The organism is Aeromonas veronii bv. veronii (assembly GCF_000820225.1).
In the GTDB taxonomy this organism is placed as follows: Bacteria; Pseudomonadota; Gammaproteobacteria; order Enterobacterales; family Aeromonadaceae; genus Aeromonas; species Aeromonas veronii.
On the sequence record NZ_CDDK01000006.1, the window covers coordinates 71,952 to 129,622 of the forward strand.

General features: G+C 52.2%; 52 protein-coding genes, 3 tRNA genes and 1 riboswitch. Of the genes, 30 read left to right on the forward strand and 25 right to left on the reverse strand.

The window, feature by feature from the left end:
- The first annotated feature begins 181 nt into the window (after positions 1-181).
- From BN1139_RS02775 to BN1139_RS21285, 18 genes are all read left to right on the forward strand, one after another.
- A complete protein-coding gene (locus tag BN1139_RS02775) occupies positions 182-1,813 on the forward strand; it encodes a methyl-accepting chemotaxis protein (RefSeq protein ID WP_041980122.1) in 1,632 nt (543 codons plus the stop codon).
- Between the two features lie 144 nt (positions 1,814-1,957).
- Positions 1,958-2,323 (forward strand): response regulator, encoded by a 366-nt coding sequence (locus BN1139_RS02780; protein WP_041980124.1) that lies wholly within the window; start codon positions 1,958-1,960, stop codon positions 2,321-2,323.
- Positions 2,324-2,334: 11 nt separating this feature from the next.
- On the forward strand, positions 2,335-2,652 hold the full coding sequence (locus tag BN1139_RS02785; RefSeq protein ID WP_052449564.1) for an STAS domain-containing protein: 318 nt from the start codon (positions 2,335-2,337) through the stop codon (positions 2,650-2,652).
- On the forward strand, positions 2,639-4,804 hold the full coding sequence (locus tag BN1139_RS02790) for a chemotaxis protein CheA (protein WP_041980126.1): 2,166 nt from the start codon (positions 2,639-2,641) through the stop codon (positions 4,802-4,804). Before BN1139_RS02785 ends, BN1139_RS02790 begins: the two co-directional genes overlap by 14 nt.
- A gap of 2 nt (positions 4,805-4,806) precedes the next feature.
- Positions 4,807-6,480 carry a methyl-accepting chemotaxis protein gene (locus BN1139_RS02795; protein WP_041980128.1) on the forward strand — a complete coding sequence of 558 codons (1,674 nt, stop codon included), beginning with the start codon at positions 4,807-4,809 and terminating at the stop codon, positions 6,478-6,480.
- Positions 6,458-6,994 (forward strand): chemotaxis protein CheW, encoded by a 537-nt coding sequence (locus tag BN1139_RS02800; protein ID WP_041980130.1) that lies wholly within the window; start codon positions 6,458-6,460, stop codon positions 6,992-6,994. Before BN1139_RS02795 ends, BN1139_RS02800 begins: the two co-directional genes overlap by 23 nt.
- Positions 6,991-7,854: a CheR family methyltransferase gene (locus BN1139_RS02805; protein ID WP_041980132.1), complete on the forward strand. Its 864-nt coding sequence runs from the start codon at positions 6,991-6,993 to the stop codon at positions 7,852-7,854. Before BN1139_RS02800 ends, BN1139_RS02805 begins: the two co-directional genes overlap by 4 nt.
- On the forward strand, positions 7,851-8,927 hold the full coding sequence (locus BN1139_RS02810; RefSeq protein WP_041980134.1) for a protein-glutamate methylesterase/protein-glutamine glutaminase: 1,077 nt from the start codon (positions 7,851-7,853) through the stop codon (positions 8,925-8,927). The genes BN1139_RS02805 and BN1139_RS02810 overlap by 4 nt, the downstream gene beginning before the upstream one ends.
- 11 nt (positions 8,928-8,938) lie before the next feature.
- Positions 8,939-10,156, forward strand: a complete 1,218-nt coding sequence (locus BN1139_RS02815; RefSeq protein ID WP_041980136.1) for an EAL domain-containing response regulator — start codon at positions 8,939-8,941, stop codon at positions 10,154-10,156.
- Between the two features lie 203 nt (positions 10,157-10,359).
- Positions 10,360-10,713: a DUF3135 domain-containing protein gene (locus BN1139_RS20760; RefSeq protein ID WP_074045182.1), complete on the forward strand. Its 354-nt coding sequence runs from the start codon at positions 10,360-10,362 to the stop codon at positions 10,711-10,713.
- Between the two features lie 866 nt (positions 10,714-11,579).
- A complete protein-coding gene (locus BN1139_RS02820) occupies positions 11,580-12,707 on the forward strand; it encodes an ABC transporter substrate-binding protein (RefSeq protein WP_041980138.1) in 1,128 nt (375 codons plus the stop codon).
- Between the two features lie 232 nt (positions 12,708-12,939).
- Positions 12,940-13,761, forward strand: coding sequence for a substrate-binding periplasmic protein (locus BN1139_RS20765; protein WP_143231924.1), 822 nt, complete (start codon positions 12,940-12,942; stop codon positions 13,759-13,761).
- Between the two features lie 310 nt (positions 13,762-14,071).
- A complete protein-coding gene (locus BN1139_RS21925) occupies positions 14,072-14,197 on the forward strand; it encodes an IS3 family transposase (protein ID WP_370510291.1) in 126 nt (41 codons plus the stop codon).
- A 146-nt stretch (positions 14,198-14,343) separates the two neighbouring features.
- Entirely contained in the window at positions 14,344-15,300 is a 957-nt protein-coding gene (locus tag BN1139_RS02830; RefSeq protein WP_005361891.1) for a sensor domain-containing diguanylate cyclase, read from the forward strand.
- 208 nt (positions 15,301-15,508) lie between these two features.
- A complete protein-coding gene (locus BN1139_RS02835; protein WP_005361888.1) occupies positions 15,509-16,267 on the forward strand; it encodes a flagellar motor protein in 759 nt (252 codons plus the stop codon).
- Entirely contained in the window at positions 16,245-17,120 is an 876-nt protein-coding gene (locus BN1139_RS02840; protein WP_143231925.1) for a flagellar motor protein MotB, read from the forward strand. Before BN1139_RS02835 ends, BN1139_RS02840 begins: the two co-directional genes overlap by 23 nt.
- A gap of 267 nt (positions 17,121-17,387) precedes the next feature.
- Positions 17,388-20,252: a UvrD-helicase domain-containing protein gene (locus BN1139_RS02845; RefSeq protein WP_041980144.1), complete on the forward strand. Its 2,865-nt coding sequence runs from the start codon at positions 17,388-17,390 to the stop codon at positions 20,250-20,252.
- 30 nt (positions 20,253-20,282) lie between these two features.
- The gene (locus BN1139_RS21285; RefSeq protein ID WP_143231926.1) at positions 20,283-20,993 is read left to right on the forward strand and encodes a hypothetical protein; all 711 of its coding nucleotides are present in this window, start codon (positions 20,283-20,285) and stop codon (positions 20,991-20,993) included.
- Positions 20,994-21,289: 296 nt separating this feature from the next.
- Here the strand turns inward: BN1139_RS21285 and gmtX are convergent, their stop codons facing one another.
- Genes gmtX through BN1139_RS02860 form a run of 3 tightly spaced genes read right to left on the reverse strand, consistent with a single transcriptional unit; the run spans position 21,290 to position 26,327 of the window.
- On the reverse strand, positions 21,290-21,964 hold the full coding sequence (gmtX, locus tag BN1139_RS02850) for a gamma-mobile-trio protein GmtX (RefSeq protein WP_041980145.1): 675 nt from the start codon (positions 21,962-21,964) through the stop codon (positions 21,290-21,292).
- Entirely contained in the window at positions 21,961-24,933 is a 2,973-nt protein-coding gene (locus BN1139_RS20770; RefSeq protein WP_074045183.1) for a VPA1269 family protein, read from the reverse strand. Before BN1139_RS20770 ends, gmtX begins: the two co-directional genes overlap by 4 nt.
- Positions 24,930-26,327 (reverse strand): tyrosine-type recombinase/integrase, encoded by a 1,398-nt coding sequence (locus tag BN1139_RS02860; protein ID WP_162183923.1) that lies wholly within the window; start codon positions 26,325-26,327, stop codon positions 24,930-24,932. Before BN1139_RS02860 ends, BN1139_RS20770 begins: the two co-directional genes overlap by 4 nt.
- 219 nt (positions 26,328-26,546) lie before the next feature.
- Here BN1139_RS02860 and BN1139_RS21290 point away from each other — a divergent pair.
- The 7 genes from BN1139_RS21290 to BN1139_RS02890 all read left to right on the forward strand — a co-directional run bounded on the left by BN1139_RS21290 (position 26,547) and on the right by BN1139_RS02890 (position 32,823).
- A tRNA-Arg gene (locus BN1139_RS21290) sits at positions 26,547-26,645 on the forward strand.
- Between the two features lie 52 nt (positions 26,646-26,697).
- A tRNA-His gene (locus BN1139_RS02865) sits at positions 26,698-26,773 on the forward strand.
- Positions 26,774-27,092: 319 nt separating this feature from the next.
- Entirely contained in the window at positions 27,093-27,803 is a 711-nt protein-coding gene (gene rstA / locus BN1139_RS02870; protein ID WP_005351197.1) for a two-component system response regulator RstA, read from the forward strand.
- Between the two features lie 21 nt (positions 27,804-27,824).
- Complete coding sequence (rstB, locus tag BN1139_RS02875; RefSeq protein WP_005351190.1) at positions 27,825-29,150, forward strand: two-component system sensor histidine kinase RstB; 1,326 nt, start codon at positions 27,825-27,827, stop codon at positions 29,148-29,150.
- Positions 29,151-29,204: 54 nt separating this feature from the next.
- Positions 29,205-29,387 (forward strand): hypothetical protein, encoded by a 183-nt coding sequence (locus BN1139_RS02880; RefSeq protein WP_005337116.1) that lies wholly within the window; start codon positions 29,205-29,207, stop codon positions 29,385-29,387.
- 152 nt (positions 29,388-29,539) lie between these two features.
- Positions 29,540-32,089 (forward strand): bifunctional lysylphosphatidylglycerol flippase/synthetase MprF, encoded by a 2,550-nt coding sequence (mprF, locus tag BN1139_RS02885; protein WP_005351188.1) that lies wholly within the window; start codon positions 29,540-29,542, stop codon positions 32,087-32,089.
- 11 nt (positions 32,090-32,100) lie between these two features.
- Positions 32,101-32,823, forward strand: a complete 723-nt coding sequence (locus tag BN1139_RS02890; protein WP_005351187.1) for an AcvB/VirJ family lysyl-phosphatidylglycerol hydrolase — start codon at positions 32,101-32,103, stop codon at positions 32,821-32,823.
- A gap of 292 nt (positions 32,824-33,115) precedes the next feature.
- On the opposite strand, the gene BN1139_RS02895 is transcribed toward BN1139_RS02890, so the two are convergent.
- Both BN1139_RS02895 and BN1139_RS02900 read right to left on the reverse strand, forming a co-directional pair.
- Positions 33,116-33,203 (reverse strand) — tRNA-Ser (locus BN1139_RS02895).
- 134 nt (positions 33,204-33,337) lie between these two features.
- A complete protein-coding gene (locus BN1139_RS02900) occupies positions 33,338-33,793 on the reverse strand; it encodes a type III secretion system chaperone family protein (RefSeq protein WP_005337119.1) in 456 nt (151 codons plus the stop codon).
- Positions 33,794-33,951: 158 nt separating this feature from the next.
- Here BN1139_RS02900 and BN1139_RS02905 point away from each other — a divergent pair, with 158 nt between their 5' ends.
- The gene (locus BN1139_RS02905) at positions 33,952-35,289 is read left to right on the forward strand and encodes a flavohemoglobin expression-modulating QEGLA motif protein (protein WP_005351183.1); all 1,338 of its coding nucleotides are present in this window, start codon (positions 33,952-33,954) and stop codon (positions 35,287-35,289) included.
- Between the two features lie 80 nt (positions 35,290-35,369).
- Here BN1139_RS02905 and BN1139_RS02910 read toward each other — a convergent pair whose 3' ends face one another.
- Together BN1139_RS02910 and BN1139_RS02915 are read right to left on the reverse strand one after the other, a co-directional pair.
- Positions 35,370-35,951 carry a thymidine kinase gene (locus BN1139_RS02910; protein WP_005351181.1) on the reverse strand — a complete coding sequence of 194 codons (582 nt, stop codon included), beginning with the start codon at positions 35,949-35,951 and terminating at the stop codon, positions 35,370-35,372.
- Positions 35,952-36,042: 91 nt separating this feature from the next.
- Positions 36,043-37,623 carry a Na+/H+ antiporter NhaC family protein gene (locus BN1139_RS02915; protein WP_005351177.1) on the reverse strand — a complete coding sequence of 527 codons (1,581 nt, stop codon included), beginning with the start codon at positions 37,621-37,623 and terminating at the stop codon, positions 36,043-36,045.
- Positions 37,624-37,711: 88 nt separating this feature from the next.
- Positions 37,712-37,883: riboswitch (Lysine riboswitch) on the reverse strand.
- Between the two features lie 302 nt (positions 37,884-38,185).
- Between BN1139_RS02915 and BN1139_RS02920 the strand changes: the two genes are divergently transcribed.
- Positions 38,186-38,590: an H-NS family histone-like protein gene (locus BN1139_RS02920; protein ID WP_005351174.1), complete on the forward strand. Its 405-nt coding sequence runs from the start codon at positions 38,186-38,188 to the stop codon at positions 38,588-38,590.
- 69 nt (positions 38,591-38,659) lie between these two features.
- Here BN1139_RS02920 and BN1139_RS02925 read toward each other — a convergent pair whose 3' ends face one another.
- From BN1139_RS02925 to BN1139_RS02945, 5 genes are all read right to left on the reverse strand, one after another.
- Complete coding sequence (locus BN1139_RS02925) at positions 38,660-39,235, reverse strand: cob(I)yrinic acid a,c-diamide adenosyltransferase (protein WP_005351171.1); 576 nt, start codon at positions 39,233-39,235, stop codon at positions 38,660-38,662.
- Positions 39,232-39,462 (reverse strand): DUF3820 family protein, encoded by a 231-nt coding sequence (locus BN1139_RS02930; RefSeq protein WP_005337126.1) that lies wholly within the window; start codon positions 39,460-39,462, stop codon positions 39,232-39,234. Before BN1139_RS02930 ends, BN1139_RS02925 begins: the two co-directional genes overlap by 4 nt.
- A 1-nt stretch (position 39,463) precedes the next feature.
- Positions 39,464-40,135 (reverse strand): 7-carboxy-7-deazaguanine synthase QueE, encoded by a 672-nt coding sequence (gene queE, locus BN1139_RS02935; RefSeq protein WP_005351169.1) that lies wholly within the window; start codon positions 40,133-40,135, stop codon positions 39,464-39,466.
- Between the two features lie 61 nt (positions 40,136-40,196).
- Positions 40,197-40,904 carry a 7-cyano-7-deazaguanine synthase QueC gene (gene queC / locus BN1139_RS02940; protein ID WP_005337128.1) on the reverse strand — a complete coding sequence of 236 codons (708 nt, stop codon included), beginning with the start codon at positions 40,902-40,904 and terminating at the stop codon, positions 40,197-40,199.
- Between the two features lie 20 nt (positions 40,905-40,924).
- The gene (locus BN1139_RS02945; RefSeq protein WP_005351167.1) at positions 40,925-41,548 is read right to left on the reverse strand and encodes a tRNA-uridine aminocarboxypropyltransferase; all 624 of its coding nucleotides are present in this window, start codon (positions 41,546-41,548) and stop codon (positions 40,925-40,927) included.
- On the opposite strand from BN1139_RS02945, the gene rrtA reads away from it, so the two are divergent.
- Entirely contained in the window at positions 41,547-42,140 is a 594-nt protein-coding gene (gene rrtA, locus BN1139_RS02950) for a rhombosortase (protein WP_074045184.1), read from the forward strand. The two genes, BN1139_RS02945 and rrtA, sit on opposite strands and share 2 nt — an antisense overlap.
- Here the strand turns inward: rrtA and pyrF are convergent.
- The 6 genes from pyrF to cmk all read right to left on the reverse strand — a co-directional run bounded on the left by pyrF (position 42,115) and on the right by cmk (position 47,288).
- A complete protein-coding gene (gene pyrF / locus BN1139_RS02955; protein WP_005351164.1) occupies positions 42,115-42,816 on the reverse strand; it encodes an orotidine-5'-phosphate decarboxylase in 702 nt (233 codons plus the stop codon). The genes rrtA and pyrF overlap by 26 nt on opposite strands.
- A gap of 18 nt (positions 42,817-42,834) precedes the next feature.
- Positions 42,835-44,001: a lipopolysaccharide assembly protein LapB gene (gene lapB, locus BN1139_RS02960; RefSeq protein ID WP_005351163.1), complete on the reverse strand. Its 1,167-nt coding sequence runs from the start codon at positions 43,999-44,001 to the stop codon at positions 42,835-42,837.
- A gap of 9 nt (positions 44,002-44,010) precedes the next feature.
- Entirely contained in the window at positions 44,011-44,295 is a 285-nt protein-coding gene (locus tag BN1139_RS02965; protein ID WP_005337143.1) for a LapA family protein, read from the reverse strand.
- Between the two features lie 158 nt (positions 44,296-44,453).
- Positions 44,454-44,738, reverse strand: a complete 285-nt coding sequence (gene ihfB / locus BN1139_RS02970) for an integration host factor subunit beta (protein ID WP_005299934.1) — start codon at positions 44,736-44,738, stop codon at positions 44,454-44,456.
- Between the two features lie 92 nt (positions 44,739-44,830).
- Positions 44,831-46,501: a 30S ribosomal protein S1 gene (rpsA, locus tag BN1139_RS02975; RefSeq protein WP_005351161.1), complete on the reverse strand. Its 1,671-nt coding sequence runs from the start codon at positions 46,499-46,501 to the stop codon at positions 44,831-44,833.
- A 94-nt stretch (positions 46,502-46,595) separates the two neighbouring features.
- Positions 46,596-47,288, reverse strand: coding sequence for a (d)CMP kinase (gene cmk / locus BN1139_RS02980; protein WP_005351160.1), 693 nt, complete (start codon positions 47,286-47,288; stop codon positions 46,596-46,598).
- Positions 47,289-47,536: 248 nt separating this feature from the next.
- Here cmk and ribA point away from each other — a divergent pair, with 248 nt between their 5' ends.
- Positions 47,537-48,130 (forward strand): GTP cyclohydrolase II, encoded by a 594-nt coding sequence (ribA, locus tag BN1139_RS02985; protein ID WP_005351157.1) that lies wholly within the window; start codon positions 47,537-47,539, stop codon positions 48,128-48,130.
- Between the two features lie 81 nt (positions 48,131-48,211).
- On the opposite strand, the gene BN1139_RS02990 is transcribed toward ribA, so the two are convergent.
- Entirely contained in the window at positions 48,212-49,168 is a 957-nt protein-coding gene (locus tag BN1139_RS02990; protein ID WP_005351156.1) for a LysR substrate-binding domain-containing protein, read from the reverse strand.
- 63 nt (positions 49,169-49,231) lie between these two features.
- A complete protein-coding gene (locus tag BN1139_RS02995; RefSeq protein WP_005351154.1) occupies positions 49,232-50,107 on the reverse strand; it encodes a LysR family transcriptional regulator in 876 nt (291 codons plus the stop codon).
- 95 nt (positions 50,108-50,202) lie between these two features.
- On the opposite strand from BN1139_RS02995, the gene BN1139_RS03000 reads away from it, so the two are divergent.
- Positions 50,203-51,426 (forward strand): MFS transporter, encoded by a 1,224-nt coding sequence (locus BN1139_RS03000; RefSeq protein WP_005351152.1) that lies wholly within the window; start codon positions 50,203-50,205, stop codon positions 51,424-51,426.
- A 144-nt stretch (positions 51,427-51,570) separates the two neighbouring features.
- On the opposite strand, the gene BN1139_RS03005 is transcribed toward BN1139_RS03000, so the two are convergent.
- The 5 genes from BN1139_RS03005 to BN1139_RS03025 all read right to left on the reverse strand — a co-directional run bounded on the left by BN1139_RS03005 (position 51,571) and on the right by BN1139_RS03025 (position 57,533).
- Positions 51,571-52,125, reverse strand: a complete 555-nt coding sequence (locus BN1139_RS03005) for a VOC family protein (protein ID WP_041202689.1) — start codon at positions 52,123-52,125, stop codon at positions 51,571-51,573.
- Positions 52,119-52,883: a hypothetical protein gene (locus tag BN1139_RS03010; protein ID WP_005337161.1), complete on the reverse strand. Its 765-nt coding sequence runs from the start codon at positions 52,881-52,883 to the stop codon at positions 52,119-52,121. Before BN1139_RS03010 ends, BN1139_RS03005 begins: the two co-directional genes overlap by 7 nt.
- A gap of 191 nt (positions 52,884-53,074) precedes the next feature.
- On the reverse strand, positions 53,075-53,800 hold the full coding sequence (nfsA, locus tag BN1139_RS03015; protein ID WP_005351148.1) for an oxygen-insensitive NADPH nitroreductase: 726 nt from the start codon (positions 53,798-53,800) through the stop codon (positions 53,075-53,077).
- Positions 53,801-53,871: 71 nt separating this feature from the next.
- Positions 53,872-55,437 carry an AbgT family transporter gene (locus BN1139_RS03020; protein WP_005351146.1) on the reverse strand — a complete coding sequence of 522 codons (1,566 nt, stop codon included), beginning with the start codon at positions 55,435-55,437 and terminating at the stop codon, positions 53,872-53,874.
- 143 nt (positions 55,438-55,580) lie between these two features.
- Positions 55,581-57,533 carry a putative bifunctional diguanylate cyclase/phosphodiesterase gene (locus BN1139_RS03025; protein ID WP_013723827.1) on the reverse strand — a complete coding sequence of 651 codons (1,953 nt, stop codon included), beginning with the start codon at positions 57,531-57,533 and terminating at the stop codon, positions 55,581-55,583.
- Positions 57,534-57,671 lie beyond the last annotated feature (138 nt).

The following is a 57,671-nucleotide window of genomic DNA, read 5'->3' on the forward strand; positions in this document are numbered from 1 at the left end:
CCACCTCGTGACACAAAGCCTTATGTTGGGCGTCCTTACAATTTCAAGCGGCTGCTCGTCAGCCGCTTTTTTTGTTGTAAATTAATCATTTTTGATTTTCATCTGACGCTCTTGCTATCAGCAATTCTATTGCCTACACATTTATCCTGTAAGGAAGTCATTCACCATTGAGGTAAACACCATGGATTGGTTAAGAACGATATCAATAAAGCTTCGCTTGAGCCTCTTGCTTGCCGCGTTGCTTGCAACCATGTTTGGTATGGGATTGAGCCAAAAGCAATCTGCCGACACTATCAATGACATGTTAAACAACATGTATCTCAATCAACTTGTTCCTATTACCGATGTGGCAAATGCAAACATGCAAGCCATCTATCACCACCGTGAAGTTTTCAACTACGTTATCGAACCCAAGCAGTCAGAAATGGACCGCATTGCTGGTGTCATGGATAAATATGAAACCCAAATGATGGCATTACTCAATAAGTATCGCGCTACCGAGCTGACGCCTGACGAGACGCGTTTGCTGGCTGACTTTGACCGCGACTGGCCACCTTATAAGGTTGTAGCCAAAAAAGCGATGGATGCCTCATACCGAAACGATAATGAGGCCGCCATGCAGCTGATGAAATCAGAGGTCTCTGCTGCATTTCAGCGGGTAGATGACGAGCTCTCCGCGATTGTAAATAAGAACGTTGAGTTGGGTAAGACAGCCTATGACGACAGCGATGTCGTGGTTGCTCAATTAGGGCAGGAGTTTGTAATAACAATGGGATTGGTGCTGGTGATCGCCGCCATTGCCGGGGTGCTTATTATACGTAGCATCCTCGCACCATTAGCTCAAACAGTTACTGAGCTTTCCCAGATTGCCAAGGGTAACCTCGTAGATACTGCTCCGCCCTCTGGTAATGATGAGCTTACCAACCTACAACACTCGATGGCATCTACTCGTAAGTCACTTAAAGAAACCATTAACACCGTTCTGCATATCTCCGAAGAACTGGGCTCCTCTGCGGCCCAGCTATCCAGTGCTGCGCAGCAAGTTATGACCAGCTCCGAGATGCAAGCCCAGGCGACAGCAAGCTCTGCTGCCTCCATTGAAGAGATGTCTACCTCGATAGCACAACTTTCTCACTCCGCTAATAGTGCAAATGAGCAAGCCATGAATTCAGGTAATTTGGCGCAGCAAGGTGAGCATCAAGTGGAGGGTGTATCGCGGGAAGTTCGTGCAGTGACCGATGCCATCAATCAATCAACCGCACAAATTCGTCAGCTGGCTGATGATGTCACCAAGGTGGGGCAAATCACCGTCATGATTAAAGGGGTGGCAGATCAAACCAACTTGCTGGCACTTAACGCTGCCATTGAGGCGGCCCGGGCAGGTGATATGGGGCGTGGATTTGCCGTGGTTGCCGATGAAGTGCGTCAATTGGCGGAGAGAACAACCAAAGCTACCCAAGAAATCGACAGTATGATTAGCGGTGTGCAATCCACCGCCATGGAGACAGTCAATACCATGGATAGATATGTACAGAGCATCGAAAACGTTCGTCTCAATACAGCGCAAGCAAGCGACTTGATGGCCAAGGTTGATCAAAGCTCTCAGGCGGTGGTCGGGCTGATGGGAGAAATCAACGTCATGCTGCATGAACAATCATCTGCCAGCCAACTGATTGCTCAGTCTGTTGAAGAGGTGAACAACATGTCACAGGAAAACGTCTCTGCCTCAGAGTGTGTTAATGGTGAAGCTGTGCACCTTACCCAAGTTGTAGGGGAGCTTAAAAAGAGCGTCTCTATCTTTAAATTGAGCTAATTGCGGCGATGTAAGTGCTCGTGCATGACTATCACTGCCGACCAGCGTGTTAGTCAGCATCAACAACCAGGGAAAATGTGACGGTGATACTCATAGAATATCACCGTCACATTGTGGGTAAGTAGACGCCTTACAGGATGGAATATGAAGTCTATTTTGGTGGTAGATGATGCGGGCAGCATCCGATTTGCCCTCAATACATTACTGACGGATGCTGGTTTTCATGTGGTTGAGGCGGAAGATGGCCAAGATGGATTGGCCCAGCTATCGCAGCATCGCATTCACCTGATTATTTCTGACCTCAATATGCCCGTCATGGATGGCCTAGCCTTTCTTCGTGAGGTCAAAGCCCACCCTGGATTCCGCTATATCCCTTTCGTCATGCTAACGACCGAAAATACACCAGAGCTACGGCTGCAAGGTGCAGAGGCTGGTGCGAAGGTGTGGCTGACCAAACCGTTCGAACCGCAATCACTACTCGACAATTTGGCCAAGGTTATTCAGCCATAAGGGAGGTTGTGATGGGTATCACTATCGACAGCAGCGGAGTTAAGACATGCGCCGTGATTGAGGGGGAGCTCAGTATCATGACTGTCGCACAGGAGCAAGACAGCCTCTTGGGTTTGCTCAACTACCCCTCAGTTGTCGTATCACTTGATGCCATCACTCTGCTGGATGGATGTGGCGCACAACTGCTGAGCTTGCTGCAACAAGAAGCCACTTCACTGGGTAAGTCTATGACGTATGTCCTTGACCCGGACAGCCTAGCAGCAGAGACATTTCGAGCGATGGGGCTCTGGGCCCACCTGACCATCGAGGGCTGCCATGGACATCAATAAAGCGAGGATGCTTTTCTTTGAAGAGGCCTACGAGCAGTGTGACAACCTTGAACAAGCGTTGCTAGATAGGATCCGCCACCCCTTGGGAGCAGACACCTATAATCAGATGTTTCGAACTGCGCACACTATTAAAGGCTCTGCCAGCATGCTCGGTCTTGAATTGCTGGTTCGTTTTACCCATAGCATGGAGAATATCCTGGCACGCTTGCGCAGTGGTGATCTAGACCTTGATGAACCACTCACACAACTCTTGCTTCACTGCAACGACCAACTGCGTGATTTATTGCAAAGCGCCGAGCACAATCCAGAACTGAAACAGGTCGAGACTCAGCAAATATTGGCGTTGATGTCTCAAATGCAAGGCTTTCAGAGCTTGCCGTCAATGACCATGGCGGACAGGTCGGTTATGCCAGAAAAAGAACCTGCTGTTCCCATCGTATCTGAGCATTGGCATCTGTCGGTTCGCTTTTATTCCGGTTTGTTTCGCGATGGTTTTGACGTACTGGCATTGCTTAAATATCTGGGGAAGCAGGGCACAATCCATTACATCATGCCTGTGTGGCATCCCTTGCCTCCTTTGCAATTACTTGATGGCACTGATTGCTTCCTAGGTTACGAGATAGTCATTGAAAGTGCTTGTGGCGTGGAGAAACTTCGTAGCGCCTTCGACTTCGTTGCATCGCAAAGCGTCATCACCCTACTGCCTGTACACGGTGATCTTGCCCTCTACCGGGCAGCCGCCCCGGCGCTGTGTGCATGGCAAGATGAAGACGTCAGTGCACAGTATGCAAGGTGGGAGCGGGCGGGCTCACTCACATCGGCAGACATTCAGGTATTGCTTCAGCCTGCACCTCTGACAGCTCCATCTACAACGACTCAACTCGTAACCGACACACCAGAACCGGTAAGCTCTTCGCGCAAAAACCTCATTCGTAGTGACAGTCATTACATTCGCATTGATGCAGCCAAATTGGACCAGTTGATCAATCGAGTTGGAGAGCTGGTCATTGCCGCTTCAGCGACCACGTTACAAGCCCATCAAGCGGGTAATGTTGAGATGATTGAATCCGTGGCGGTGGTTAATGGGCTGGTCGAGGGCATTCGGGATGACGCATTGACACTGCGGATGGTGCCAATCCATGAAATCTTCAATCGCTTCCCACGCGTAGTGCATGAACTGTCCCTGCAAACAGGGAAGTCGGTCACCCTCAATATTCAAAATGCGGACACCGATATCGATAAGTCCATGGTGGAAAAGCTCACTGACCCATTACTGCATCTGGTACGCAATGCTATAGACCATGGTATTGAACCGCCCGCGGTGCGCCGGGAAAAAGGAAAACCCGAGCAGGGGAATATCACACTCAATGCCTATCATGATGCTGGCGCAGTGGTGGTTGAGGTAAATGATGATGGCGATGGCATATCTCGCGAGAAAGTATTGGCCAAGGCGCTGCAAGCCGGGTTGGTGAGCGATACCAAAGCAATGAGTGATAACGATGTTTATCAGTTGCTCTTTGCGCCAGGCTTTTCAACCAACAGCGAAGTGAACGAGTTGTCAGGTCGTGGTGTGGGCCTCGATGTCGTTCGCCGAAACCTGGATGCCTTACGTGGTGATGTCACGGTTGAAAGCAAACAGGGGGTCGGTACTACGTTTCGTCTTCGTTTACCTTTGACTCTTGCCATCATTGACGGGTTTCGGGTGCAAGTGGCTGACACCGCGTTCGTCATTCCATTGGAAATGATGACTGAGTGCCTGGAACTTCCTGATAGCGAAGAAGATCTGACCGTACAGCAACTGCATTTACGAGGAGAGTGGCTGCCTTACGTGCATCTGCGAGCCCTGTTTGGCCTCCCTCCCGCGCAAAGTAATGAGTTTGTAGTGGTGGTTCATCACGGCGATCGCAGAGCTGGTCTGGTAGTTGACCACTTAATTGGTGAATTACAAACCGTGATTAAGCCGCTTGGGGAGTTGTTTCGCCCCTTGCGGGGCATCAGCGGCTCCACCATTTTGGGCAATGGCCATCCGGCTTTGATTTTGGATATACCCCAACTGTTGGCGCAAGTCACGCAGTGGGAGCAACAGCGGATACTGCACACCCTCAATGAGGGGCATTTCTCCGCACCCTGTCGTCACGCTGAAGGAATATAACCATGGACTGGTTTCATCGCCTACAAGTCAGAACCAAACTGGCTGTGTCATTCGCTACCTTATTGTTGTTGCTGATAACACTAGCGGTCACCAGCTATGTGTCGATAAAAACGATGGCGGAGTTGGTAGAGAGCATGCACGCCAATCAACTGGTGCCAGTTCGAGATCTGGCTAACGCCAACATGCAAGCGATTTACCATAATCGTGCCCTCTATCGTTATATCGGTGAAATGGACCTTCAGGTTCGCCAGCAAACTGTCGACAACATGGCCACCTATGAAAACAAGATGAACGAGTTGCTAGATCGCTATCGTAATACCTATCTCACGCCCCCAGAAAAGGAAGCGCTCGCTCGTTTTGATAAATCATGGCCGGATTACAAACGCTACGCCGATGAGATTGTGAGTATTGCCCGCTCTGATAACGGGGATGATGTGAACAACAAACGCGCCATGGCTTTGATGAGCGAAAAAGGCAGGCCTGCATTCAATATCTCTGATGATATTTTAACTGAACTCGTCAATCTTAATGACAAACTGGCGGCCGGAGCACTACAAGACAGTCGCGATGTATACAGCAGTAATATCCGCAGCATGTTGATGATTGCCATCTCTGCATTTGTTATTTGCGGCATCCTGGCAATGGTTGTAACCCGCAGTATTTTACGCCAGCTAGGTGCCGATCCTTCTTATACCGTACAGGTGGTTGAACGCGTTGCAGATGGTGATTTGGCGACAGTCATCACCTTGCGCAATGGTGATCAGGGGAGTTTGCTTAGTACGGTTAATGACATGTCGCAGCGCTTGTCTGAAACGTTAAGCGAGGTGAGTGCGATTGCCGATGCGATTGGCTCTGCGTCTGAACAGGTGGCTGCTACAGCGAATTCCTTATCACAAACCTCGTCGGAGCTGGCTTCGAGCGTTGAGCAGACCAGCGCATCTGTCGAAGAGATGGCGGCCACAGTAAGTCAGAATGCTGACAATGCCAAAGTCACCGAAGGGATCGCAGTCAAATCAGCTGAGAATGCCACCGCCAGTGGGCGTGCCGTTGGTGATATGGTGCACGCCATGAAAGAGATTGCCTCGCGCATCACTGTTATCAATGATATCGCCAACAAGACAGATTTACTGGCCATCAATGCGGCCATTGAGGCCGCAAGAGCGGGAGAGCATGGCAAAGGGTTCGCAACGGTGGCCGCGGAAGTCCGCAAGCTGGCTGAGCGTTCGCAAACCGCAGCCAAGGAGATAGGTGAGCTTGCCAGCCGCTCGGTGGGGGTCGCTGAGCAGGCAGGTACGTTACTGCGGGAGATGTTACCGGGCATAGACCAGACCGCCACCCTGGTTCAGGAAATTGCAGCTGCATCGCGTGAGCAACGCGCCAGTATTGGCCAAATCAACGTTGCGGTCATGCAAATCAGCGAAGGGATGCAATCCTCTGCGGCCTCAGCTGAAGAGCTGAGCTCAACATCAGAAGAACTCAGTTCAACGGCGTTGCAGCTACAAGAGCTGATGCGTCAATTTATGCTCCGCGACTCAGCCAAAGCCAATGCGACCCGTCAATTGAGCAGAACAGTGTTGCACCATCCAACGGCACCCACTAAGAAAGTACCACTTGGTGCTCTCCATGCACATGATGCATTACAGGAGGGGGAAGATGGCAAATTCACCAACTACTGAGCTTGTGCAAAGCGAGGTATTTCACTGTGTCACTTTCATGCTGGGTGGTGAGCGCTATGGTATTGATATCACTTACATGCGAGAGATCATTGAGTATGAAGGGATAACGACAGTGCCGATGATGCCCTCGTTTGTGCGTGGGATCATCAATCTGCGTGGGGCGGTTGTCCCGGTAATTGATTTACAAGTGCGCTTTGGCCAAGGCATGACGACTCTGCAATCCACCACAGGCATTGCTATTTTGGCATTACCCACATCGCTCGATTTCTACCAGGATGTGGGCATCTTGCTTGACTCGGTGTGTGATGTGTTGGAATTGCGGCGCGATGCTATTGAGCCACCTCCCCATTTTGGCGTGGCACTGCGAGGCGACTTTATTGCAGGCATTGTGACCGTTAATGATGAGTTTGTGGTACTGCTCGATGTGACGCGGGTCTTGTCACTGTCCGAGCTCAGCGCCCTAGTGGAGAGTAAGGTGAGCAGTCACCACCTTGAGATCAAGGGCACAGAATGAATGACGGAAAACAGACCTACAGCGAACAAGTGCCCCAACTGAGCATGCAGGAGTTTGCGCTATTCAAATCGTTTCTGCTCACACAAGCGGGGATTGATTTAGCTGACAGCAAGCGAGCGTTGGTTCAGTCCCGTCTGGCCAAGCGCTTGCGTCAGCTGAATATGGGTAGCTTTCACGCCTATTGGCAACGGTTATCTCGCCCTGGCGAAGAACAGGAACGGCAATGTGCAATAAACTTGCTATCTACCAATGAGACCTACTTCTTTAGGGAAGAGGCGCATTTTGAGTGGCTACACAGCTACATTCAAGTGCAAGACACGCCCCCCAAGGTGTGGTCCGCAGCATGCTCCAGCGGTGAGGAGCCATACACGATTGCTATGATATTTGCTGAGCAATTTGGCTTGGGCTCTCCTTGGCGGGTATGGGGCACGGATATCAATACCAATGTCATTGCTCATGCTCGCAAAGGGATTTATTCGCTGGAGCGAGTGCAGCGCGTCCCCCCCCACCTCTGGTTGCGCTACCTCCAGCGCGGGCATGAGGAGTTTCACGGGTGTGTGCGTGTTCATCCTGCGTTGACAAAGCATGTGGCGCTTTCACAGTTGAATTTATTAGATGTCGCTCAGTTTGGGGAGAGGGCACTGGATGTTATTTTTTTACGCAACGTACTCATTTATTTCAATGCGGCGACCAAGCACCAAGTATTAAGTCAAGTATGTCAGCGCCTCAAGCCCGGTGGATATTTACTGGTAGGGCACTCAGAAATGATCCGCGATGCAGAACTCCCCTTAGTACAGGAAGCACCTTCACGCTATCGGCGGATTGAACGTGATCAGATAAAGCCCAAGGAGGTTATATGACGATCAAGGTGATGGTGATTGATGATTCTGCATTGGTGCGCGAGATGCTGACTCAGGGCCTTGCCAAGGCCCCTGACATAGAGGTTATTGCTACCGCACTTGACCCACTGTACGCCATCTCGCAGATGAAGTTGCGCTGGCCCGATGTCATCATTCTCGATATTGAGATGCCCCGTATGGATGGTTTGACATTCTTGCGAAAAATAATGAGTGAGCGCCCAACACCTGTGATTATCTGCTCATCTTTAGCGACCAATGGGGCAGCCGTCACCCTTGAGGCGCTTTCGTTGGGGGCGGTATCCATCATCACCAAGCCGACGCTTAATGTGAAAGATTTCCTCAGTGCCTCGACACAAGACCTCATTCAAGAAATCCGGGCTGCCGCACAGGCTAAGCTTGCCAATATCCTTCCCTCTTCTACCAATACTGCAACCAATCTTGGCGAGCGCGCTTTGCACAGTGCGGATGTGATGATATCGGCCCCCACCTCTCGTTCAACCTATCAGACAACCGATAGGGTGATTGCGCTGGGCACCTCAACTGGAGGCACCCAAGCATTAGAGTTTTTGTTGACCCGTTTACCAGCGACCTTGCCAGGGATTGCCATCGTTCAACATATGCCTGAAATGTTTACTGCCGCCTTTGCTCAAAGGCTAAACGGCGTTTCTCGGCTAGACGTCAAAGAAGCGAAGACTGGGGACAGGCTTGTTCGGGGTTCTGCATTGATTGCTCCGGGTGGCAAGCATCTGCTGGTACAACGCAGTGGTGCACAATACTACGCTGAAGTGAAAGACGGGCCTTTGGTATCACGCCATAAACCCTCAGTAGATGTGTTGTTTCGCTCGGTAGCGGTAAATGCGGGGCGCAATGCCATCGGCGTGATTATGACCGGTATGGGTGATGATGGGGCTAGAGGCATGCGAGAGTTGCACGATACTGGAGCTAGAACAGTCGCTCAGGATGAAGCGAGCAGCGTAGTCTTTGGGATGCCCAAAGAGGCGATTGCTCATGGTGGTGTTGATGAAGTGATGTCGTTACAGCATATCAGCCAATACCTGGCTGCGCTGGCATAGAGGGTTACACCATGTCACTGGACAAATGGAAGGGACGATCGGCGTTGGTGGTTGATGACTCGCGTTTACAGCGATATGAAGTCACCTGCCTGCTCCAGGAGCTGGGGTTTGAGTTGGTGTACGGTGCAGAAGACGGTCGTGATGCTCTGGCGCAGTTGCAACAGCTCAACCAGATAGATTTGGTGCTCACAGATCTGAACATGCCTGGGATGGATGGTGTTGAACTCATCGCTCAGCTGGAAAAAATAGTGACCAGTCCGTTGTTTGTTGCGGTCATGAGTGCGGCAGACCGGGATGTCCTAGACGTGATCCACATGATCGCTGATGCCAGCCCATTGGAGGTGATTGCTATATTAGAAAAGCCAGTTACCAAAGATGCATTGTCAGCGATGTTATTACAATCTAATCCTGACATGCACAAACACCAACGAGCCAAGCACACCCTGGAGCTCAGTGAGGGGGACGTCAGACTGGCCTTAGCAAAAGGGGAATTGGTGCCATTTCTTCAGCCTAAAGTGATCATGAGGGATGGCCACTTGTTTGGATTTGAAGCGTTGGTGCGCTGGCTACATCCCGAGCATGGCACCTTACCTCCTGTGAGTTTCGTGCATCACCTTGAGCAAGGGGAATTGGCATTACAATTTTTCTACGATTTTTTGAAAGCAAGTTGTGATGCCTTGTGCCGCCTTGATGCATTAGCCCCCTCGCTAACATGTTCTATTAATATGCCTGTTGCCTTGTTATTGTCAGATAAACTGGTCGATAACATGGTTGAGATCGTAGAGAATACGGGGCTTGTTTGTAACAAAATAATTATTGAAGTGACTGAAACCACTTTCATGTCAAATCTATCCGCCTCTCTAGGTACGCTAGCTCGCCTTAGATTACGGGGCTTTGGTATAGCAATGGATGACTATGGCACAGGCTATTCATCTATGCAGCAATTATCACGCTGCCCATTTACAGAGATAAAGATTGATAAGGAGTTTGTGCGAGATGCCTATTTGAGCCAAAAAAAATTGGCCATCCTCACATCCGCAATAGCAATGAGCCAAAAATTAGGTCTAAAAACAGTGGCAGAAGGTGTGGAGAGTGAGCAAGACTGGGTTCAGTTAACTCAACTAGGGTGTGAAATTGCCCAAGGATATTATATCAGCAAACCAATTCCTATTGACCAAATACCAGCTTGGTATGCCAAATGGTGTGATAGTGAACTGCTGAATAACTAATACCCATTTACGATATTTAATATATCATTGTACGGTGAGATGAGGTTGACAAGAGTGAGAGAGCAGGTGTGATAATTAAGTAGAGTTAGTAACTAGTGGCGCGAGTGACCATGGAATATTGATGAGTAACTACTAGGTGTAACACTGTAATTTTCATTTAATAGTCAGTGGAGGCCGAGCAATACTGGGCCAAGGAGAAAAGAATGTCACTACCCGATTTCGATTCATTAAAAGCGATGGCTGAACGCAATGAGGGTGAACTTGAGGCACTCCTTAAATCAGAGGTTGATATTATTTTGCAAGGGCTTCCACCAGAGCAAAGACGTAGGTTATTAGGCTTGCAATTTCAAATAAATTGTCAAAAAGATCTCTCCCATAACCCGATGGATTGCTGTATACGATTGAGTAATATGCTATATCTACATTATCGACAATTCAGATGGATTTTAGAAGAATTTAAGGAGACTGGAACAGTCCCAACTTGCCTTGATGCCAATCCCAAAAAAGGGAGTATCGTGCAGTTGCATTCCTCATTAGATAACGATATCAAAAACTAGCAGCCATTCTTTCGTATGAAAACGCATAAAGTAACCAAAATCATATTGACATCAGACTGAGTTTTTCGGTGGCGCGTCTCAGGATGGCAGTTTATTTATAGTGTTCACATACGTAACTATTTTTCATACCTAATAGTATATTTTTTTCAGAATTATTTTCACGCAAGTAATGTCTTAGATTCATACATTGCCGTATCTGCCAGTAAGTGACACCAGTATCTCGATATCTTCTTACTGTATACTAGCTCATCCTTTCGTCTCATCAGCACTACCTCATTTTTGGGGAGCCCTTTATCAATACCCATGCTCTTGTTAGGTATAATACAGGCAATCGTCCTTTTGTGTGCTATCAGCTGATGAGGGGCTACCATCGGCACTATACACATAAACACGTACTGGTGTTGGGCCGTACCGCGGTTTCTCGGCTCTGTGTTTTCTGACTTTCCACTTACCTTCACCCAAGCACCATCAGGTTAGTCGAGTAGATAACCTGGCGCTAATACGCACTTAGAAAGTGCAATTGCTACCATGCTGGCTGAAGACATAGTTGTATTCGTGCTCCAAAAAGTGGTGCCTTCATCAGTTCGAGCAGGGAGTCGAATCCCCCCTGAGTTGCTTGAACATCAGGAAAATACAGATGGTCTGATCTGTGCGCTTAAAGGGCGTGGTAGGGAATAAATCTATATGTCCTCATTGGGATCTCTTCAAGTAACTTCGATTTGGGGAAGCACGCCCTAAATAAGTTACTATTTGGAACAGTTTTTATAGAAAATCCCCAGTATCTACTATACTTAGATTTAGTCCTGAATAATAAATTTTAAAAATTACGGGCTCTGTAGTTACATGCAGTTAGCAGGAGCTTACTTATGCAGTTAAATAAATTAGTTAGTTCATTAGCTCTGTTTTTTTTCTCTTCAGCCCAAGCTTCTGTTGAGATTCGTCTTCAGGAATGGGGCTATTTACCTGATAGCTTTGAGGAAGAGTTTCATAGATATGCTCAGACAAGAGGGATCGATGCAAATGTTATAATAATTGAGCCACTTATAACCGATTTTGAAAGTATTTATAAAGCAATACGTACTAATGCAGCAGACGTTGTAATCCCAACAAGCTATTTTTATAAGGCTCACCATCAGCCATTATTTAAACTGCTATTGCCAATGGATTTCGAGAGATTAAGAAACTACAGTGAGCTTAAAAGCTTCATGAAAAACACAGAGTATGACAAACAAGCTGGCCATAATTACTCTGTGCCGCTTCTTTATGGTATGTTTAGCCTTGCATATGATAGTAAGAAAATTCAAGAGCCTGATAGTTGGAGTGTCTTACTCCAAGATAAATATAAAGACACCTTCACAGAGTTTTGTGATCAATTCGAACCTCTTTTATTATCTACTCTATTGTCTTATCATCGGTCACCAGCCTTATTTTCAAGTGGTGAAATACTTGAAGACAAACAACTTCTAACTGTATTAGAAGAAAAGTTGACCAAAAGACTTATAAACACTAGTGGCTTTTGGTTTAATCAGATGAATAGCTGTGCTGCCCTCCAGAAACAGCAGTTAGCTACAACGTGGGGTATTGAATTAGTAAAGTGCAACAGAGAAAACAAACAAGATTGGAAGATTGCAAATGTTAAGGAGGGCGCTATATATGGTTTAGATGCAATATCAATTGTACGTACAGTGTCTAAAGATCCACAAAAGCTCACTGCGGCATATGTGCTGGTTGACTTTTTATTGAGCTCTTCACTACAGAGGCATTTCACTACACCAACATTTCGTGGTAGTAACAAAAACTCAATGCCAGAACTTAGCGTCGAAGAAATGAACATTATCCCCCAAGGGAACTTCATTGATTTTGATGAGAGACTCCTTATCCCTGCTTTACCTGCAAATATTAAGAACAGATATAAGAGAATGGTTAATCAAGCTATACTTGCTAGTGGGAAATCTGACTTGTCAAATAAATGCACTTGGGACTTAAACAATTAAGCTATTCATCATCAATAAAAGTACGCTAGTTAATGAACATTTCATACTTAGTTCAATAAAGGTAGTGTGCAATGTCACCTTGTAAAATTTTAAACAGTCTATTGGGGGGGCGAACTAATCAATATGCAAACAATTAAATTTCACAAGCAAAAGTATGGTTGATAATGAATTCTTGTTGTGATGAGTGGGGGAAGAAAATGCAAATCAGTCCATTAAACACTACTTATGGCCTATGAATATATTAATTAATTTTCTTCTTGTTTCATCACTAACTGGTCATGGTCCAATCCTGGGCAGCCCATATCTTCGCTTTGGATACAGTGAGGCTTGTCCTCACATGTGTCCCAATGAGATTAACAAAGGTTTTGTCACTGATATAGTGCGGGTGATTTATGAAAGTAAAGGCTATAAAGTAACATTTGTTTCGCTGCCTTGGGCACGGGCCACTTCTTACGTTTTACATGGGCAACTTGATGGCATGCTATCAGCAAGCAAATTAGAAGTGCCGCAAATGGTCTTCCCAAACCTTGAAGTAGCCATGCAAAATGATTGTTTCATAGGTCGTTATAGTGATGCTTGGCAACCCAGCGATTTATCGTCATTTATTGGCAGGCGAACATTGGTCTTTAAAGGTTGGTTTCATGAAACAAATTATATAAACGCACTCGGAAAAGAAAAGTATCGTAAGTTATTCATTTCTATCCCTCTAGATCCCCGCTATCCATCACGAGCAGTGAGAATGATTCAACGTCAACGAGTGGACTCTTTTTGGATGGATGAGAACGTTTACGAGTATTACCAAAAAAATTTACCTATAATGCAGAAGAGTAAACTGAAAAATCTCGGCTGCATAGCACAGCAAAAATTATATCTTGCGATATCCCCAGCAGACCATGGGCATGCGAAAATTCTTGCACAACAATTTGACCAAGGAATGACAGAAATTAGGATAACAGGTAAGTTAGCCACTATATTGGCTCGTTATGGATTGCATGATTGGATTATTCGGGGGGAATTCCAGGAAATATTAAAATCCTATACCACGCAAAAATAAACCCACTGATACTTAAGCCTCTTGAATTTAATTGATTAACTACAGCTGCTTGTAGATTACATAGACGTAGATAATGTTAATTTCAACCAGTTGGTCAATGTAATCATGGGACATCAAGGTTATTTCTAAATTCGTTGTTAATGGCTCTATGGCTACGCAACTGATTCACTCCGACCAAGATAGCCATCATGGTAACCATGATGGGAAAAATTTCTGAAAACTCACGGTTTAGAGGGATGCATGATTCGTCTTGGCAATTGTCATCACGTTACGGTAGTAGGGATTTTTTCAATAGTTTATATGAGATCTAATCAAAAAGACGATTTTTGCAACAATGGATGAGGATAGGAGTGATCTATTTGACTATGTTGAGCTTATTTACAACAGCAAACACAAGCATAGTTCCAATGACATGTTGAGTCCGGTAAGGTTCTAGAGCCTCTAGCTAGAACGATTGGGAAGTGTTTAGGTCACTTGTGGCGATTCGCTATCTATTGTAGTAGACATTCAGTACATCAAATGTAGAAACACACAGTATATGTTGGCAGCATAGCCAGTCCCCCACACAACAAGGAGATGTTGATGCAAAGCCCTGTAGTACCGGATAACGAACGGCTCCGCCTAGATGCATTGCGCCGTTTGGCGATTCTTGATAGTCCCGCAGAGGAGCGTTTTGACCGGATCACTAGGATGGCTCGCAACATGTTTGAGGTGCCTATCGCACTAGTATCATTGGTTGACGAAAACAGGCAGTGGTTCAAATCATGCTGCGGGCTATCAGCTTTGGAGACGCCACGGGACATTTCCTTCTGTGGGCACGCAATTCTTGGTGAAGAACTGTTTGTCGTTGAAGACGCAGCCCAAGATCCACGATTTTCTGACAATCCCTTAGTCACAGGAGAACCACACATACGCTTCTATGCAGGCCATCCACTAGAAGTGGGCAATGGCCTGAAACTCGGCACATTGTGCATCATAGACTCTAAACCAAGAGTGTTTAGCCCACGAGATCAAGCATTGTTAGCCGACTTGGCCTCCATGGTTGAGAGTGAGCTACGAGCAGTTCAAATGGCGACAATAGATGAGTTAACGGGGATAACTAACCGTAGAGGATTCATGTTGTTAGCTGAGAAAAGTTTGAAATATGCATTTCGTATAAAAGCTCCTGCTACATTATTATTTTTAGACCTGAATCACTTCAAAATGATTAACGATAAGTTTGGTCATGATACTGGTGATGATGCCTTGCAGCAAATGGCAGAGTTATTATGTCGAGTATTTAGAGATGCTGATATATTTGCCCGTCTTGGTGGGGATGAGTTTGTCGTTCTTTTGCCTAGCACTGATAGAGAACATTGGCAGAGAATTAAAGAAAGGCTGAATAATGTATTGAGTGATTTCAATAAGCATAGTGGGAAGCCATATCAACTTTCATGTTCCTTAGGAATTGTTACTTACGATGCCAGTATGCCACCTGATTTAGATAAACTACTCCGGCAAGCAGATGAAGATATGTATGCACGCAAAGTGCAGCGATGAGGGGGGCTACGAGCAATAATGGTTATTCAGTCATCGTCGGGGGGGATGTACACCATTTGGACGGGATGAGACGATCGTCTCTTTTTCCTGTTCGGTGAACTGTTATCCCTTGCGAACGTTACTCAGTGCCCATTAATTGCTCTGTGATTGGATTTCATTATGAAAATCTGACACTTAACTAGTATCACTATACAGGGACGTGTAAAAAATGAGCTTGATTGGCTTGGTACTGGCGTTGATCGCCATCCTTGGCGGCAACATTATCGAGGGGGGGCATCCCAGTGCGCTACTCGATCTGCCCGCATTCCTTATCGTAATCGGCGGCACCATTGGTGCTGCTTTGACCCAGTTCCCCTTCTCCGTCGTCGGCAGCACCATGAAGCGTTTCAAATGGCTGCTCTCTCCCCTAAAGCTCGACATGCATGAACAAGCCCAGTTACTGGAGACCCTTGCAGGCAACGCCCGCCGCAGCGGCATGCTGGCGTTGGAAGGGATGATCGAGGAGATCAAGGATCCCTTCCTGAAGAAAGGGGTACAAATGATGGTCGATGGTTACGAGAAAACCAAGATACACGAGGTTCTGGAGAACGAGATCGAGTTTGAGCAGGAAGATCTCGAACAGACGATCAAATTCTATGAAGCGATGGGAGGCTACTGCCCGACCATGGGGATCGTCGGCGCAGTATTTGGCCTGATCCACGCCATGGGTCTGCTAGATGCCCCTGACAAGCTGGGTGGTGCCATTGCGGTGGCCTTTATCGCTACCATCTACGGGGTATCCGCCGCTAACCTGATCTTCTTGCCATTTGGCAACCGCTACAAAGGGTTTGCTCACCAGATCCGTCACTACAAAGAGATGACCCTGACTGGCATTCTCTGCATCGTGGATGGCGAGTCACAGGCACGCCTGCAAGTTACCCTTGAACCTTACCTGGGAGGTCACGGTGGCCAAAAAGAAAAAGGCTGAAGCGCCGGAGAACCACGAGCGCTGGCTGGTCTCCTATGCCGACTTCATGACCCTACTGTTCGCCCTGTTTGTGGTGCTCTACTCCTTTGCCATGGCCAAGCAGTCCGAAACCCGGGTGCTTATCCAGGGCTTTATCGAGTCGCTGGGTAAAATCGGCCTCATTTCCCCTCCTGCCGGCTCACCCTTGATGCAGGGGGGCACAGGTATTCTCGAACCGGAGTCGAAAACTACCCCAAGTAGCCCGAAAAAAGAGACTGTACTGGAAAAAGATGCCCCCATGGCGGCATCGGATCCCTTCAACGAGACCATAGGTGCCTCGGAAAAACCGAGCGCTACCGAATCATGGCCCCACAAGACTAAGGAGCAGGAGTGGGTGCAGGTGACCAAGCAGAAGCTGGAGCAGCAACTCAAGGCTCAGATCGAATCGAAGGATCTGGAGGTCGAGCAACTCGGCAGTCAGTTGGTGATCCGTATCGGCGAGAAGGCGCTGTTCCCCGCCGATTCTGCATTCCTCCAACCCCAGTTCATCCCGCTGGTCAACAAGATCTCCGGCATTTTGGCCAACATTCCTGGACAGGTGGTGGTCACTGGTCATACCGATAACTCCCAGGCACCAGTGGAGCTCTATCGCAACAACTGGGAGCTCTCGGTGCTGAGGGCCTCCTCCATCGTGCAGACCATGCTGACCAACCCCCAGCTGGATGCCAGACGAGTCATTGCCCAGGGTGTTGCAGATACACAACCCCGTTTTGCTAATGACACCACAGAGCATCGCCAGGCGAACCGCCGGGTCGATATCACGCTCTCTCAAGGCAAGGCAGCAGAAGAATCGCTGCAACTGCTCAAGCCCTAGCCATCCCACTCTCGAAACAGAATGCTATGACAGAAGTAACAGTTTACGAGAGTGGTGTATTGGGATCATATTCACCTGACAGTTAGCTTCACAATCACAAACCACAACTTCGATTCAGCTCGGTGTGATCGCTCTCTCATCTAGTTTTCTCTACTCATAGGTTTGTGACCAACCCACTCGTGTAATCTGTTACGATACCACTCATTTGGCACCACAACTTGTGGGCAAGTAAATAAGTCGCATGACGCATTAATTAGAGAGTTGTTAATGAATGATTCCATAGCCAAGCTATCATTTAACTTCATTGGAAAAATCCTTGGCTCAGATACTATTGTTGTGCAGGGAGATAATTTAGTATCCTCCAAAAAAGATACTATTTTAGAAAATGACTCTGCATCCGACTTCACCAGTTTTGCAACTTTTGAAAGAAGATTCCTAGGCGGGATACTTACCTACAAAATTGGAAGTAAGACTAAAAAACACAAATTTATTAGATGTGCTGATTCAGATAGCTTCGTTGAATCGCTAAATACTTTAATAGCAAAACATATTACAACAACAATAGAGCAGAAAGTTACAGAGTTTAATATTCTTGCTTTTGACGAGTATCCAAGAGACTCTTGGGTGAACAATCTTGCTCAAATATGTACGTCATTAACCCACGACTATCAGGCCCAGAGCGAACAATGGGAAAGATATTTAAATTCTGAACTAATAGAGAAGGTGAAAAATCTAATATCATATCATCCTCTTAATATTGACCACATACGCGAGCAGCACGAAGCGTCTCAACTTATAAAAAGAAAAGAGTTCTTTGATGTCGTAGAGTCAAATCCATTAACTAATGAACAGCGTTTGGGCGTATTACGCTCCAATGATAGGAATATGGTGCTTGCAGCAGCTGGTACTGGAAAAACATCTGTCATGGTTGCTAAGGCCCTCGATTTGATAGACCGAGGATTAGCGAAGCCATCGGAGATCTTGGTTCTTGCATATAACAATGCCGCTGCAAACGAACTCCGTGAACGCCTCGCAGATAAAGCTAAGAAGTCTAATATTGAGCTAGAATCGACTCCAGAGATTGCTACTTTCCATGCGTTAGGCAGGATGATTCTACGTAATTCAAATGTTGATACCAACATATCTATTTTTACTGAGGATGACGTAAAGCTAAAACTATGGGTCACCTCATGGCTTGAAGAATATTTATCATCAGATATCGATAGGATTTATGACTTTATAAACATGTTCCCAGAACCCGTTAACCCTTTTGATTTTAAGTCAAAATCAGAATATGAAGCGTATATCAGGGACAACGAATTTAGAACCCTCAATAGTGATCTCGTTAAGGGCTATCAGGAACTCCTTATAGCAAATTTCCTTTATGAGAATGGTGTTGAGTATAAGTATGAGTCTCCATATGTGACCAAACGGCGCATTGATATTGGTTTTGACTATCGCCCAGACTTTAAAATCATAGAACCTGAACTTTATATTGAGCATTTTGGTATAGACCGTCATGGAAGAACCAGGCCAGATATAGATCGTGTTTCTTATAATCAGTCCATTAATAATAAAAGAATGCTGCATAATGAGTGTGAAACTGTTTTAATTGAGACATTCCATTATGAATGGATAGAGGCGGTCTTACTGGAAAACCTCAAGAAAAAGCTGTTAGATAATGGTGTCGTTCTAAATCCATTATCTCCTGATGAACTGTTCAACAAGCTGCGTGATATGGGTCATATCACAGGCTGGGGTGAACTTTTGACAAAAGCCCTCCAATCCATTCGAGTTGAACGCCTCACGAAAGAGTCCATACAGAGTAGGTTCGATACTACTGGAGTGCATCATTCCAAGAAGCTCTCAGAAATCTTGGATTTGCTTCATCATGCATATATCAGTGAGCTCAGAGAACAGAATGCAATTGACTTTGATGACATGATAATCAGAGCGATTCAGGAGGTGAATGCTGGCAAATATATTCCTGAATGGCGATACATACTGGTTGATGAGTTCCAGGATATATCAACAGCTCGAATGGAGTTCATTCAGACCATCATTAAAAATGGGCCACAGCCATCACTAACTGTCGTTGGTGATGATTGGCAGTCAATTTATAGATTTAATGGTGGAAAGTTAGAGCTAACAACTCGCTTTGGTGAAATCGTTGGTAGCTACACGCTTACTAAGCTACAAAAGACCTTCCGCTATAACAATAGTATTGCTGATACTGCTGGTCAGTTCATTATGGAAAATCCTGAACAGTATAAAAAGTATATAGAAACGCATACTGTGGTTGAGGATTCACAGATTTATCTGCTTGATGACAAATCCCCAGAAAAAGGAGGTTTAAATAAAAGAGTCGCTGAGGTTGTTCAAAAGATTAGAGAGAATGATGCGACTGGAAGTATCGCCATTATTGCTCGTTATAACTATCTTTTAAATGAGGCTAAGAGTGCATTAAAACAGACTAATAGTTTACGCAATGTTAACCTCTGGAGCTTCCATAAATCTAAGGGGTTAGAGGCAGACTATGGAATTTTGATCGGCTTTTTTCAAGGAAAGATGGGATTCCCTAATGAAAATAAAGACAACCTTATAGTTGAAGCCCTGCTGCCGTCTTTAGACCCATATCCTCACTCTGAGGAAAGGCGTCTCCTCTATGTAGGTATTACCCGAGCAAGGAAGAAAGTCTATATTATTGCCAATCCTACAGCACCATCCGATTTTGTGACGGAGTTACTCTCACCAAAATACAAGATAAATGTAGTTTCAAAAGCATTCAGTGAGGAATCCAAAAAAAAGTTCAAGTGCCCACACTGTACAGATGGCTATCTAAGGTTGATCAAGGGGCCGTATAGTGAATTCTATGCATGCAGTACAGGTTTTGGCTGTCCTGTAGGAAAGGCTAGAGTGTGTGAGAAATGCCACTCCCCCTCAATTGACACAAGGAACGAGAGCGTTTGTAATAATTCTCATTGTGGTTGCAAAATTAAAATATGCCCTGAGTGCGGACGACCAATGAAAATCCGTAATGGTCAGTATGGTGACTTTTGGGGATGTACTGGTTATGGGATTAAGGATGACCAGTGCAAGGTTACCATCAAGGTCAAGGCAGGCTTACGATAGCTAACTACGTGAGTTAAGGTAGAGGAACATATGGATACGTATTCCGAAATAATAAATGAATTTAATAGCTCGTTTTCAACCAATGCCAGCCTGTGTGAAGATTTAAAGGTTGGGTGGGATCTGGGAGATTGTAAGTCTTTTGCTTTATACCAGTTAGTAGAAGACCAACGTAGCGCCCCCTTTGGTACGGTTCTATACCACCATATCGGCAGCTACAACACTGGTGAGGTATACGAAGCAGAGGGGACAGCTGGCTTCAGGCTCAGCTCACGGCTCGATAGTATTGAAAAATTTTTCCCTTTGTCTTCAAACGAGGCGACTCGTAGATTAGATATTGGGTATCGGTCACCCTGGCTTGGCGGTAGTTGTGCATTTTCCTCTATTCCGTTTAAGCGGTGGTGGGTTGATTCATTTAAAACATTGTGTGCAAATGTTCCTGCCCAGGCTGAGCTGGTTAACTCATTCTTGACGCGAGAGATAGAAGTTCTTGCGGACAAAGCTAGAAAAAATAACGATAAAAGTGGCTCAGTTTACAAGTGCTTCGTAGAACGGTTGGAGTACCTATCACTTCGTGTAAATCAACAATTTCTTGATTCAACAAACTACATTCTTCATCCTGAACTGTTTTTTAATGTAGTTTCAAATAATTTGGTTAGTTTGAATGAACAAGAGAAAAGGGAGTTGATGAACAAGGCAAGGAGAGATAGCCATTTTGATGACCCACTTAAGAAGTGGTGGTAATCAGCTGATGGCAATCAGCAGTTCTACGCAATCATCAGACTTATGTAAGCAACCGCTGGCTCGACAGTTTGCTCGGTTACAAAGGGGATATCAATTTCTCCCTAACTAGGCGAACTCATTGAACTTTAGAGTATCCGTAGGAGCGGGTTGACCATGATGCTGGATGATGGAAGGGCTATCCCCTACAGCACGTTGAATATGCTCTGAAATTGATACCAATGGCAGTATACCCGAAAGTAGCCAAAACAAGACACCGGTCTGAGATCGGTGTCTTGTGATAACTAGAACTGTACAAGTCATTTCTGCTTATAGTCTAAATCTTGACTGTCCAGAATTGCTTCCAACGCCTCTGCTAATCCTGGATCTGAAAGTATTGTTCCTGCTGGAATCGGCCGCTTAGCTATCAGACACCCATCACTGTTGAAAGACAAACTCGGGATAGATTGATTGAGCAGGTTTGAGATAACTTCCCGATTCAACTCACTCAATATTGTTGCTACCAAATTAGTAGTCCCTATCTCCATAGATACAACTGGTAATTTCTCGATGTTTCTCAATGCGTCATTTTGAGCCTTTAGCGAGCGGACTTGGCCAATGAATATCATCATTTTATGCTGAAGAACTGGATCACTAATTTTTGCTAGATCTTGTTCATCAATTTGGATTAGTCCATTATCAATTGTCTCCGTAATCTTAACCTTCTTCGCAGCCAGAACCTCTATCCAAGCATCGATTAAAATGGGATAAGGATTTTGGCCATTACGCTTGTTGTAAATAGTTCTAGTCGATATCTTATACCCTTGTGTTCCTAATATTTTTACTACAGATGCAGCAGAAGGTGTTGAACCTTGTTTTACCAGTTTTGCACAAACCTCATGGATATGTGCAAGCATTTTCCTTTGGTCTGCTTTTCTATTTTTAGACAACTCCTGATACAAATCCTCTACTTGGCTAATTGTTACGGGTGTCATTGATTATTTTCCTTGTGCAAAATCTGACTAGATAACTGTAGTCTTGCCATTTCACGCGGCATACTAGGGGTAAAGCCAAGATCTTCCAGGGTCACATTACCTGATTGCAATGCTACTATTTCCTCTCCTGTAGCTCTAGTTACAAGGAGTTTTGCCAGGCTATCTGCGACTCTCCGTTTTTCATCTATTGTCAGCGGTAGCATCATGAGCGGCTTATATCCGTTATTTAGAAGGATAATATTCATCACCTCATCACGCTCTCGCTCATAGTTTTCATCACGGTCATTGATATAAATTCTGCTAGCCTGAACAACAAGATCTAGTGTTTTGAAATTGCTAGGTGACTCAGCATATTCTATATCGAAGTGGCTTTGTGAGTGCACAACAAGATCAATCCCCCCTTCAGGACTTCCATCTGGTATCTGACGAATTTTACTGATGAGATTATGAGTCGCATGAAGCGAACGGATCAGAGTATCTGTTTCATTACTAAGGCGCTCAATTATTGAGTGTAATTTGTTAATATCAGTCCTCAATTTTGCATCAGGCTTTTCTCCAGCCTTCACGGCTGTTCTCAAATTAACCTGAAGTTTATTCACATTTTCGGTGGCATCTTGAGTTGCCTTTATCTTTTTCTCTATCTCAAGTAGTAATTTGTTTCCGTGTACTATCAACTCCATTTTCCAAGGAGAACCGGTAATGAAATGACGGCAATTAATACAGTCTTTATCTGAAACTGCTCCATAAGTATTAGTTTTCCCATTTTTACGAATAACTTCTCCACCATCGTAACACCTCGTACCACCGTATGGGCAAATTCCTAGATGGGTTGCATTCCAAATACCGACAATGGCAGTACAATTTCTGCTTAATGCGATTGCAGCATCTTCACTATTATATACTGCATATTTTTTCACCTCATCCCACGAAGAACTCTTAATCCACCGAGCAAAGTCCTCCTGTTCACTTAGCAGGATATTGTGACTGGCCTCATTCAGTATTTCTGTGACGTGAGCTACCGAATGTTTTATGTAATAGAGGGTCATGGTCAAGCTTTTGTGCCCAGCAACAAGCTTACTAAGCACCTCAATTGGAACCCCTTGTTCTGCCAGTGAGGTTAGTCCCGCAACCCTTAATCCGTGAGGTGTAAAGAATACTAATTGGGGTTGTCCAACCTCATTCCAATTAAGAACAAGTTGGATATCCAGTCCCTCTTCATTAAGCTGTTTTTCCAGTTCAGCCATTGCCAGATTCCAATACTGAACCAGAGAACGCTCAGTTGGAGGGACCATGCTAGTTGCAGCACTTCGTTTCGAGTTTATGCCCGAACGGAAAAGATAAAAACGGTCAGGAATACTATCTGCGATAGCCTGATTGGCTGTTTGAGGAAATACAGAATCTGGAATTTCTCTGGCAGAGACAGGATTGTAACACGGATTATACTTTTCCTGCCATGCTCTTAACTCTGTTGCCAGACGGATTATTTCTGGATGCTTCCAAGGAATTTCATAACCAGAAAATTCACTAAACCCCACATCTTTGTCTGCTGTTTTATTGGAGTTTATGTAAAGAACCAGATTCTGGTCACTTTCTTCAAATGAGCGAGATTCTCTCAGTAAACCACGGTCATAAACTCTAGCTTTAGGATCGTTTTTCCAAAAATTAGCGGTACTAGATTTATTTGCAATCCATTTATTTAACTCTGGTGAGAATTGCTTAGTATCGCCCTCTCCAGAATCACACCGTAGCAACTGGATACGCCGAACTGGAATTTCTAACATCATCAGGTAGATATATGTAACTGAAGGCAACCAGAGAGGCTCACCTAGTTCGTTTGTTAAATGGTCACTATATTCACTACTTAATGTTTTTGGCCATGCATAATCTTCTCCTGAGAGCAAATCCCTTAACCTCATTCTAAGCCATAATGGCATAACCTCCTTGGTAGAAGATCCTGGCACATCCAAATCACTTTTATGCGAATTAAAAAAAGATTTAAGTGCTTGCGGACGAACTAATGGGTATGCGGCAGAAAATTTATCACCATTTTCTTCGGTGTCAGATAAATAGGTTTCGATAAACCAGTTGGAAAAATTCGTGTTGTATCTTACAAAATCGCAGAGAGCGGCCTCACTGGAAAATAACTTTTCATGAAACTTTGCTTCCGACCATGCTATGAAATCTACTGGTGGTTGTGAGCTAAAGAACTCTTCTGGCGATGGTATTTGGGTGCCAAAATAGACATCTTCCAAGAAGATACGAAATCTATGAAATGCAGTATGATAAGTTTTTAGCGTATAGTTACGAGTTGATTCAATATAGTGGTTCCAACGCTCAACCCATGAAACAAGATGCTCAGGAGGCTTAGCCAGAAGATCCTCGCCTTTGTTGACTTTATCTGAGCGTTTTACGTGAATCGCCTTAGAGAAGTTATACCCTTTTACCATTAAAGTTAGTAGTTGAGCTACCCCCTTTAAACCTGCTATATCATGAATGCCTAGATCATTAATATACCGGTCACCGTCAGCTGTTCTTATAGGAGCTAAAAACTCCTCCCAGTCCTCCATAGTGACGTCATTAAGATATTTCCTCTCCATCAGAAAAAGAAGTTCACTCGCAGCAGTGATAATATTATTGACGAGAGTGGCTCTTGCTCGCTCGCTTTTTGGGCTATTAGCAACCCCATGAGAGGCTATATCCTTTTCAAGCCTATCTACTATTGACTTTGGGACAAGTAGCCTTCTTAAATTTTTGGGTATGTACGACTGCCCATACCTAGCGTAAAAAAATTCAGACGTTATCATCCATTTACATGTTTTGTAGTTTTTTATCAAACGCTCCAAAGCATTTTCAGCCTCTCTTGAAACCTTGGATGCAGCAAAAGGGGAAATGACCATCACAGATAGGGCTATTTCATCATTTTGTTCAATTGCGTTGCCATTTCTTGCACTGATACCGCGCAATTTCATTTGACCATTCCTATATTGTTTAGTTGTGAGCTAAGTGTGTAACTGGCCAAGATCTTCTGAACCTTATCTGGTGGTAGTTTTTTGTATACTTCTTGAGCATCAATGGTTCGATGGTGCATTACATCCTTAATTATCTGGGGCTCAACTCCAGCTTCGGCCATTACATGTCCAACGTGGTGCCGTAACGCATGCGGATTGAGTCCATAATCTCGACCACGCGGCAACTTCCGCCCAAGTTTTTTCTCCAACCGCCCTAGAGCCCTCTCAAAAGATTTATCGAATGCAGCCATTGAGTAAGGAGCACCTCGATAGCTGATGCCTGCCCCACGATCTTCACCATTAGATACAAATAAAAATGGATGTTCGGTTCCGTGATTAGCCTTGTAGCTCTCCATTAGTAATGGACGATAACGGTTCATGTAGAGTAAATACATTTCCCAAAACAAGAACGAGTACGACTCATGTATGAAATAAACAGGCGCTGACAGCGTTTTTTTATCTACGGCCAGAGATTTCCAGGTAGCATGGTGACTTTTGCTAGCACTACTCCGATTTCTAGGTAACATTTTCCTCTGTGCCAAGTACTGTTCTCTGGTTTGTTTGTTGCCTCTAAATCCTGTTTTTGCGCCTGATGGATGAAATAAGGTAACTGTGCATCCTTTCGCTGGTTCAGGCATGACATCATTAAACCAGAGATGAAATGGCTCCCCTTTTCGAAGCCCACCGCCCGCAAGCAATATAGTGATCATTTTGGCCGTCATGTCCTCTCGTTCAAATGGATCTGTTGCATGAGGATCACGAATGAAGCCGTGTGTTATTAGCTGAGGAATTAGCTCTGAAGGGAAGTCGTTGACAGTTCGAATGTTACCTATCAATTCTCGGGGATCATTACCCAATTCCATACCAAAAAAATGTCTCGCTTTATCCAACCCTTCCGCCAGCATTTTGACGTCCTTGGTGTGATACAGCATGGATTTACTGGCAATTTTGCTAGCTGTCAGCAGCCTTCTTAGGCTAGGTGGGACTTCTTCTAAATATCGAAGGAAAACCGGATCCTCTTTCCTGCTGGTTTCATCTTTCCAAGCGATAAACCTAGTTATGCTAGAGCACATTTTTTTTTGCACAGAAAGCGAACTAGGGGCCCAATAAAGACCAGTCTTGTCTTGAAAGGTCTCTCTATCAATAGTGCCGTTAAGAAGAGATAGCGAGAATCGACGGAAAAGCTCTTGTCTTGATAAACCTAAACTGGCAACAGCAACGGAGAAATCATATAGCAGGCCCAGCGCTCTAGATGTTTGCCTGGCCCACGACAAGCTAGTATTCGGACGAGCTTTGAGGTACTCCACGAGAGGCCAGAAAACAGAAAGCCCGTTTGGAGTAATCAAGTATAACATTGGTAGCTTCATGGTTGAGACATCAGCCAACTTCTGGATGACCACAACATGAGACCTACCTATAGGAGAATTCTCTTTCAACCTCAAAGCAACCACCATTTAACATTACATTCCATGTGTTAACTTGATGGTAAGATCTGTTAGGGGGTTGGTCAAATCAATAATCTATACAATTTTGTTGATTTACGAGATTAATCAGCCTATCATCCGCACCATAAAGCGCTTAGTAGTAACTTGTGGTAACATATGCAAAGGGGTTAGAAGAGCAACGGCCTTCTAAGCCGTGGGTCGCAGGTTCGAATCCTGCAGGGCGCGCCATTAATGCTCCCCTTTCCTTTTGGATTGGCGAGCGTTGATGAAAATTTCAGTGGTGGCTGTAGCTCAGTTGGTAGAGTCCCGGATTGTGATTCCGGTTGTCGTGGGTTCGAGCCCCATCAGCCACCCCATTATTCTGTCGATAATCGCCGCAAGGGGATGTCCATCGACTTGGTGCAGTGACCTTCTGGTCTACACCACAAAAAAACCGGCCTTGGCCGGTTTTTTTTGTTTTTACGCCCGACAGCGCCTTGCCTTGTCTACAAGGCCATCATCCTCTAGATCGATAAACGCGGCTCTGCCCATTTGTCACGATGTGCGCCTCCCCATCGATACACACAGCCACACTCCCCCACGCACCAGCCTGCCCGGTTCTTTTTCTGTATTTCCCAAGCGCCATTGATATGCTGATCGCTCTTCTTCTCTCCTGCTTTCCGTTGGAGCTTTTCTATGCAACGCATTCTTTTTGTCGAAGATGATCCCGAGATTGGCCAGCTCATCAGCAGTTGGCTCGGCCGCCACGATATGGAAGTGATCCTCGAGCCCAGAGGGGACATGGCGCTGGCCCGGATCGAGGCCGAACAGCCCGATCTGGTGCTGCTCGATATCATGTTGCCGGGGCAGGATGGCATGTCCCTCTGCCGGGATCTTCGGCCACGCTTCGACGGCCCCATCGTAATGCTCACCTCGCTGGACAGCGACATGAACCAGATCCTGAGTCTGGAGCTGGGCGCCAACGACTACATCCTTAAAACCACCCCGCCCCCCGTGCTACTGGCCCGACTTCGGGTGCAGTTTCGCCAGCAGCCGCAAGCATCAACCCAACCGGTAGCCACCAGCAGCGTTCCCCAGCAGCTGCAATTTGGTCGGCTGCGGGTGGATGGCCCGGGGCGAGATGTGCGGCTCGATGGCGAGAGCATTGCCCTCTCGACCGCCGACTTTGATCTGCTGTGGGAGCTCGCCTGCCACGCGGGCCAAATCTTGAGTCGGGAAGCCCTCTTTCGCAGCTTGCGCGGCCGGGAGTATGACGGTCAGGATCGCAGCATGGATGTGGCCATCTCCCGCCTGCGCCGCAAACTGGGTGATAACCCCGACAACCCGACTCGGATCAAGACGGTGCGCCAGAAAGGCTACCTCTTCGTCCCCCACGCCTGGGAATAATCCTTTTTCGGGAGCACCGCCATGCGCCGTCTCTTTATCCAGTTCTATCTGTTGCTGATCGGCTGCTTCACCCTGGCCATCCTGCTGGTGGGCGTGGTCTATCAGGTGACCGCCGAACGGGCGGGTGATCGCTATCTCGAACGCATGATGCAGGGCTCTCTTGGCCTGTTGACCGGCGAGTTGGCAAGAACCCCGCCAGAGCGCTGGCCCGATCGGCTGGCCGAGCAGAGCAGTCAGTTTACCCTCCCCCTCAAGATCGGTGAGCTGGTGCGCCAGCCCCTGGCCAGCGAGGATCAGGCCTTTCTGGCCGCCGGCAACATTGTCATCGTCGAGGAGGATGACACCTTCCTGCAGCGCATCCCCGATACCGATCGGGTGCTGATTGTCGGCCCGGTTCCCTATCTCTCCTACCTGCACGAGCTGCACTGGGTCGATGTGGGACTGCTGCTGGTGATCGGCCTCTCTCTCGGCCTACCCATCCTTCTGTGGCTGCGTCCCCACTGGCGCGGCTTGCAACAGTTGGAGCAAACCGCACGTCGCGTAGGTGATGGGGATCTCTCCTGCCGAACCAATCTGCCACCGGGCAGCAGTCTGGCCCGGGTGGGACGCACCTTCGATCAAATGGCGACCCAATTGCAGGCCATGATTGCCAGCCGCAAGCAACTGACCGATGCCATCGCCCACGAGTTGCGCACCCCGCTGGTCCGGTTGCGCTATCGGCTTGCCATGCTCGATCCTGCCCCTGCCGAGCAGGAGCAGCAGGCGCTGGAGCGAGATCTGGGAGCGCTGGACGCCCTGATCGAAGAGATGCTCACCTACGCCAAGCTGGACAGGCCGGAGCTGCCGTTGCAGCGCGACGAGCTGGAGCTCAGCCACTGGGCACAAGTGCATCTCGGCGACTGGCAAGCGCTGGCACCCGAAAAGAAGCTCACCCTCGATCTGCCGCCACGTCACATGCCCTGGTGCGGCGATCAGCGTCTGCTGACGCGCGCGGTGGAGAACCTGATCGGCAATGCTCTGCGCTACGCCGAGAGCGAGGTTACCCTCTCCATCTCGCGGCTGCAGGAGAACTATCTGCTGGAGGTGAGCGACGATGGGCCGGGGATCGATCCGGCGCTGGCGCCCCAGATCTTCGAACCATTCGTGCGCCTTGATCAGAGCCGGGATCGTCGCACCGGCGGCACCGGGTTGGGGCTGGCCATCGTGCGCAGCATTGCTCGTCATCACGGGGGCGATGTGGCGCTGCTGGCCAGTGACCACGGCGCCCGCTTCTGCCTCACCCTGCCTGTACATTTGGATACAAACCGTCACCAACCGCTCACTGAAGGGCCACCGCAACCGTCATAGGATGACTGTCATGGAGAACGCTCCATAACATCAACCCGAATAAGGAAATTGAACATGAAAAAGATCATTCCCCTGACCCTGGCAGCCGTCTTCGCCCTCACTTCCGGTTTCACCATGGCGGCCACCCCGACCAAGACAGCCACACCGCAGGCTACCCAGACCAAGGTGGTGAAAAAACACCATAAAGCCACCCACGCCAAGACCCCTGCCGTCAAAGTCGCGCCGAAAACCAAGTGATCCAACCGGTCACTTGATAGCACCAAGGGAGGCTGACGCCTCCCTTTCCATCTCTTCCCGAAATTTCCTGACGAGCGCCTCCCTCGTCCAAACCGGATCCACGACCCGGCTCCCCTTTTGCGGGAAACGGTCAATGACCACAGGAACATGGCATGTGGCGTCATCTGCTTAAATGGCTAGGCCCCTTGTGCAGCTTGCTGCTGCTCGGCACCGCACTGACCGTGCTGTATCACCTGACTCAGGCATGGCACTGGCACGATATTCGTGTGGCCATCTGGTCCCAACCCCTGCTGCGACTGGCGGGCGCCCTGTTGCTGACCCTGCTCAGTTATGGTTGCCTCTGCAGCTATGACATGCTGGCGCTCCATGCGCTGGGCAAGCGCCTTCCCTGGCAACAGGTCAGCATCACCTCCTTTATCGCCTACACCTTCTCCAACACCCTGGGATTTTCCCTGCTGACCGGCACCTCGGTACGCTATCGCCTCTACTCAGCATTGGGGCTCGCCACCGGGGAAGTGGCACGCGTGGTGCTGTTCTGCTCCATCACCTTTTTCCTCGGCCTGCTGGCGTGGGGAGGTGGCGCCCTACTGACCTGCGATGTATCACAGTTGCTGCCTGACTGGCCGCAATGGGCAGATACCCTGCTCAGGCTGGCGGGCGGCATGGCTCTGCTGTTGGTGGCCAGCTACCTCTGCTGGCCTACACACCGTCTCTCCTGGCGGAAACACACCCTGACCCTCCCGGGCTTTCGGATACGTCTGTTGCAACTGCTGGTCGCGCTGGCCGACTGGATGGCCGCCGCCGCCGTGCTGTTTGTGCTGTTGCCTGCAGATAGCGTCCCCTACCCTGTGCTGCTCAGTGCCTTCGTGCTGGCCAGCTTCCTCGGGGTACTGGCCCACGTGCCGGGCGGGATCGGCGTGTTCGAAGCGAGCATGAGCCTGCTGCTGGCCAACTACCTGCCGGCCGACAAGCTGCTCGCCTCGCTGCTGCTCTATCGCTGCATCTATTACCTGCTGCCTTTTCTCTGCGCCCTGCTGCTCTTTGCGAGTCAGGAGATGCTGCAACAAAAAGCGCGCTGGCAGCGGCTACAGGGGCTGATGAGCGCGGTGCACGAATTTCTGCCTGCCCTTATCAGCATGGGAACCTTTGCCGCCGGTAGCCTGCTGCTCTGCTCGGGGATGATCCCGACCATGCGCAGCCACATTGAAGTGTGGCTGCAGGTGTTGCCGCTCCATCTGCTGGAGCTCTCCCACGTGCTCGGCAGCGTGAGCGGTATCCTCCTGATCCTGCTGGCTCGCAGCCTCTATCGCCGTCACGACGCCGCGTTTCGCATCACCCAGCTGCTGCTGGCTCTGGGTATCGCCTTCTCCCTGCTCAAGGGGGGAGACTGGGAGTCAGCCCTGCTGCTCGGCAGCTTCCTGTTCATCATGACCCCCTGCCGCTCTCTCTTCTATCGCAAGGGGTCGCTGCTCTATCCCCAGTACACCCCGGGCTGGCTCATTTCAGTCGGCGCCGTGCTGCTGGGGGCGCTGTGGCTGCTGCTCTTCTCCTACCGTCAGGTGGAGTATGACCACGCCCTCTGGTTCCACTTCTCGCCCCACGGCGGGGCTGCCCGCGGCCTGCGCGCCATGGGGAGCGTGGTAGCCGTGCTGGCCGTTGCCGGGGTTGCCCAGCTGCTTGCACCGCTGCGCGTGGTCGGTGAAAAGCCGGACAAGAAGACGCTGGCGCGCGCCCACGAGCTGGTGGTGCGCGAAGGGGGGATCCACGGCTATCTGGCCCAGTTGCAGGACAAGTCCCTGCTGTTCCATCCCGCCGGCGACGCTTTCCTGATGTATGGCATCGAGGGCAGCAGCTGGATTGTGATGGGGGATCCCATCGGTCGCCCCGAGCAGATCGAAGAGCTGCTCTGGCAATTTCGCGAGCGGTGCGACGAGCACGACGCCAATCCGGTCTTTTATCAGGTCTCGGCCCGCTATCTTCCGCTCTATCTGGAGCTGGGGCTGATCCCCTTCAAGCTCGGTGAAGAGGCGATGGTCGATCTGGCTACCTTCGATCTGGCGGGCAGCCGGCTGCGCAACCTGCGCCAAAGCCACGCCAAGGGCAAACGGGAAGGACTGACCTTCGAGGTGGTCGAGGCAAGTGCCGTGGCCCCCCTGCTGCCCAGATTACAAACCGTCTCCGATACCTGGCTGCAGAGCAAGATGGGCAAGGAGAAGGGCTTCTCGATCGGCCACTTCGAGCCTGACTACATGACCCTAAGCCCGGCTGCGCTGGTATGGCACGAGGGGCAGATCGTCGGCTTTGCCAACCTCTGGGTGAGCGATAACAAGGAGACGCTCTCCATCGATCTGATGCGCTACAGCCTGGATACCGGCACCGCCCCCATCATGGATTTTCTCTTTGTCGAACTGCTGCTGTGGGGCAAGGCGCAAGGGTACGCCAGCTTCAATCTGGGGATGGCCCCCATGTCCGGCTTCAACGATCACCCGCTCAACAGCTACTGGGCCCGTCTTGGCAATACCCTGTTCGTCCGTGGCAGCCGCTTTTACAACTTCCAGGGGCTCAGACGCTACAAGGAGAAATTTTCGCCCCGCTGGGAACCCCGCTACCTGCTCTGCAGCAGCAAGCTGGTGCTGCCCAGAACCCTGACTCACCTGATCACCCTGATTAGCCGCGGCCCGCTGGGGCTGATCAAGAAATAGGAGCATGGCCAATGAGAGCCTTGATTTTGCTGTTACTCAGTCTCGTACTGCCCGTTTCGTCTTTTGCGGCGCACGCCGCCCCGGTCAAGGATGACCTGAGCCTGATTGAGCTGCCGGTCAAGCAGCCATCCGACGCCCCCATGGTGATCTTTCTCAGCGGCGATGGTGGCTGGGCGGCCCTCGACAAGGGGTTGAGCGCCCAGTTTCAGCTGCACGGCATGCCGGTCGTGGGCTGGAGCTCCCTCACCTATTACTGGAAGAAGAAAACCCCGGAGCAGGTGACCGCCGATCTGGAGCGGATCCTCGATGATTATCAGGCCCGCTGGCAGCGCCCTCACTGGCTACTGGTCGGTTTCTCGTTTGGTGCAGAGATTGCCCCCTTCGTCATCAACCGGTTGCCGGAGCACTATCGTCAGGGGCTGGTCGGGGCCGTGATGCTCTCCCCCTCTACCAGCTCGGATTTCGAGATCCACGTCAGCGACATGCTGACCCACAAGGCGCGGAGCTACCCGACCGAGCCGCAGGTGAAGACCATCCGCGACCTGCCGATGCTCTGTCTGCAAGGAGCCGATGACGATGACGGCGACCGCCTCTGCCCCCGTCTCAACCAACCCAACGTCACCAGCATCACCCTGCCGGGAGGACATCATTTTGACGATAACTACCCCCAGCTCTATCAGGCCATCACCAAGCATCTGAACCCGCCCCCAGATCCGCTGACTGTGGAGCATTAACCCGTATCACCACGGAATGCCTTTTAAGTACCGAGCAGGGCAAATCAGCGAGCAATGAAAAGGGCCTCTCTTGCGAGAGGCCCTTGTACTGAATTGGGCGGAAACGTTAAAAGGAGCGACCAATGGGTTGGCCGTGGCGTCAAAGTCACCGAGGCTTTTCACTACGATTGCCCAAGCGGTTCAGCCAGATGCTGGGCTACCAACAATGAGGATTTGCAGTCCTATGCTGACAACCGCTCGGGATTGCGCCATAAAACAAAAGCCCCGATGTTTCCATCAGGGCTTTGCAATGTGGCGGTGAGGGAGGGATTCGAACCCTCGATACGTTGCCGTATACACACTTTCCAGGCGTGCTCCTTCAGCCACTCGGACACCTCACCAAATTTTGGTCTGTGGTTTAACGTGTTCAGCCAACACGGTGTTCGCTACGCTGTTGCGCTGGAACGGGGCGTAATTTAGGGGAAAGCCCCGCCCGCGTCAACGACTTTTTTCACCTGGCGAACCGTTCGAACACTTAATGCACAGATTCCGGTGCAACCTGGATTTCCGGCAGGTTGAGGAAGCCGGAACGTTCGCATTCGGCAACCAGTTCGTGGGTAGCGGCGATGGTGCTTTGCACGAACAGCAGGAACTGCTCGACGCTGAGTCCGGCCTTGGTAAAGACGGTGTGGCCGACAACCAGCCGCGGCAGGTTGTCATCGATGATATCGAGGAACACCTTGAGGGAGGGGTACTGCATATTGAGTCGGCCCAGTTCGGCAACCAGCGGCAGCATTGCGGAGGGGCGCACTTCCAGCTCGGAGGAGAACAGCAGGCCTTCCTCTTCCACGAAGATCCGGCTCTCCTGAATACCATCGACCGACTGCAAAGAGACAATGTGGATACCGTGACACTGGTCGCAGACATAGTGCTCGATACGAGCCTGTTGCAACCAACGCATTATCATTTCGGAGCTGGGGATATTCATCATTTCCACGACAAGATTGGGATCAAGGGGCGCAGTCTAAACCAATTTGCTATCAACAAAAAGCACGCCAACCCGATAACCCTGCGGCTCGCTTCTTTTTGGCAAGCGCTATGCATATACTCAGCCAAATCCACGATGACGCTTGCCCCACAGGGGGCCCCATGACAATCCAAGAAAAGTATCGCCTTCATCTGAAATCACTCTCGGATGAGCTGCTCACCCTGCAAAAACCCATCCGCATTCTGGATGCCATCAAATGGCCACGCCATCTGCAGGATCGCTTTCTGACAAGCGGTGGCAGGGAGCTGCCCGCTATCGACAGGCACTTCTATGATGCCCTCCCCCTCGGCTTCGATCCGCGCAACAAGTATCTGGAGCTCAAGGAGCTGCGGGACAGGATCCGAAGAAAGTTGGGGCCGCAGGACGATCTTGGCCGGATCCTGCAAGAGACGGTCGATCAGTACATGGTGGTGATCGAGATGCTGCGCCAGCGCGGCCAACCCGATTTTCAGCGTTACAGCCAGCTGCTTTATGGCTCTGCCAGCGATCACCTGCGCGGGGATCGCAAGACCCTCAAGGAGCTGGGCGCCCGCCTGTGCGATATCTTCTCCCTGCCCGGCGCCCGCCATCTGGTGCGCCCCTACCCCAAGGAGTTCGAAGGAGAGGCCGCGGTCGCCAAACTGCAGGGCAAGCTGTCGAGCTACTTCAGTGACGGCACTGTGCAGGTGAAGCTGAGCGATGGCATCGTCTCCGATGCCGCTGCCGGTGGCGACTACATCAAGCTCAACTCCCACGCCCGTTTCTCCGAGCTGGATTTGCAGGTGCTGGAGGTACACGAGGGGTGGGTCCATGTCGGCACCACCCTCAACGGTCGCCAGCAGCCCTATGCCACTTGGCTGAGCGCCGGTTCACCGCGGATCACCGCCTGTCAGGAGGGGCTGGCTGTCCTGATAGAGACCCTCACCTTCAGCTCCTTTCCGGATCGGGCCAAGCGTATCTCCGATCGGGTGATGGCCATCGACATGGCCGAGCGCGGCGCCGATTTTATCGAGGTGTTTCAGCACTTCGTGCAGCAGGGCACCAGCGAGCACGACGCCTACAAGATCACCCAGCGGGTCTTTCGTGGCGGCATGGTGGGCGGCGGCGCCTGCTTTACCAAGGATCTCTCCTACGTGCGTGGCTATGTGGAGACGGTCAACTTTATCCGCAGCGCCGTGTTGGAAGGGGTGCCCGAGATCCTGCCGATGCTGTTTGTCGGCAAGGTGACACTGGATGACATTCCGGTGCTCTATCAGCACTATCTGGAGGGGCTGATTGCCGCTCCCCGCTATTTGCCGCCGATGTTTCGCGATCTCACCGGCCTCTATGTCTGGTTCGGTTTTGCCTCCGGCATGTCGCTGGTCGATATCGGCCGGGTACAGCACCATTTTCGCCAGCTATTTCAACGCCTGCCGGTGGCCGACCCCATCATTGCGCCGGTGGATATCGAGATAGACTGAACCACAGCGATACAAGTTGGGGAAAATAAAAAGGGCGCCAGATTGGCGCCCTGCTCGACGATTCAAATATCGCAGCCGAATTACTTGTAAGCCCGACCTTCGAGATAGTGTTTGCGACAGAGCGACACATAGCGATCGTTGCCGCCGATCTCCACCTGTTCGCCATCACGCATCACCTGCCCCGCTTCGTTGACCCGGGAGTTCATGTGAGCCTTGTTGCCACACCAGCAGATGCTCTTCAGCTCTTCAAACTTGTCGGCCAGACAGAGCAGATGGTAGGAGCCCGGGAACAGCTCGCCGCGAAAATCGGTCTTGAGGCCATAGGCCATCACCGGAATATCCTGCTCATCGACGATGCGGGCCAACTGGTAGACCTGCTCACGGGTCAGGAACTGGGCCTCGTCCACGATGAAAACATCGATATGTTTCTTCGCATGGCGCGCTTTCACCATTTCAAACAGATCGCAGCTGTCGCTGAACACGTCCACCTTCAGTTCAAGGCCAACCCGGGCACTGATCACCCCGACCCCGAAACGGTCATCGATGGCTGGCGTCATCGCCAGAGGATGCATGCCCCGCTCCAGATAGTTGAAGTGCGCCTGAATGAGCTGGGTGGATTTGCCTGAATTCATGGTGGCAAATTTGTAGTGCAGTGAAGCCATGATACTGTTCCGAAACTGAATTTATGGGGCGCATGCTAACCAAAGCCCCTGACAAAACCAAGGGGCCCGCGGGCCCCTTGCTCTATAAATGTTACGCGGTGGCCAACACTGGCCGCGCTTTGGCCTTTTTCAGGTGATAGCCGGTAAAGAGCACGAACCAGAGGGCACTGACACTGAAACCGGCCAGGCTGGAGTGCATCAAGCCCATCGCCAGGTAACCGATGGCCGCGCCGAAGGCGATGGCCAGTGCATAGGGCAGCTGGGTCATCACGTGATCGATGTGATGGCAACCGGCACCGGTAGCAGAGAGGATGCTGGTGCTGGAAATGGGTGAGCTGTGATCCCCGAACACGGAGCCGGCCAGTACCGCAGCCAGCATCGGCAGCATCAGGCTGATGTCGCTGGCGGCGGCCATGTCACCGGCCAGCGGCAGCATGATGCCGAAGGTACCCCAGCTGGTGCCGGTGGCAAACGCCATGGCACAGGAGAGGATAAAGACCACGGCAGGTAGCACTTCGATCGGCAGGTTGCCGTTAGCCAGCGAAGCCAGGTACTTGCCGGTCTCCACATCGCGCACCACGGCACCGATAGTCCATGCGAACAGCAGGATGTTGATGGCCGGCAGCATGGCCATGACACCTTGCGGCGCGGCCTTGATCCAGTTTTTGGCACCCAGCTTCAAGCGCATCGCCAGACCGATGGAGACCACCAGACTGCACAGGGCACCGTAAACCAGCGAGGAGCCGACGTTGGTATTTTCGAACGAGCCGAGCACGCTGAACGGCAGCCCCTTCTCGCTCAGCACCGCAGCACCAGAATCAATCATGAAATAGATGGTGGCAGCGGTCAGGGTCAGGATCGGCAGTACCATGTCGATCATGCCGCCGTTGCTCTCTTCCGGGCTCTCCATATCCAGACCGATGGGGCGGCCCTTGGACTCATCCCACAGTTTGCCTTCCAGCGCCCACGCTTCGTGCTGACGCATCGGGCCGATATCGAGCTGACAGGCGATCACCACCAGCACCATGATGAGGGTGAAGACGGCGTAGAGGTTCATCGGGATCATCTCGACAAACGCCGCGATGGGGCTCTGCTCGGTCAGACCGTGGGCCGCCATGATGCCGCCAACCAGAGCGATGATATAGGCGCCCCAGGAGGAGATGGGCATCAGCACGCAGACCGGCGCCGCGGTGGAGTCCAGCAGATAGGCCAGTTTGGCACGGGAAATCTGGAAGCGGTCGGTCACCGGACGGCAGATCGCCCCCACCGACAGGCTGTGGAAGAAGTCATCGATAAAGAAGGCAAACACCATCATGCCAGTCAGGGCTTTGGCGCCCTTGCGGGTCTTGGCTCGACGCTCGGCCCACTCGGCAAAGGCACGGGTCGCCCCGGAGACGCTCATCAGGCTGATGAGGCCACCCAGCAGCAGCATAAACAGGATCATGTTGACATTGTCACGATTGAGCGCGCCATCGACCCAGAAGATCTTGAGCACGGTATTCAACATGTAATGCAGGGATTCGAGGGGTGAAAACTGATTGAGCAGCAAACTGCCGGTGACGATGCCCACACCAAGGGACAGCAGCACGCGGCGGGTCATGATCGCCAGCGCGACAGCCAACAGGGGGGGAAGAACGGACCAACCGGAGTCGGCGAAATGACTAATGTCCATGATCTCTTTGCACCTAAAGATTACAGGTGGAGATCTACCGAGAGGATCTAAAGAAACAAAACCTATGGGGAGGTCATACTCCTCAGCCCCTTCAGGTAGCGCTCCATAGTGGATGACTATGGCAGTCCTGCACCTATTAGATGCAGAACCAGCAGCCCGGTATGATGGCCTGGCCACTTCGGCGCTGACTCCTTTCCTTGTGCATCACAGGCATCACCCTCCGCACAAATACTCATAGGCAGCGCGCCTCTACTTAAAGGTATTCGCCGCACATTTTATCGAGATGGCAGCTTATAGCAAGTTTTTTGATTAAATAGTCACGATAAACATATCAAGGTCGAAAAATGGTAGTCAAATGATGCAACAACGCCTGTTTTGACGCTATTTTCACCTACTGCGGTTTCATTGGCATCCAATCTCCAAGCCTATTGCAGGCCATATTAAATATCTGTATTGATGTTCCCCACGGATATTATATTTAACCCGGCTTGACTTATTTAAATCGCCAAGCAAGAATCAGCTAGAACATAATATTTTTCTCTGACTCGACGTGGTAACTCCTATGAATGAATTTTTAAAGGTACTGCTTAATATCCGCAGTCTGCGTGCGACCTGCCGCGAACTTTCTCTGGAACAACTTGAAGAGGCACTGGAAAAACTCTCTGCGATCGTTGCTGAGCGTCAGCAGGATGAAGCTGCCGAGCATCAGGCCCGTGAAGAGCATCTGCGGAAAATTAACGAATATAGCGAAATGCTGAAAGCCGCCGGTATTGACCCGGCAGAATTGGTAAGCGCTGTTGCTACCAACCCCGGCAAATCAGAAAAAGCCAAGCGGGCGCCACGTCCTGCCAAATATCGCTATCAGGATAATGGCGTAGAGAAAACCTGGACCGGCCAGGGCCGTATGCCTTCGGCTATTGCCAGCGCAGTGGCAGCAGGCAAATCACTGGAAGACTTTGCTATCTGATCTCAATTTTGTTGCTAATAAAAAACCTCGCCAAGGCGAGGTTTTTTATTGCCGCTTAAATGTGACATATCAGATAGCCGATTGCGGGCGATCTGCTGCCTTGACCCACAGCACTTCACGATCCCCTGCCACGCAGATGAGATAGCGGGCAACGGTAAAGAACCAGTCACTCATCCGGTTCAGATAGGGCAGCACCTCGGGATTGACCCGCTCTTCCCGGCTCAATGTCAGCAGCAAGCGCTCGCAATGACGCACCAGAGTACGCACCACATGTGCTTGCGCCGCGGCACGGGAACCACCGGGCAATATAAATTGGCGCAGCGGCGGCAATGGCTCACTATAACGATCTATCTGCTGTTCAAGGCGAGTGGTCCAGGCGGCATTAACTTGCCAAATTGATTCATTCTGGGCGTCGCTGGAGAATGCCAACTCCCCCCCCAGATCAAACAACTCCTGTTGCAACAGCTGTAAATCAGCCAATAAACCGATCTCTTGCGACGGCACATCACAAATCAGCAAGCCAATATGGGAGTTGAGCTCATCGATATAACCGTAGGTCTCGACCCGCAAATGATCCTTTGGCAACTGGATACCATCGGCCAGCCGGGTCATGCCCTTATCGCCCTGCCTCGTATATATTCTCATACCGACATCCTGTTAATAATGGGAATAATCATGGACTCAAGTCCATTGAGTTTGATTTCGTAAGCCAACGCCAGCGTCTGGCCCAATTTACCCGCCGGAAAACCGCTGCGCGCCATCCACACCAGATAGGGCTCTGGAATATCGATGATACGCCGCCCCTGATATTTACCGTAAGGCATCTTGTTGGTCAGGGTCAGCAGCACCTGTTCGTCGGATAGCCAATCCATATTAATCGATATCCAGATATTTATGAGTCTGGATTGAGAGTCGCCAGTTACGCGCGATACAGGTATCCATCGCCAATTGGGTGGCCCTTGGCTTCTGGCTGATCGGCTGCAAGGCAATGACCACATCAGGGCGCAGAGTAGCAGTAGCGAGCAGAGTATCCAGCTCTTCAATATGGTGCTCGGTGGCCACCGGATGCTTGATCTCGTTGGCCCGCTCCAGCGCCGAGACCAGCACAGGCAGCCCCCCTTTCATACCGATCTTGGGGGAGACTGTTACCCAGGTCTGCTCATGAGTCTTGATCTCGCTGGTGCCACTGGTTTCAATTTGCACCTGATAACCCGCCGCCAGTAATGCTGACGAGAGTTCGTGCAGATCGTAGAGGCAGGGTTCCCCACCGGTGATCACCACATGGCGCGCCTGATAACCCAGTTCGCCAAAGCTCTTGATAATCTGCGCGGTGCTGAGTTGGCTCCAGCAATCGGATTCGTTGGAACGATCCAGTACCGCCGCCTTACCCACTTCACGAGCCGGATCAACAACCCAGGTATGACGGGTATCGCACCAGGGGCAGCCCACCGGGCAACCCTGCAGGCGAACAAAGATGGCGGGCAGGCCGGTAAAGATGCCCTCCCCCTGGATGGTCTGGAAAATCTCGTTGATTGGGTAGTGCATCTCGATCACGGCTTGTTGCAAAAGTCGCGGATTATACCCCAAGCCACGGCAAGACGCAGGCTCACTCTGCGCTTTTCTCACCCAGCCCGGTTTTCTCAAACAGTCTGGCCATGATGCCCGCCTTGTCGGCCAGATAGTTGTTCAGGCCGCGACGGCGCAGTTCACACGCAGGACACGTGCCGCAACCGTCACCGGCAATGCCGTTGTAGCAGGTCAGGGTCTGCTGGCGCACCGTGTCAAGGTGACCATAGTGATCCGCCAGTGCCCAAGTCTCGGCCTTGTCGAGCCACATCAAGGGTGTTTCAAAACGGATGCCGCGATCCAGCCCAAGCGACACCGCCTGATTGAGGGCCTTGACGAACTCGTCACGGCAATCGGGATAGCCGGAGAAGTCAGTCTCGCACACACCGGTGATCACCGCTTCGGCACCCACCTGATAGGCATAGATGGAGGCCAGCGTCAGGAACAGGATATTGCGGCCCGGCACGAAGGTGTTGGGCAGCCCGTTATCCTGCAGCTCGCAGCTGACTGGAATGTCGTCACGGGTCAGGGCAGAGACCGCCAGCTCATTGAGCAGCGTCACATCCATCACCTTGTGGGCGGCAATCCCCAGTGCACTGCCCAGACGGCGCGCGGTGTCGATCTCTTCCCGATGGCGCTGGCCATAGTCAAAGGTGATGGCGTGCACTTCATCATACCGGGCCAATGCCTGCACCAGACAAGTAGTGCTGTCCTGACCACCGCTGAAAACCACGACTGCTTTTTTCATCTTGATAACTCCTTGAATTGTCACGCGCGGCGGCCTTCGGCAAAGTCCTGCCACTGGGTATTCAACCGATTGAACAGGGTCAGCAAGGGCGCATAGTGCTCCGGCCTCCCCTCCCACCGGGACAAGAGGTGATAGCCCGCCTCTATGGTAGAGAGGGCATCGGGAAAGGGTTTCTTGCGAATGGCATATTGACCGGCAATGGCACCAATGCCGATGCGGGGCAAGCGGGCCAGTGCCGGGTTGCTCTGCAACATGCGATAGGCTTTGCGCCAGGTGCCGTCGAGCAAGATAAAGGCGATGGACGTTTTGCCAGAGGATTCACTCTCCCGCTGTTGGCGAAGATCGGTCAGCGAAATGGCATCCTCATCCGGCCAGAGTAGATAGCAGCGACGGGAAGGATCTGCAAGCAACCCATTGAGCCACTCATCGCGGGAAAAGTCCTCCCCCACATGGATCTCGCACTGTTGCAAAGAGGCCGCCAGCAGCGCCGCAGTCCCCTTGGGATGTGCCACCTCGTTGGGGTGCTGCAAGATGTAGAGGGGCGTGTGATTGTCAACCGGCACAATATAATCGCACAGGCAGGCTTTGAGGGCTCGGGTGCAACGTGTACAGTATCGACTGTTCTTGTCGTTGGACTGTTTCATGTTGTCAGACAAATCTGGATTGCTCTGGGTTATCACGCTCTCTCTCACCAGCTTGCTACTCTTCTTTACCGTTCCCAATCTTCAGCTCTCCTTCGATCGGCCCTTGATCGCCGGGGGCGAAGGGTGGCGGATCATAACAGGCAATCTGGCTCATACCAATCTGTGGCACCTGCTGCTCAATCTGGGCGGCCTCGTCATCCTCTATAGCCTGTTTCGCGACTATCTGGGTGGGGCTCGCCTGCCGCTGCTGATGTTGCTGCTCTGGCTGGCAGTGGGCTTGGGGATCTGGTGGTGGTGCCCGCAGACCCAGTGGTACATGGGACTATCCGGCTCGCTGCATGGTCTGTTTGTCTGGGGGGCAATGCAGGACATCCGCCACGGACGCCGCACATCGGGCTGGCTACTGTTGGCAGGGATGGGGCTCAAGCTGGCGATGGACTTCTACAACGCAGGAGAGAGCCCGATATCCACCCTGATCAATGCCAAGGTACACATCGGCTCTCATCTTATCGGGGCCGGTGCAGGCCTGTTACTCGGCCTGCACCGCGTATCACTGAGTGAGCCTGTTACGCACCAGCCAGCTCGGCATTGATGCTGGCCAGCATGGCGGCCGGATCGGCAGCCTGCGTAATGGGACGACCGATAACCAGATAATCGGACCCCGCCTCGACCGCCGCTTTCGGTGTCATCACCCGGCGCTGATCCCCGGCCGCTGAACCGGTCGGGCGAATACCCGGGGTCACCAGCTTGAACTCATCACCCAGCAAGGCTTTAAGCTCATGGGCCTCGTTGGCAGAGCAGACAACCCCATCCAAGCCGGATGCCTTGGTCAAGGTAGCCAGCCGGATCACCTGCTCGGCAGGGCTCACATCCAGACCAAGAGGGATCATGTCGGACTGCTCCATGCTGGTCAGTACGGTCACCCCGATCAACAATGGCGCCTTGTCGCCATAAGGCAGCAGCGCCTCTTTGGCGGCACGCATCATCCGCTCACCACCACTGGCATGCACGTTGACCATCCAGACACCGAGCTCGGCACTGGCTGCCACGGCTTTGGCAACGGTATTGGGAATATCGTGAAATTTCAGATCCAGAAAGACATCGAATCCCTTGGCCACCAGCTGGCGTACAAACTGCGGGCCAAACAGGGTAAACATCTCCTTGCCTACCTTGAGACGGCACTGGGCCGGAGAGATACGTTCAACGAACGCTAAGGCATCTGCCTCGTGCTGATAATCCAGCGCTACCAGTACTTTGGGATCTTGCATCTCACATCCTATTGCTTGTTATTCACCGTCCAGACCACGGATCGGCTTGATGGAACCCCACTGGCGACAAGACGGGCACTGCCAGAACAGCGAGTGAGTGGCAAAGCCGCACTGCCGACACTTGTGGGTTGACTTGATTTTGATCTGCTCGCCGACCAGCTGTTGCAGCAGTTCGAGGCTCTCCTTGGCAGGCCCCTCTTCCGCACTGGCCAGTTGAAAACCCACCAGCTGGTAAAAACCTTTCATCGACGGATGACGACGCAGCTGACGCAACACCAGCGAACGGGCCTGGCTCAGGCCATCACGCTCTTCAACCAGCTTGGCAAGGGCCAGGGTCACGCTGACACCGGCGTGATCTTCCACTGCCTTCTCAAGCAGTGGGATCAACGCAGGCGTGCGCCCCAACTGCTGATAGCACTCGAGCAATTTGGGCATTGCCTCGGAGGCAAAGTCGATATCCTGCTCGAACACCCGCAGCAGCTCCTTGCTGGCCTGCTCATACTCCCCCTCTGCCATGGCGAGCTCAGCGAGGCGCAAACTGGCCCGGGCACATGCCGGATTGATACTGAGCGCCCGTTTGAGCTTGGCCAGCCCCTCCCCTTTATTGCCCTCACGCAGCGCGATCTCGGCTTGCTCGCAATAGAAATGGGAGATGGGGTCGGCCAGCTTCTTGCCCTGGAATTTTTGCAGACGAACCGCCACATCGATGGCCTTATCCCAGTCCCGCAACTGCTGATGGATGATCAACAGCTGTGCCAGCGCCGTCTCTTCAAAGTCGCTGTCATCACACAGCTCATTCCAGAGCGCTTCCGCTCGGTCCAGCAGACCAGCAGCCAAAAAGTCGCGCGCAAGCTCCTGCAGGGCAAGCTGTCGCTGCTCCCGGGTCAGCTGGCGGGTTACCAGGTTCTGGTGGATCTTGATGGCACGATCGACCTCCCCACGCTGGCGAAACAGGTTGCCGAGGGAGAGGTGTGTTTCGATGGTTTCACTGTCCACCTCAAGCAGCTGGATAAAGAGATCCACCGCCTTGTCGGATTCATCGGACAGCAAATAGTTGAGGCCCGCCACATACTGGCGGGAAAACTGGTTACTCTGTTTTTGGGTGTCCTGGCGAACACTCCTGCGACCCATGTACCAGCCATAACCGGCGGCGATGGGCAACAGCAGGAAAAGCAGTTCAAGCATTGAGGAACATTATTCCTTACCCGGTGACCGGGCCAGCTCCAACTCGCGGGATTGACGACGCATGGTGCGGTTGAGGGTGCGGTTTTGCATTTTCAGGCGCAGGAACAGCAGGCCGAATACCAGCCAGCCCAGCAAAAAACCGCCAGCGAAGAAGAAGCCCAACAGCATGGCAAGCGAAAACTCACCCTGAGCGATCAGGTAATTGAACTGAACCAGCTGGCCATTTTGTGAGCCCAGCGCCAAGGTCAGAACAAACACCAGCACCAGCGGAATGAGGGCCAAAATACGCTTCATAAGAGCTCCCTGTCAGTATCTAATGAGAGGCTGATTATCCTTAAAATCGCAGGCAGACTCTAGAGTGAATGGGAAAAGAGTTTAAGAAACAAGACGATTGGCACAGGAATCGGTGCCAAAAAGAAAAAAGGCATACCCGAGGTATGCCCATTTCTGCATTATTCAATGATGTTGACGCGCTCGCGCAACTCTTTACCAGGTTTGAAGTGCGGGACATATTTCCCGGTCAGTTCAACCTTGTCCCCAGTCTTGGGGTTGCGGCCCACACGGGGCGCACGATAGTGCAGTGAAAAACTGCCAAATCCGCGGATTTCAATCCGGTCGCCGTTTTGCAAGGTCGACGCCATCTGCTCAAGGATCTCCTTGATGGCGGCTTCGACATCCTTGGCCGGCATATGCATGCGGCTGGCTGCCAGTTGTTCGATGAGATCTGATTTGGTCATAACGTTAAATCTCCTTCCCCGATCACATGCAATATTCATTTTGCCAGGATAAAAAAGGGCGGCGCAATGCCGCCCTTTTCTTGCATCAAGGATTACTCACCCTTGGCGGCTTTGAACGCTTCCATCATAGCATTGCTGAACACAACTTCTTCTTGCTGGTTCAGGTTATCGATAGCAACACGCTCATCAGCCTCGTCCTTAGCACGGACAGACAGGCTTACGGTGCGGTTCTTACGATCAACGCCCATGAATTTAGCTTCAACTTCGTCACCAACAGACAGCACCAGAGTGGCGTCTTCTACACGGTCACGAGCAGCGTCGGAGGCACGCAGGTAGCCTTCTACGCCATCAGCCAGTTCGATAATGGCACCTTTGGCATCAACCTCGGTAACCTTACCCTTCACGATAGCACCTTTCTTGTTGTCAGCCAGGTACTTGTTGAACGGGTCTTCTTCGATCTGCTTGACACCCAGGGAGATGCGCTCACGCTCCGGATCCACTTGCAGAACAACGGCTTCGATCTCGTCGCCTTTCTTGAATTCACGCACGGCTTCTTCGCCCTGGTTGTTCCAGGAGATGTCAGACAGGTGAACCAGGCCGTCGATGCCGCCATCCAGACCGATGAAGATACCGAAGTCAGTGATGGACTTGATCTTGCCGGAAACACGGTCGCCTTTGGCGTGAGTTTCGGCAAACAGCTGCCACGGGTTGGATTTGCACTGCTTCAGACCCAGGGAGATACGACGACGCTCTTCGTCGATGTCCAGAACCATCACGTCAACCACGTCGCCAACGTTAACAACTTTGGACGGGTGGATGTTCTTGTTGGTCCAATCCATCTCGGATACGTGTACCAGGCCTTCAACGCCTTCTTCGATTTCAACGAAGCAGCCGTAGTCGGTCAGGTTGGTCACGCGGCCAGACAGACGGGTGGTCTCCGGGTAACGCTTGGCGATAGCAACCCAGGGATCTTCGCCCAGCTGCTTCAGACCCAGGGATACACGGGTACGCTCGCGGTCGAACTTCAGAACCTTGACAGCGATCTCGTCGCCAACGTTGACGATTTCGGAAGGATGCTTAACGCGCTTCCACGCCATGTCGGTGATGTGCAGCAGGCCGTCAACACCGCCCAGATCTACGAATGCACCGTAGTCGGTCAGGTTCTTGACGATACCCTTAACTTCTTGACCTTCTTGCAGGTTAGCCAGCAGGCTTTCGCGCTCGGAGGTGTTCTCGGTCTCGATCACGGCACGACGGGAAACAACAACGTTGTTGCGCTTCTGGTCCAGCTTGATGACTTTGAACTCGAGTTCTTTGTTTTCCAGGTGAGCGGTGTCACGGATCGGACGCACGTCAACCAGAGAACCCGGCAGGAAGGCACGGATGCCGTTCAGTTCAACGGTGAAACCACCCTTGACCTTGCCGTTGATGATACCGATAACGGTAGCTTGCTCTTCGTAAGCCTTCTCAAGCTGCAGCCAAGCTTCGTGGCGCTTGGCTTTTTCGCGGGACAGCTTGGTTTCGCCGAAACCATCTTCGATAGAGTCCAGAGCCACGTCAACGGTGTCGCCGACGTTGATTTCCAGCTCGCCCATGGCGTTCTTGAATTCTTCAGCCGGGATAGCGGACTCGGATTTCAGACCGGCGTCAACCAGTACGAAACCGTTCTCGATAGCAACGACAGTACCCTTGACGATGGAACCTTGACGGGTTTCAACGGCGTTCAGGGACTCTTCAAAGAGTTGAGCAAAAGATTCGATCATTGTTTATGTCACAAATGAAACATCCACTTGCAATCCGGCACAAGCGGGGCTGTTTTAAATAATCTGCGCCATCCTTGGTGCAGACGACCGGATGTCAGCTTGCGCTGGCATCACCAAGTTGTTGCTCTGCATAAGCGAGTACTGTTGCCAGCACTTCATCTATGGTCATGGCGGTAGAATCTACCACCAGAGCATCTTCTGCCGGTTTCAGGGGTGCAGTAGCGCGATTTCTGTCGCGATCGTCACGTTCCCGAATCTCGGTTAAAAGACGCTCAAAGTTAACATCAAAGCCCTTATCTTGCAACTGCTTATAGCGACGCTGGGCCCGTTCTTCGGCACTGGCGTCTAGGAAAATCTTTACCTCGGCCTCGGGGAAAACAACTGTGCCCATGTCACGACCATCGGCAATCAGACCCGGGGCCTGACGAAATGCACGCTGACGGCGCAACAATGCTTCGCGCACCCGGGGGAAGGCGGCGATTTTACTGGCAGCATTACCCACTTCTTCGGTGCGGATGGTGCGGGAGACATCTTCCCCTTCCAGGATCACCCTGACCAGATCGCCCTCAACCTGAAATTGCACATCCAGATTGGCAGCCAGTGGCACCAGTGAGGCTTCACTGTCCAGCTCTACATCGTGATGCAGGGCGGCCAGGGACAACACCCGATAGATGGCGCCCGAGTCCAGCAAGTGCCAACCCAGCTTCTCAGCAAGCAGCTGACACAAGGTGCCTTTACCTGCACCACTGGGGCCATCAATTGTCATTACGGGGGCCATCTGAGGCATAACTTCTCTCCTGCACTGTGTTGCTCCCATCCCGAAGGGGTGGGTTAATGGGCGCCGATTATACCCGAATGTGGTGAGCCTGGCAGTCATCAATCCGCACAAAGGGCCAAAACCCCGCCGGACAGCTGTGCTTGTATCTCATTTGGATATTTCATTAAGCAATGCAGGGACTTGTTCTTATGGTCGTTCCTGACAAGGCGCGCTAAACTGGCCCCCTTTTTTGAGCCGTTAGTAGTAAGGAGCAACCTATGAGCAGCGTTACCCTCGTGGCCAAATCCAAATTGCCAACCCCCTGGGGCACCTTCACGCTGGTAGGTTTTCAGGAAACCGGCACAGGCAAAGACCACGCCGCACTGGTGATGGGCGACATTACCGGTGACGAGCCCGTGCTGGGCCGGATCCACTCAGAGTGCCTGACCGGCGACGCCCTGTTCAGCCTGCGTTGTGACTGCGGTTTCCAGTTGCAGGCGGCCATGGAGAATATCGCCAAAGCCGGTCGTGGCGTGTTGCTGTATGTGCGTCAAGAGGGCCGTGGCATCGGCTTGCTCAACAAGATCCGCGCCTATCACCTGCAGGATCAGGGGGCCGATACCGTGGAGGCCAACGTAGCCCTTGGTTTCGCCGCCGATATGCGCGATTACACCATCTGCGCCGACATGCTCAAGCAGCTTGAAGTCAAGTCTCTCAAACTGATGACCAACAACCCGCGCAAGATGAAAGCGATGGAATCCTTCGGTATTCCGGTGGCCGAACGGGTTCCGTTGCAGGAAGGACGCAATCCCCACAACGAGTTCTATCTGTCGACCAAGGCCAACAAGCTGGATCATATGCTGAAGAAGTGAGCCTGCATTGACGAATTACAGATAGTCAAACGCCTCCCATTGGGAGGCGTTTTTCTTGGGATGACCACACATCAACCCAGGCTATCTAAGTGGTACGGTCAGATTGGCCAACAGTTCTTCAAGCTCTTCGCCAGTGCGGGCAGCACAGTATTGTTCGACCCGCTCGCGGGTCAATTGCGGCGCGAGACGTTCAATCAGATCGTAGAGATAGCCGCATAAAAATGCCCCTCTGCGCAACCCGATAGTGGCCACACCGCCTGGTAGCCAGGGCGCCGTTTTGAGCACCAGATCGCCATCGCGCTGGGGCTCCCAAGCAAAAGTTGCCATCACCCCGATGCCCATTCCTTGTCTGACATAGGTCTTGAGCACATCACTGTCGCTCGCACAGCAGGCGATCCGGCTCTCGGCATGAGCACAATCAGTGCCATGTGCAGCAGAGAGCGCCCTTCCATCGGTCACCAATGTAAACTCCACCAGCTCGGCCGGGGTCAGCGATGTTGCTTTGGCCAACGGATGATCCTTGGGCAGCACCAAGCCCCGTTGCCACTGAAAAGAGGGGAGCATGAGCAGATCGCTCCCCTCCTCCGGTTCATCCGCCAGCAGCAGATCGGCAGTGCCATCATGCACGGCTACGCGGCACTGCGCCGCACTCCCCTGCATCACAGTTACGGCAACTTTGGGGAAGCGGGCCATAAAACCCTTGAGGATGGCGGGCAGAATATAACGGGCTTGCAGATGAGTAGCCGCAATGGTGAGGGTTCCCTGCTCCGGATGCACATGCTGCCTGGCCATTACCTTGATGGTGGCGACCTTGTCCAGCACCTCCGCGGCCACTTTGATCACATCCCGACCTATGGGGGTGATCTGGGTCAAGTGTTTGCCGCTGCGCTCGAAGATCTGGATCCCCAGCTCATCCTCCAGCATCCGCACCTGTTTGCTGATCCCGGGCTGGGAGGTGAATAGGCTCTCGGCGGTGGCCGACAGATTCAGCCTGTGGTTCGCCACCTCGACGATATAGCGCAATTGCTGCAATTTCATGGTGTAGCCCTCAAGCGAACCCACCGTTAATAGTAACAAACTTTCAGCAATGGCCCTCCGCCATCAGGCCGGGCGCTCCTTGAGTAGAAAATCACGCAAGGCACGGTTGGCCATGGATAGCGGATCGCCACGCCGCCACGCCACACAGAGGTCGAGGTAGATGGGCGGGTCGAAGGGCACGCCACTCAGATCCGGCTCCTCTTCCAGTACCATTCGCAAGAAGGTGGTCACCGCAAAACCTTGCCGCACCACCGCCTTGAGCAGAGGGATAAGATTGCTCTCGAAGGCGATATCGGGTTCAACGCCCAGGCTCTGGGCCAGCGCCTCCATATGCTCCCGGTGGTAAAAACCACGGCGAAACAGCGCCAGCTCCTGAGCGAAAAACTGCGAGAGGGTGACGGCCGATGCGCCACGCAAGGGGTGATCGTCCCCCACCACCATCAACATCTCTTCGCTCAGCAGATGCGCTCCCTCGATGGCGGGGGGGAGATCACTGGTGATGAGAATGGCCAGATCGAGGGAGCCATCCACCATCCGGCTGAGCAGCTCACGGGTGCCGGCCTCTTCGACCCGGATCTTGAGGCCGGGATAGCGATGCTTGAAGGCCATCAGACGAGGGGGGAAATAGTAGGAGCCCATCATGTAGGGGATCCCGATCCGCACCTCCCCCCGCTCCAACCCCTTGAGCTCGGCCATCTCGGCCTCGGCCTGATGCATCTGCAGCAACAAGCGCTCGGCATGGCGACAGAGCACCTCTCCCTCTGGGGTGAGCCGTACCGCCCGGTCCTGTCGATCAAACAGCCGCAATTCGAGCTGCTGCTCCAGCTTGGCGATGGCCATGCTGATGGCCGGCTGTGCCACATGCAGACTGTTGGCTGCCTTGGTAAATGAGCCGGCATCCCTGACCGCCAGCAGATAGGTGAGCTGTTTCAGATCCATGTATCAATTCATCTTATGAGATGGATAACTTAAATATATTATATTTATAACCGCAAGGACTCTACCCTGACCAAAAGTAGTCAGGACAATACGCAATGATTGAAGTTGGAAGTCGCGAGTGGATACGTGCAACCCTAGCCCTCAGCCTGGGCTCTTTTCTGGTGTTTCTGAACCTCTACCAGACCCATCCCCTGTTACCCCTGATTGCCGAGGTCTTCTCGGTCAACTCCCTCTCGGCCAGCTGGACCCTGGCAGGATGCACTGCTGGCCTCGCCGCCTCCCTGCTGATCTGCGCCAGACTGGCGGATCGCCATGGCCGTCGGCAAGTCATGCTGGGGACACTCACCCTGGCGATCCTGCTCTCACTGTTAATCCCGCTGGTTGAGCAGTTTGGTTCCCTGCTGTTGCTGCGCATCCTGCAGGGCGCGCTGCTGGCAGGGCTGCCCGCGACCGCGATTGCCTATATGGGGGAAGAGTTCAGCAAACGGGCGCTGCTCTCGGCGGTGGGGGTCTATATTGCCGCCAACTCCCTCGGTGGCATTGCCGGTCGGGTGGTAGGCGGCCTGCTGGCGGGCTGGTTTGGCGACTGGCAGCATACCTTTCTGGGGATCGGAGTGATCAGCCTGTTACTGCTGCCGCTGGTCTTCTGGCTGCTGCCCCACCAAACCCGCTTTGTGGCGAGCGCCCCGGTTCGCGGCCAATTTGCTCGCGCCTTGCAGCAACACCTGACCAATCCCTTGCTGGTAGGGGCTTACCTTATCGGGGGGCTCAACTTTATGGTGTTTCTGAACCAGTTCAGCTATCTCACCTTCCTGCTGGCCAAGCCCCCCTTCTCCCTGCCCACGCAGTGGCTCGGCATGCTGTTTCTCACCTATCTCTCGGGGACTGTAGCCTCCTCCTTGAGCGGCCGCTTTGCCAACCGCTGGGGGGCACAACGGATGCTGCTAGTCGGGATCGCGCTGATGGCTATCGGCAGTCTGTGGCTGCTGCAAGGAAGCCTGCCCGGGATCCTGAGTGGCTTGCTGATCTCCAGCTTCGGCTTTTTCCTGGCTCACGCCTGCGCCAGTGCCTGGGTCGGTCATCATGTCGAACACAACCGCGCCCTCGCCTCCTCTCTCTATCTGGTAGCCTACTATCTGGGAGCCAGTCTGGGTGGGCTTTACCTGCACCCCTTCTGGGAGCAAGGCGAGCTGGGCGGTCTGGTCATGGGGATTGAACTGGTCCTCATCCTGACGGCGGGCTTGAGCCTCTGGCTCGGCCGTCTCAAGCAGCGAAGCCAATCGCCACTGCCCGCCCAGCAACCCCACCGACACGGGTAACAGGCTCAGCACAACAGGGTCACCCACGAGCAGATGGCGATCTCGCAACCCAGCACCGCCAGATAACAAAAGGGGTCACACCGGTGACCCCTTTTGCTGCGTTATTCAAGAGCCTGTCAGGCTCGCACCGCATTTAGAGCAGGATCACTCCTGATCGAAATAATCCGCAGGCACCGCGACCACAGCACCGGTCGCCACCTCTTCGGCGATCACCTCAGCCAGCGGGCGCAGATGAAACTTGATCTGTCCGGAGGGCAACATCAGGCCAATATCGGGGTTGCGGGTATCCTGCATGTTGCCGGTTTTGAATGGCAGCTCGGGATAGCGCGCTACCAGATCTTGCAGTGAAGTGACCACCAGCTCGATATGTTCCAACCCCGCCTGATGGACGCGACCCGGTTTCGGTGCAGCCAGCTCGATACAGGGTACCTGTACCTCACCAACCAACAGAGGCTGATGCAACTGATAAGTGGCGATGGGACGTCCGCCAATCATCCCCTCCACCAACAAGGTACCTGCCTCAGCCAGCACAGCACATAGCGCGCAGTACTCCTGCAGGGTAGCCGCCCGATAACAGAGGTGATCGACCGTTGGCCGGGAAATGGTGACGCCAGTGGCGGCCAGTTCGGCCAACAGCTGAGAAACAAATGGGGCCATTGGCCCCAGTGTGGAATCGAGTGGGTGGGACATGCTTACCATTTCTTCTTGGGTTGAAACAGGACATCAAGCTCGTCGGCTTCCTTGTCCTTGATGTTTTGCAGATCCTGCGCGCTGTTTTGCTGCTGCAGCTCTTCAAGCTCCTTGAGCCCCTGACGCATATCTTCTTCACGGGCCAGCAGATAGGGATCCTTGTCGCCCACGCTCGCCATGGCCGACAGACCCTTGGTATAGAGCTGGCGGCATGTACCATATTGGCCCTGAATGCGGGCATCCATCGCCCGCTTGACCAGATTGGAGATGTTGATCTTGAGCTGCATCAGCTCGAGGCGGCGCTCTTCCTGGGCAAATCCCTGAGGGTCAATCTTGCCCTTGTTGTGCTCGACCCGCAGCACGGCCCGCATCTTCTTGACCAGCTGCAGCATCTGGATCGCCTGACGATCGGACTCCGGGGTCTTGAACTGCCCCTCATCCTGCACGCTGTAGTTCTCCTGCACATTCTTGATCTGGGTCTGCACATCAACGATGCGCTGCTTGATCTGATTGTTCGGCATCACCTGGGCGATGGCGCGATAGGCATCGAGGATCCGGTGCTGCAACAGCAACACCATGTTCTTGGAGAAAGGCACCAGATTGACGTTCAGCAGCACCTCTTCGGTCTCGTCGGCCACCGTCTTGTGTCTGGCAACGGCGTGACGCTTGTCCGCCTCTGCCTTCTGCTTATATTGCTGCACCACGTTATAGGCGATAACCAAAAACAGGAGTGCGCCAATAGACAGCAATACCAAAGTTAAAATCATAGGATGTCCAAACCCCTGTTCCTATCCAATTGCGTGATCCTACAACAGCTTACCCACTTAAGGTAGCCTGCAGATCCCCCCTTGCCCACGATTTGTCACCAAGCTGTGCCCCCGGTCTCAGGGAGAGATTGCAGGATCAGGGGATGATGACCATGACGGTCACCTCCCCATAGTATCGCCCATCAGCGCCATTACTTGAGGTTAAAGCCCCGCGATTGCAGGAATCCCAGCATGAAAGGGCGGGACTCCTTGCCCAGAATGGCGCGGATCTGTCCGCTCCAGGTCTGCTGCTTGTTATTGCTGCTGCGGGCCTGATAGTAGTCCGCGATCTGCTGATCGTACCGGGCCAGCAGGTCGCGATCCAGCTCGTGCTGGTAGCGCTCCTGATGCACCACCAATCCCCTGGGCAGACGGGGTTTCTGCTCCGGCTGCTGGGCAGGATGACCAAGGCAGAGGCCAAACAGCGGGATCACCTGATGGGGCAAGCCGAGCAGTTCGCTCACCTCGGCCGGATGGTTGCGAATGCCGCCGATATAGACCCCGCCCAGCCCCAGCGACTGCGCCGCCAGCAAGGCGTTTTGCGCCATCAGGGCGCCGTCGATGGCTCCGATCAGCAACTGCTCCGCATAGCCGGTCTGGGCCTCGGGCACGATCTGGGTGTGGCGGTGGTAATCGGCGCAGAACACCAGAAACTCGGCCGCCTGCACCACATAGGGTTGATTGCCCGCCAGCATGGCCAACTGCTGACGCGCCTCGGGCTCGCAGACTCGCACAATACTGGTCACCTGCAAAAAGCTCGAGGTTGAGGCGGACTGGGCGGCGGCGAGAATGGCATCCAGCTGCTGCGGGGCGATCGGCTCGGCAGTGAACTGACGAATGGAGCGATGGGAAAGGATAAGATCGATGGTCTGATTCATGGCACCTCCAAAATGAGGTAACACCATAGCGAAAAAAACGAGGGAGCCCAAGGCTCCCTCGCACACCCAGCTTAAGGGGCCGGATAGACGTAAGGGGCTTGCAACCCGAGCGGGAAGCCAAGCGCCCAGTAGAGCAGCAGGAAAATCGTCCAGCTCACCAGGAAGGCAAGCGAGTACGGCAGCATCATGGAGACCAGAGTACCGATCCCGGTGCTCTTCACATACTGCTGGCAATAGACCACCACCAGCGGGAAGAAGACCATCAGCGGGGTGATGATGTTGGAGGCAGAATCCCCGACCCGATAGGCCGCCTGGGTCAGCTCGGGGGAGATCCCCACCGCCATCAGCATGGGTACCAGGATCGGACTGATCAGCGCCCACTTGGCCGAAGCCGACCCCACCACCAGATTGACGCTGGCGGTGAGCAGGATCATCCCGACGATGGTCACTTCACCGGGCAGCGCCAGCGCATGAAGCACTTCGGCACCGGAGAGGGCCAGCAGGGTGCCCAGGTTGGAGTCACCAAACGCCTTGATAAAGAGCGCGCAGAAGAAGGCCATCACCATGTAGGAGCCCATCTTGTTCATGGTGGCCGACATGGCATCGATCACATCCTTGCCACTCTTGAAGCTGCCTGCGACAAAGCCGTAGACAATCCCGGGCAGGATAAAGAGCAAGAAGATGAGCGGCACGATGGACTTCATCACCGGCGCGGCGAAGGTGGTCAGGGAGCCATCGGCAGCACGCAGCGGTGAATCGCTCGGGGAGAGCGCCAGCGCCAGCAGCACGATAGCCGCCAGCATGGCAAACCCAGCCCAGTTGAAGGCCCGGCTCTCTTGCGCGCTGTAGCGCCCCATCTCGTCGGCACTCTCCAGATCCTCGTTGAGCGCCACGTGCTTGAGGCGCGGCTCCACCACCTTTTCGGTGATGAACCAGCCGACGCAGATGATCAGCAACGAAGAGGCACCGGTAAAGATGATGTTGCACAGGGTGTTGACCATGTAGTCAGGATCGAGCAACTGAGCAGCGGACTGGGTAAAACCCTGCAGCAGCGCATCCCCGCCGGAGGGCAGGAAGTTGGCGGCAAAACCGCCGGAAACGCCGGCAAAGGCAGCGGCGATCCCCGCCAACGGATGGCGTCCGGCAGCGTGGAAGATGATGCCACCGATGGGGATCACCAGCACATAGCCCGCATCTGCGGCGGTGTGGCTGACGATCGCTACCAGGATCAGCATGGGAGTGAGAAAACGGGCAGGCGTCACTTTCAGCAACTTTTTCAGACCGGTATTGATAAAACCGGACTGCTCGGCCACCCCGACCCCGAGCATGGCCACCAGCACGATCCCGAGCGGGGCAAAGCCGGTAAAGGTGGTCACCATGGTGGAGAGAAACTCGGCCAGACCGGCACCGGTCAGCAGGTTGTTGACCACTACCGCTTCCCCGGTACGGGGATTGACCAGATCAAACTGGAATTGTGACAACACCCAGGAGCCGACCCAGACGATCAGCAAGGCGTAGAGGAACAGCATGGCGGGGTCGGGTAATTTGTTCCCGGCTTTCTCGACGCCATTGAGGAAACGGTTCAACCAACCTTTGGGAGGGCTGGCCGGACGGTCATTGACAGCAGCATGACTCATTATTGCGATACTCCTTTCCCTAGAAACGAGGGCGCATGCTAGCAATTCCAGCCAATCCGTCTCATGACCGATCGCAAAAGAATGATTAATTTTGATTAAATATTGCGGAATAAAATCCCAAGTTGTGGCCTAACGCACACTTGTTACTCTGCCATTACGGCATCTAGCAGTGGATAACGCCCAACCTGGCACTCAACCACAAAACCGCTCGCCTCGACTTGCGCCACAGTCAGCGGCTTGCTGAACAGATATCCTTGGAACACATGGCACCCCTGGGTCTGCAGTGCGGCCAGCTCGTGAGGCTCCTCCACCCCTTCGGCCATGATCCCCAACCCCAGATTGGTGGCCATGGCCGCAGTCGCCCGGATCACCGGCAAGTTGAGACCGACCACGAAGGAGCGATCCAGCTTGATGTTGTTGATCGGCAACCGGTTGAGATAGGCCAGCGAGGAGTAGCCGGTACCGAAATCATCGATGGCAATCTTGATCCCCTGCTCGCTCAAATCATCGAGAATGCCGAGACACCCCTTCATATCGAGCATCAACACGGTTTCGGTCAGCTCCAGCGTCAACAGGGAGGCATCCACCCCGTGCAGCTCCAGCTGCTGGCGAACTTGCCCGGGCAGCGCCGACGAGAGCTGGAAACCGGAGAGGTTGACAGAGACCGGCACCCGCTGATGGAAGCGCTTCTGCCAGCTGGCTACCTGTGCCAGCGCGGTGGAGAGCACCCAGCTGCCGATCTCGCGGATCAGCCCCATCTCTTCGGCCAGCGGGATAAATTCCACCGGCGAGACATGGCCGAGCACCGGGTTGTACCAGCGCAGCAGCGCCTCGTAACCGATCAGACGCCGTTTGGCGGCATCGACCTGCGGCTGGTAACAGAGGCTCAGCTCCTGACGGCCGATGGCCTTGGCCAGAAACTGTTTGAGATTGAGCTTGCGCTGCAGGGTCTGCTGCATGCTGGGGGTGAAACGCTGCCAGCGCAGCCGCCCCATCTGCTTGGCCTGATACATGGCCATATCGGCACGGGTGATAAGGTTGTCCCCGTCATCCGCATCATCGGGATAGATGGCGATACCGATACTGCCACCGATGGTCACCTCCGGCAGCCCGCTCAGTTGCAGCGGCTTGGTCATCTGGGAGAGCATCTGATCGGCCACCTCTTGCGCCCGATCCCCCTGATTGCCCAGCGGCACCAGTGCTGTGAATTCATCGCCACCGAGGCGAGCCAGCTCCACATCCCGCGGGCAAATCTGTTTGAGGCGACCGGCGACCCGCTCCAGCAGGCGATCTCCCGCCTTGTGGCCGTAGTTGTCGTTGACCAGCTTGAAGTTGTCCAGATCCATGAACACCAACGCGAAACGCTCCCCCAGCCCGCAATAGGCCTCGAGGGATTTCATCAAGCCATACCGATTGAGCAGGCCGGTCAGGGAGTCGTGCCAGGCGAGGTGGCGATGCTCCAGCTCTTCTAGTTTGCGATCGGTAATATCGCGCATGGTGAGCAGAATGCGGGCCCCCTGCTGGATATAGCGGAACTGATACTGGAACCAGCGCATCCCCTTGAGGGTACGGCACTCCCCCTCGGTCACCACTTCATCGAGACGGGAGAGCTTCTGGTAGAAGCTGTCATCATTGCCGGAGAAAACCTGGGAGAGCTTGGCGATCTGGTGGCCGAAACACATTTCGAAGTGATAGTTGCCACTCTCGAACACACCATGGCTATCGAACAGGCAGGCAAGGGTATCGCCGGTTGCCAGCGAGGACTCCTGATAGAGGGTATCGGAGTCGAGCACCGCTTCGGTCATCATCATCAGCCGGCCAGCCAGTTGAATACCGGAGAGGCGCAGATAGATCTGCTTCTTGACCCCCTTTGGGGAGAGGGTCCACCACTCGTTGTAACTGCGCCCCTGCTGAAAATCACCCAGATAGCGCTGCAGCAGCAGATCGATGGCGGTTGCCATATCGGCAGAGAAGTCGCGGGAGCAGAGTTCGTCGAGAGACGTCGCCTCCCACACGGAGAGCGCGGCGCTGTTTGCCCAGAAAATATGGTGATGCTCGATGTCATAAACCCAGATCGGGGTATGCAGAACATCCATCGTCTTCAGTAACCGTTCGTCAAGCGTATTCATCTGGTCAAGGTCATTCATGCTGGATGGTCACTGGTTAACCGGAAAACAGATCTGGCAAACCGCTAGCTGCAGAATGCAAGGTGCAAATACCTCTCGGCCATTATC

Bases quoted from the DNA above. Each gene is read 5' to 3' on its own strand.
- BN1139_RS02775 (WP_041980122.1), top strand. From the start codon at position 182: ATGGATTGGTTAAGAACGATATCAATAAAGCTTCGCTTGAGCCTCTTG.
- BN1139_RS02780 (WP_041980124.1), top strand. From the start codon at position 1,958: ATGAAGTCTATTTTGGTGGTAGATGATGCGGGCAGCATCCGATTTGCC.
- BN1139_RS02785 (WP_052449564.1), top strand. From the start codon at position 2,335: ATGGGTATCACTATCGACAGCAGCGGAGTTAAGACATGCGCCGTGATT.
- BN1139_RS02790 (WP_041980126.1), top strand. From the start codon at position 2,639: ATGGACATCAATAAAGCGAGGATGCTTTTCTTTGAAGAGGCCTACGAG.
- BN1139_RS02795 (WP_041980128.1), top strand. From the start codon at position 4,807: ATGGACTGGTTTCATCGCCTACAAGTCAGAACCAAACTGGCTGTGTCA.
- BN1139_RS02800 (WP_041980130.1), top strand. From the start codon at position 6,458: ATGGCAAATTCACCAACTACTGAGCTTGTGCAAAGCGAGGTATTTCAC.
- BN1139_RS02805 (WP_041980132.1), top strand. From the start codon at position 6,991: ATGAATGACGGAAAACAGACCTACAGCGAACAAGTGCCCCAACTGAGC.
- BN1139_RS02810 (WP_041980134.1), top strand. From the start codon at position 7,851: ATGACGATCAAGGTGATGGTGATTGATGATTCTGCATTGGTGCGCGAG.
- BN1139_RS02815 (WP_041980136.1), top strand. From the start codon at position 8,939: ATGTCACTGGACAAATGGAAGGGACGATCGGCGTTGGTGGTTGATGAC.
- BN1139_RS20760 (WP_074045182.1), top strand. From the start codon at position 10,360: ATGTCACTACCCGATTTCGATTCATTAAAAGCGATGGCTGAACGCAAT.
- BN1139_RS02820 (WP_041980138.1), top strand. From the start codon at position 11,580: ATGCAGTTAAATAAATTAGTTAGTTCATTAGCTCTGTTTTTTTTCTCT.
- BN1139_RS20765 (WP_143231924.1), top strand. From the start codon at position 12,940: ATGAATATATTAATTAATTTTCTTCTTGTTTCATCACTAACTGGTCAT.
- BN1139_RS02830 (WP_005361891.1), top strand. From the start codon at position 14,344: ATGCAAAGCCCTGTAGTACCGGATAACGAACGGCTCCGCCTAGATGCA.
- BN1139_RS02835 (WP_005361888.1), top strand. From the start codon at position 15,509: ATGAGCTTGATTGGCTTGGTACTGGCGTTGATCGCCATCCTTGGCGGC.
- BN1139_RS02845 (WP_041980144.1), top strand. From the start codon at position 17,388: ATGAATGATTCCATAGCCAAGCTATCATTTAACTTCATTGGAAAAATC.
- BN1139_RS21285 (WP_143231926.1), top strand. From the start codon at position 20,283: ATGGATACGTATTCCGAAATAATAAATGAATTTAATAGCTCGTTTTCA.
- gmtX (WP_041980145.1), bottom strand. From the start codon at position 21,964: ATGACACCCGTAACAATTAGCCAAGTAGAGGATTTGTATCAGGAGTTG.
- BN1139_RS20770 (WP_074045183.1), bottom strand. From the start codon at position 24,933: ATGAAATTGCGCGGTATCAGTGCAAGAAATGGCAACGCAATTGAACAA.
- BN1139_RS02860 (WP_162183923.1), bottom strand. From the start codon at position 26,327: ATGTTATACTTGATTACTCCAAACGGGCTTTCTGTTTTCTGGCCTCTC.
- rstA (WP_005351197.1), top strand. From the start codon at position 27,093: ATGCAACGCATTCTTTTTGTCGAAGATGATCCCGAGATTGGCCAGCTC.
- rstB (WP_005351190.1), top strand. From the start codon at position 27,825: ATGCGCCGTCTCTTTATCCAGTTCTATCTGTTGCTGATCGGCTGCTTC.
- BN1139_RS02880 (WP_005337116.1), top strand. From the start codon at position 29,205: ATGAAAAAGATCATTCCCCTGACCCTGGCAGCCGTCTTCGCCCTCACT.
- mprF (WP_005351188.1), top strand. From the start codon at position 29,540: ATGTGGCGTCATCTGCTTAAATGGCTAGGCCCCTTGTGCAGCTTGCTG.
- BN1139_RS02890 (WP_005351187.1), top strand. From the start codon at position 32,101: ATGAGAGCCTTGATTTTGCTGTTACTCAGTCTCGTACTGCCCGTTTCG.
- BN1139_RS02900 (WP_005337119.1), bottom strand. From the start codon at position 33,793: ATGATGAATATCCCCAGCTCCGAAATGATAATGCGTTGGTTGCAACAG.
- BN1139_RS02905 (WP_005351183.1), top strand. From the start codon at position 33,952: ATGACAATCCAAGAAAAGTATCGCCTTCATCTGAAATCACTCTCGGAT.
- BN1139_RS02910 (WP_005351181.1), bottom strand. From the start codon at position 35,951: ATGGCTTCACTGCACTACAAATTTGCCACCATGAATTCAGGCAAATCC.
- BN1139_RS02915 (WP_005351177.1), bottom strand. From the start codon at position 37,623: ATGGACATTAGTCATTTCGCCGACTCCGGTTGGTCCGTTCTTCCCCCC.
- BN1139_RS02920 (WP_005351174.1), top strand. From the start codon at position 38,186: ATGAATGAATTTTTAAAGGTACTGCTTAATATCCGCAGTCTGCGTGCG.
- BN1139_RS02925 (WP_005351171.1), bottom strand. From the start codon at position 39,235: ATGAGAATATATACGAGGCAGGGCGATAAGGGCATGACCCGGCTGGCC.
- BN1139_RS02930 (WP_005337126.1), bottom strand. From the start codon at position 39,462: ATGGATTGGCTATCCGACGAACAGGTGCTGCTGACCCTGACCAACAAG.
- queE (WP_005351169.1), bottom strand. From the start codon at position 40,135: ATGCACTACCCAATCAACGAGATTTTCCAGACCATCCAGGGGGAGGGC.
- queC (WP_005337128.1), bottom strand. From the start codon at position 40,904: ATGAAAAAAGCAGTCGTGGTTTTCAGCGGTGGTCAGGACAGCACTACT.
- rrtA (WP_074045184.1), top strand. From the start codon at position 41,547: ATGTTGTCAGACAAATCTGGATTGCTCTGGGTTATCACGCTCTCTCTC.
- BN1139_RS02945 (WP_005351167.1), bottom strand. From the start codon at position 41,548: ATGAAACAGTCCAACGACAAGAACAGTCGATACTGTACACGTTGCACC.
- pyrF (WP_005351164.1), bottom strand. From the start codon at position 42,816: ATGCAAGATCCCAAAGTACTGGTAGCGCTGGATTATCAGCACGAGGCA.
- lapB (WP_005351163.1), bottom strand. From the start codon at position 44,001: ATGCTTGAACTGCTTTTCCTGCTGTTGCCCATCGCCGCCGGTTATGGC.
- BN1139_RS02965 (WP_005337143.1), bottom strand. From the start codon at position 44,295: ATGAAGCGTATTTTGGCCCTCATTCCGCTGGTGCTGGTGTTTGTTCTG.
- ihfB (WP_005299934.1), bottom strand. From the start codon at position 44,738: ATGACCAAATCAGATCTCATCGAACAACTGGCAGCCAGCCGCATGCAT.
- rpsA (WP_005351161.1), bottom strand. From the start codon at position 46,501: ATGATCGAATCTTTTGCTCAACTCTTTGAAGAGTCCCTGAACGCCGTT.
- cmk (WP_005351160.1), bottom strand. From the start codon at position 47,288: ATGCCTCAGATGGCCCCCGTAATGACAATTGATGGCCCCAGTGGTGCA.
- ribA (WP_005351157.1), top strand. From the start codon at position 47,537: ATGAGCAGCGTTACCCTCGTGGCCAAATCCAAATTGCCAACCCCCTGG.
- BN1139_RS02990 (WP_005351156.1), bottom strand. From the start codon at position 49,168: ATGAAATTGCAGCAATTGCGCTATATCGTCGAGGTGGCGAACCACAGG.
- BN1139_RS02995 (WP_005351154.1), bottom strand. From the start codon at position 50,107: ATGGATCTGAAACAGCTCACCTATCTGCTGGCGGTCAGGGATGCCGGC.
- BN1139_RS03000 (WP_005351152.1), top strand. From the start codon at position 50,203: ATGATTGAAGTTGGAAGTCGCGAGTGGATACGTGCAACCCTAGCCCTC.
- BN1139_RS03005 (WP_041202689.1), bottom strand. From the start codon at position 52,125: ATGGTAAGCATGTCCCACCCACTCGATTCCACACTGGGGCCAATGGCC.
- BN1139_RS03010 (WP_005337161.1), bottom strand. From the start codon at position 52,883: ATGATTTTAACTTTGGTATTGCTGTCTATTGGCGCACTCCTGTTTTTG.
- nfsA (WP_005351148.1), bottom strand. From the start codon at position 53,800: ATGAATCAGACCATCGATCTTATCCTTTCCCATCGCTCCATTCGTCAG.
- BN1139_RS03020 (WP_005351146.1), bottom strand. From the start codon at position 55,437: ATGAGTCATGCTGCTGTCAATGACCGTCCGGCCAGCCCTCCCAAAGGT.
- BN1139_RS03025 (WP_013723827.1), bottom strand. From the start codon at position 57,533: ATGGATGTTCTGCATACCCCGATCTGGGTTTATGACATCGAGCATCAC.